We start from the raw sequence: 43,518 nt of genomic DNA, 5'->3' as shown, positions 1-43,518 counted from the left end.
CTACAGACAAGGTCAGGAGCAAATCCTGCCTTCAGGAGCGATCGGCCTCCCCCCAGAAACGCACTTGCTGTTGTATGAGTCCTTGAGCGTAACCTCTCTCTTTGGACTCAGGGTCAACATACAAGGAGCGAGGCTTGTCCGTGAAGGCAGCGCCCGTGATGCCCAAAAAAAAGCCCTGATCGAGAGATCAGGGCTTTTCTTGTCCGGCGTAAACGTTCGTTACAGGCCGTTGGCAGCCTTGAACTCGCGACGACGACGGTGCAGGACCGGCTCGGTGTAGCCGTTCGGCTGCCTGGTGCCTTCGATCACCAACTCGACCGCCGCCTGGAAGGCGATGTTGCTGTCGAAGTCTGGTGCCAATGGACGGTACAGCGCATCACCAGCGTTCTGACGGTCAACCACCGGCGCCATGCGCTTGAGGCTTTCCATCACTTGCTCTTCGGTGACGATGCCGTGACGCAGCCAGTTGGCGATGTGCTGGCTCGAAATACGCAGCGTGGCACGGTCTTCCATCAGGCCGACATCGTTGATGTCCGGCACTTTCGAACAGCCAACGCCCTGGTCGATCCAGCGCACGACGTAACCGAGAATGCCCTGGCTGTTGTTGTCCAGTTCGTTCTTGATTTGCTCGGCGGTCCACTGCGGGTTCACTGCCAGCGGGATGGTCAGAATGTCGTCCACCGACGCGTGAGCACGCTTGGCCAGTTCGGCCTGACGGGCGAACACGTCAACCTTGTGGTAGTGCAGCGCGTGCAGGGCAGCGGCAGTTGGCGACGGGACCCAGGCCGTGTTGGCGCCGGCCAGTGGGTGAGCGATTTTCTGTTCGAGCATCGCTGCCATCAGGTCAGGCATTGCCCACATGCCTTTACCGATCTGTGCGCGACCCTGCAGGCCGGTGCTCAAACCGATATCGACGTTGGAGTTCTCGTAGGCACCGATCCATTTTTCCGCCTTCATGTCGGCCTTGCGCACCATCGGGCCGGCTTCCATGGAGGTGTGGATTTCGTCGCCCGTGCGGTCGAGGAAACCGGTGTTGATGAACACCACGCGCTCGCTGGCAGCCTTGATGCAAGCCTTGAGGTTGACCGTGGTACGGCGTTCCTCGTCCATGATCCCGACCTTGAGGGTATTGCGCGCCAGGCCCAGCACGTCTTCGATGCGGCCGAACAGTTCGTTGGTGAACGCCGCTTCTTCAGGGCCGTGCATCTTCGGCTTCACAATGTAGATGGAGCCGGTGCGGGTGTTCTTGCGCGTGGTGTTGCCGTTCAGGTTGTGCATCGCTGCCAGGCAGGTCACCAGGCCATCGAGAATACCTTCCGGCACTTCATTGCCATCTTTGTCGAGGATCGCATCGATGGTCATCAGGTGACCCACGTTGCGCACGAACAACAACGAGCGACCGTGCAGGTTCACCGCGTTACCGTCGACACCGGTGTAGGTGCGGTCGGGGTTCATGGTGCGGGTAAACGTCTTGCCACCCTTGGCGACTTCTTCCGACAGGTCGCCTTTCATCAAGCCGAGCCAGTTGCGGTAGATCACCACTTTGTCATCGGCATCAACGGCGGCAACCGAGTCTTCGCAGTCCATGATGGTGGTCAGCGCGGCTTCCATCAGGATGTCTTTGACGCCGGCGGCATCGGTCTGGCCAACCGGAGTGCTGGCGTCGACCTGGATTTCGAAATGCAGGCCGTTGTTTTTCAGCAGGATCGCGGTCGGTGCCGAAGCATCGCCCTGGAAACCGATCAGTTGCGCATCGTTGCGCAGGCCGCTGTTGCTGCCGCCCTTGAGCGCGACGACCAGTTTGCCGTCGACGATTTTATAGGCGGTGGAATCGACGTGGGAACCGGCTGCCAGTGGCGCCGCTTCGTCGAGGAAAGCGCGGGCGAAGGCGATGACCTTGTCGCCACGAACCTTGTTGTAGCCTTTGCCTTTTTCCGCACCGTCAGCTTCGCTGATGGCGTCGGTGCCGTAGAGCGCGTCGTACAGCGAACCCCAGCGGGCGTTCGAAGCATTGAGAGCGAAGCGGGCGTTCATCACCGGGACCACGAGTTGTGGACCGGCCATGCGGGCGATTTCTTCATCGACGTTTTGTGTCGTTGCCTGGAAATCGGCCGCTTCTGGCAGCAGATAACCGATGTCTTGCAGGAAGGCTTTGTAGGCCACGGCGTCGTGCGCCTGACCGGCGCGTTCCTGGTGCCAGGCGTCGATACGCGCCTGGAAATCATCGCGTTTGGCGAGTAGGGCTTTGTTCTTCGGTGCCAGGTCATGAATGACCTTGTCTGCACCGGCCCAGAACTTATCGGCGGTGAGGCCGGTACCGGGAATGGCTTCGTTGTTCACGAAGTCGAACAGGACTTTGGCGACCTGCAGGCCACCGACTTGAACGTGTTCAGTCATTGCTTGCCTCACTCTGCTCAGCTATTTCGCTTTTCAGCTCTTCAATTTAACAATGAAGCCTCTGGCCATTTAAACCACAAACCCTGCGACCAGTACATGCCATTTCTGACGGCTGGGTGGTGACCGATCAACGGCTTGAGGGCCTTGCTGACGGGGCTTTCAGGGATGTGGCTGCGGCTGTGGCAGACATCGATCCAACGTTATGTAGTGCGCGCTGCGGCATACTACATGATCAATTGCGCTTGTGAAAATTAGACTAATTACGTCGTTCTGCGACCCCATGACGCATTGCAGTCACGTCGGGGATCGGGATGTTCTCAAAAAACCATGAGATTGTTCCAGTTAAATATAAAAAGTTGTACACATAATCTTTGGTTTGCGGCTATGGAGCTATGTTTCCCGTGGCGAGGGAGCTTGCTCCCGCTGGCTTGCGAAGCAAGCCCAAACGTTTTTACGACTGCTTCGCAGTCGAGCGGGAGCAAGCTCCCTCGCCACAGCCAAGCCGATTCCAGCCCCTTGCCTATACTTGGTTTTCTATAACAAGAGTCATGACCAGAGGGCTGCGCCATGGACCACCTCGTACTCACCGTTTTTGCACCGGACAAGCCAGGGCAGGTCGAGCGCATTGCCCAATGCATTGCCGAGCAGGGCGGCAACTGGCTGGAAAGCCGCATGTCGCGCATGGCCGGGCAATTCGCCGGGATTCTTCGGGTGGGCGTGCCGGCAGAAGCCTACGACGCATTAGTCGATGCCCTACAGGCATTGTCCGCTCAGGGCATTCGCGTGTTGATCGCCGAAAGCGGCATCGAACAGTCCTGCACCTGGAAGCCGATTGCCATGGAATTGGTGGGCAATGATCGCCCCGGTATCGTGCGAGACATCACCCGGTTGTTGAGCGAGCAGGGGGTGAACCTGGAAAGGTTGGTGACGGAAGTGCGTCCAGCGCCGATGAGCAGCGAGCCGTTGTTCCACGCCGAGGCGATTCTGGCGGTGCCATTGACCCTTTCTCTGGACGTGCTGCAATCACGCCTGGAAACCCTGGCGGATGATCTGATGGTGGAACTGGTGCTGCGCAGTGAACCGTGACCCGGTTATCCAAGGTTAACGTGCACCTGCCTGTGGATAACCTGTAGAGACAGCCCGCCAGGCCACGCCGGCCGGGGCTTTTCAGGATCTGATCAAAAAACCAGCAGTTTCAGTGACTTGCGCACAAACGGCGGGGATCACGCTGTGGATAACCTTGGGAAGGAACGATGCAGGCCACGGAATACGTGGCCTGTGGAGGTTTGTACGTTTTTTGATCAGGTGCGGCGACGCAAACTGAGCCACGCATCGACGCTGTAAACGGCCAGGCCTGCCCAAATAAACATGAAGGCCACCAAGGTGCTGGACGACAAGTGTTCGTCGAACAGCAATACCGCCTGCAACAACACCAATGTCGGCGCCAGGTACTGGAGGAAGCCCAGTGTGGTGTAGGGCAAATGCCGCGCGGCGGCGTTGAAACACACCAGCGGTATCAGCGTCACCGGACCTGCCGCCACCAACCACCAAGCCTCGGAGGTCGTCCAGAATTCGGCCTGAGCACTGCTGGCGGTTGGATTGAGCAACAACCAGGCAATGGCGATCGGCACCAGCATCCAGGTTTCCACCACCAGCCCGGGCAGGGCCTTCACGGGTGCCTGCTTGCGAATCAGCCCGTAGAAACCGAAGGTCAATGCCAACACCAGTGACACCCACGGCAGACTGCCGACTTGCCACACCTGCTGCGCCACGCCGACGGCCGCCAGCCCCACCGCAATCCATTGCATGCGACGCAGCCGTTCACCGAGGATCAGCATGCCCAGCAGCACGTTCACCAGCGGATTGATGTAGTAACCAAGACTGGCTTCGAGCATGCGCCCGTTATTCACCGACCAGACATAGGTCAGCCAGTTGGCCGCGATCAATGTGCCGCTCAAGGCGAGGATCGCCAGTCGCTTCGGATTATCACGCAGCTCACGCCACCAGCCCGGGTGCTTCCAGACCATCAGCAGCAAGGCACCAAACAGCGCCGACCAGAGCACGCGGTGGATGATGATCTCCACGGCGGGAACGCTGGCGATGGCTTTGAAGTAGAGCGGGAAAAGTCCCCAAATGATGTAGGCACTCAGGCCCAAAATGTACCCGCGACGCGGGTTGGCGGCTTGCATGCAGAGTCCTTGCTTAGGCAGCTAACAAAGAAGGGATTGTATAGATGTGTAGAGGATTGTGTAGGAGCGAGGCTTGCCCGCGAAGAACGCTAACGTGGTATGCCTGATGTACCGCGTTTTCGTTCTTCGCGGGCAAGCCTCGCTCCTACAGCGGTTAGAACAACTTCAGGGGTTCTTCGTTGAGCGCCGCCAATTGCTCACGCAACGCCAACACCTGATCGCCCCAATAGCGTTCGCTGCCGAACCACGGAAAACTGCGCGGGAAGGCCGGGTCGTCCCAGCGGCGGGCAAGCCAGGCGCTGTAGTGCATCAGGCGCAGGGCACGCAAAGGTTCGATCAGCGCCAGCTCCCGCGGGTCGAAGTCGTGGAACTCGTTGTAGCCGTCCATCAACTCCGACAGCTGCCCCAGGCAATCCTGCCGATCACCCGCCAGCATCATCCAGATGTCCTGTACCGCCGGACCCATGCGACAGTCGTCGAGATCGACGATATGGAACATTTCGTCGCGGCACATCATGTTGCCGGGGTGACAGTCGCCGTGCATGCGGATGTTCTGGTGCGGTGTGTTGCTGTAGGCATCTTCCACACGCTTTAGCAGATCGCGGGCGACGGACTCGTAGGCCGGGAGCAAACTGCGCGGGATGAAATTGCCTTCGAGCAAGGTTGCCAGTGAGTCATGGCCGAAGTTCTTGACTGCCAGGGCTTCGCGATGCTCGAACGGCTTGGTCGAGCCCACTGCATGCAAGCGCCCGAGCAGTTGCCCCAGGCGATACAACTGATCGAGGTTGCCCGGCTCCGGCGCACGACCACCGCGGCGAGGGAACAGGGTGAAGCGAAAGCCTTTGTGTTCGTGCAGCGTTTCACCGTTGTGGATCAGCGGCGCAACCACGGGTACATCAACCCCGGCAAGTTCGAAGGTGAACTGGTGTTCCTCCAGAATCGCTTCGTTGCTCCAGCGCTGCGGACGATAGAACTTGGCGATCAGCGGCTCGCAGTCTTCGATGCCGACTTGATAGACACGATTCTCGTAGCTGTTGAGCGCCAGGATGCGCGCGTCGCTGAGGAAGCCGATACTCTCGACGGCATCGAGCACGAGGTCTGGGGTGAGGGTTTCAAACGGGTGGGCCATGCTGACTCCTGCGCGCAGCAGGCTGCTGCGTCCGGCCAGGCATGGTAGCGCAGACGGGGCTGCTTTAGGGGGATCGTTCCCACGCTCTGCGTGGGAATGCCGCCCGGGACGCCCTGCGTCCCAAAAGCCGAACGCGGAGCGTCCGTTGAGCCATTCCCACGCAGAGTGTAGGAACGATCAGTGGCGGACGATCCAAATCAGGCGCCGACAATCCCGCCATCTTCCCGGCTGATCGCTATCACCGAAGACCGCGGCTTGCCATTGGGCAAATGCTCGGGGAAGGTTGAACCGCCGTTTTCACCCGGATGCTGGATTCCGACAAACAGGGTTTTTTGATCGGGTGAGAAACTGATCCCCGTCACTTCACAGCCAATCGGTCCGACCATGAAACGACGAATTTCCCCGCTCACCGGATCGGCGCAGAGCATCTGGTTGTTGCCCATGCCGGCGAAATCTCCGGCGTTGCTGGCATCGCCATCGGTTTGAATCCACAACCGCCCGGCATCATCGAACGCCAGACCGTCGGGGCTGTTGAACATGTTCTGCTGGGTGATGTTCGACGAGCCACCCTTTGGTGTTCCCGCGTGTACTTGCGGGTTGCCGGCCACCACAAAAAGATCCCAGGCAAAGGTTTTCGAACCGTGATCATCACGATCGGTGCGCCAGCGCAGAATTTGCCCGTAGACGTTTTTCTCCCGCGGGTTTGGTCCGCCCACCGGTTGCCCGTCCTCACCGCGTTTGGCGTTGTTGGTCAGCGTGCAGTAGACCTGGCCATCCTTGGGACTGACCACGATCCATTCCGGGCGGTCCATGCGCGTGGCTTTCACGACGCTTGCCGCCAGACGCACATTGATCAACACCTCGGCTTGATCGGCAAAACCACTGCCGGCATCGATGCCGTTCTTGCCGTGGGTCAACTCGATCCATTCACCCTGGCCTTTGGGATGATCGGCATTGCCGTCACCGGCGTCGAACCGTGCCACGTACAAGGTGCCGTGATCGAGCAGGTCGCGGTTGGCCTTGGGATTCTGGAGGTTGATTTTGTCGCGGCTGACGAATTTGTAGATGAATTCGCCGCGCTCATCGTCGCCCATGTAAACCACGGCATGCCCGTCACGGGTGTGTGTGAGGGCGGCGTTTTCGTGTTTGAAGCGCCCCAGCGCGGTGCGCTTGACCGGGGTCGATTGCGGGTCGAACGGATCAATCTCGACCACCCAGCCATGTCGGTTGAGTTCGTTGGGATTTTTCGCCAGGTCGAAACGCGAATCGTGTTGATGCCAGTTGATCTCTTTGCTGGAGACCACCGCGCCATAGCGTTTCTGCGCGGCGTCGAATTTCTGTTCGGCATTGGTGCTGCCGAAGCAATCGGTGAAGTTCTCTTCGCAGGTCAGGTAAGTGCCCCACGGTGTCTGGCCGTTGGCGCAATTCTGGAACGTTCCGAGGACGGTTTTACCCTGCGGATCGGCACTGGTTTTCAGCAAGTCATGTCCGGCGGCAGGGCCGCTCAGCCTGATCGGTGAATTGCCATGGATGCGTCGGTTGTAACGCGAATCCTGAACGAATTGCCAGTGGCCGTCCTTGCGTTGCACTTCAATCACCGACACGCCTTCGCAAGCCAGGGCTTTGCGCACGTCTTGCGCCGATTGCGGCATGCTGCCCTGGGGGTAAAGGTAGCGATAGTTGGTGTATTCGTTGTTGATCGCCATCAGCGCGCGATGGTCGTCCCCGGGAAAGGCGAACAGGCTCATGCCGTCGTTGTTGTCGCCGAACTGGACTTCCTGCTGCTCGGCGCTGCCATTGCCGCTCGGATCGAATGCCGGACCGTTTTTGTGCAAGGGCTGGCCCCAACTGATCAACACCGAAGATTTGTAGCCTGGCGGCAGGCTGATGCTGTCGGCGGTGGCGGCGGGAATGCTCTCGAACCCCAGCAGCTTGCTGTTGCCGGCGCTGACGCTGGCGGCCAGCACGCTGCGGCTCAACAAGTTACCACCGAGGAACATGGCGGCGCCGCACAAGGCACCCGCGCTGATGAATCCGCGACGGCTGAGGCCGACCATTTGTTCGAGGTCGGTGGGTTGGTTGTCTTCTAATAGGCTCACATCAGGCTCCCTGCGGTTTTTGCAGTCACCTTAGTGATCAGTGATGAAGATTTTGTTGCAGCGCGTTTACAAAGGAGTGCCCAGCAGAACCCGGGACGGCGAAAACTCGACGCGCACGGGCGTGCCGTTGCCAAGTCCCTGGGACTGCAAATGCCCGGGTTCGGCCAAGGCACACAGGGTCAAGCCGTTGGGCAGGGAGATACGTACTTCGCTGGGGCCGTCGTCTGCATCCAGGATCTTGTCGATAATGCCGTTCAAGCAATTGTTGCCTGGCGTTTCGCCAGAGTCGATCGCCATCAGATCAAGCCAACCGGCCTTGATCAACGCGACGACTTCGGTACCGATTTGCAGCTCCAGTCGTTCGGTACTGTCGTGGGTGATTTGTGCTTCGATGACCAGGTGTTCAGCCATTGCCAGGCGAATCAGGTCGTTTCGCCCCTGCGGCTCGATTGCGGCGACCGTACCATGCAGTTGGTTGCGCGCACTGGTGCGCAACATCAGGCGACCGAGCAGGTCCAGGTCGCTGGCGTCTTCAGCGGCTTCCAGCACCTGAGCCTGTAACGCCTGCAATTTCTGATACAGGCGCAATACCCGCTCGCCCTCGCTGGACAGTTTGGCGCCGCCACCGCCCTTGCCACCGACACTGCGCTCCACCAACGGCTTTTGCGCGAGGTTGTTCAGCTCATCGATGGCATCCCAGGCTGCCTTGTAGCTCAGCCCCGCGCTTTTTGCGGCACGGGTGATCGAACCCTGTTCAGCGATGTGTTGCAGCAGGGCGATGCGCTGCGGACGGCGGACAATGTGCTGGGACAACAAACTGGGCAAGGACATGGCAGACGCTTTGGGTTGTGACGATGGAAAGGACGTTGGCTGCTAAGGACGTACGAGTCAAGTCAAGGCGCGTCCCCCGGTTTGGGCGTGCGGGCCAGGCAATAGACATCGACCCGTGCGGCACCGGCGTCCATCAGCAGACGAGCCAATGCTTGCGCAGTGGCGCCGGTTGTCAGCACATCGTCCACCAGCGCCAAGTGACGACCCTTCACCGACCCGCCGGGCGTCAGAACGAAAGCGTGGCGCAAGTTCATCTTGCGCGCCACCGCGTTCAAATTCTGTTGGGCACTGGTGTCTTGAGGCCTCGACAGCAGCCGCTCATCGGAAGGCAAACCGAGGTGAACGCTCAACCAGCGAGCCAGCATTGCCGCCTGATTGAATCCGCGTTGGCGCAAGCGTCTGGGGGCCAGTGGCACAGGCACCAATGCATCGGGAACCGGCAGATCATCGGCGAAACGATGTTGCAGCGCCTGGGTGAGCAGTTCGGCGAGCAAGTGGCCAAACGGCCACTTGGCGCTGTGCTTGAAACGGGTAATCAGGCTGTCTACTGGAAAACTGTAGGTCCATGGCGCAACGACTTTTTCGAAGGCCGGTGGCTGTTTCAGGCATTGGCCGCACGTCAGGCCGGCCGCGGGCAACGGCAGTGCGCAACTCAGGCAGTGATCGCCGAGCCAGGGTAACTCGGTTTCGCAGGCCATGCAGATGGGCGCGGCCCCATCGGCCAATTCATCACACAACAAACAAGATTGTTTGTTTTTTAACCAGATGTAAACCTGTCTTTCGTGTCGTGGTTGACAGCGCATTGCTCTTCCTTAAATATGCCGAACATCCGTGTTGCGCCTGTGGGTATTCCGTCCCCAGTCGCTTGCCCAGCATAAAACAAAGGAAACGCCCATGAGCGCCAGCACCACTGCAACCCTGCGTCATGACTGGACTTTGGCCGAAGTCAAAGCACTCTTCGTTCAACCCTTCAATGACCTGCTGTTCCAGGCGCAGACGGTGCACCGCGCGCATTTCGACGCCAATCGCGTCCAGGTGTCGACCCTGTTGTCGATCAAGACCGGTGCTTGCCCGGAAGATTGCAAATATTGTCCACAGTCCGGTCACTACAACACCGGCCTGGAAAAAGAAAAACTGATGGAAGTGCAGAAGGTCCTCGAAGAGGCCGCTCGCGCCAAAGCCATCGGCTCGACCCGCTTTTGCATGGGCGCCGCGTGGAAACATCCATCGGCCAAAGACATGCCTTACGTATTGAAAATGGTGGAAGGCGTGAAAGCGCTGGGTCTGGAAACCTGCATGACCCTGGGTCGCCTCGATCAGGAGCAGACCGAAGCGCTGGCCAAGGCCGGTCTGGATTACTACAACCACAACCTCGATACATCCCCCGAGTTCTACGGCAGCATCATCACCACCCGCACCTACAGCGAGCGCCTGCAAACCCTGGCCTACGTGCGTGATTCAGGGATGAAGATCTGCTCGGGCGGCATCCTCGGCATGGGCGAGTCCCTCGATGATCGCGCCAACCTGCTGATCCAGTTGGCCAACCTGCCGGAGCATCCGGAATCGGTGCCGATCAACATGCTGGTGAAAGTCGCCGGTACACCACTGGAAAACGCCGAGGACATCGACCCGTTCGACTTCATCCGTATGCTCGCGGTTGCGCGGATCCTGATGCCGCAATCCCACGTGCGCCTGTCCGCCGGCCGCGAAGCGATGAACGAGCAGATGCAGGCCCTGGCGTTCTTCGCCGGCGCCAACTCGATTTTCTACGGTGAAAAACTGCTGACCACCGCCAACCCGCAGGCCGACAAAGACATGCAGCTGTTCTCGCGTCTGGGCATCCTGCCGGAAGCCCGCGAAGAGCACGCTGACGAAGTGCATCAGGCGGCGATCGAACAGGCATTGGTGGAGCAGAAGAGCAGCGAGCAGTTCTATAACGCGGCGGTTTAAGCGCTTCGCAATTTTGATTGGCTGGAACGCTGAACCCTGTGGGAGCGGGCTTGCCCGCGATCGCGCAGTCACATTCAAAAAGGATGTCGACTGGAAGATCGCTATCGCGGGCAAGCCCGCTCCCACAGGGTCTGTGTTCACCCTAATATTGGTGCTTTGATTGCCCGAGGCCTGCATGTCTTTCGATCTCGCCGCACGCCTGGCTGCCCGTCGTGCCGAAAACCTCTATCGCCAGCGTCCGCTGCTCGAAAGCCCGCAAGGCCCGCAAGTGGTGGTCGATGGTCAGCCGCTGCTGGCGTTCTGTAACAACGATTACCTGGGCCTGGCCAATCACCCGCACGTGATCGAAGCCTGGCGCGCCGGCGCCTTGAAATGGGGCGTCGGCGGCGGAGCATCGCACCTGGTCATCGGCCACAGTGGCCCGCATCACGCGCTGGAAGAAGCACTCGCCGATCTGACCGGTCGCCCACGCGCATTGCTGTTCACCACCGGTTACATGGCCAACCTTGGCGCGGTGACCGCGCTGGTGGGGCAGGGGGACACGGTGCTGGAAGACCGACTCAACCATGCTTCATTACTGGACGCGGGACTGTTGTCGGGCGCACGGTTCAGCCGTTATCTGCATAACGATGCCGCGAGCCTGGCTACTCGGCTTGAGAAAGCCAGCGGCAATACCCTGGTGGTCACCGATGGCGTGTTCAGCATGGACGGCGACATCGCCGACCTGCCGGCGCTGGCCCGGCAAGCCAAGGCCAAGGGCGCATGGTTGATGGTCGATGATGCGCATGGTTTCGGTCCGCTAGGCGCCAATGGCGGCGGCGTCGTCGAGCATTTCGGCCTGAGTATGGAAGAAGTGCCGGTACTGGTCGGCACCCTCGGCAAGGCATTCGGCACGGCGGGGGCATTTGTCGCCGGCAGTGAAGAGCTGATCGAAAGCCTGATTCAGTTTGCCCGCCCCTACATTTACACCACCAGCCAGCCGCCCGCACTGGCCTGCGCCACACTCAAAAGTCTTGAACTGTTGCGCAGCGAACATTGGCGCCGTGAGCATCTGCAAGCGCTGATCCGCCAGTTCCGTCAAGGCGCCGAGCAGATTGGCCTGCAGCTGATGGACAGTTTCACACCGATCCAGCCGATCATGATCGGCGACGCCGCCAGGGCGGTGCGTTTGTCGCAGATGTTGCGCGAGCGCGGGCTGATGGTGACCGCCATTCGTCCACCGACCGTGCCCGCCGGCAGCGCCCGTTTGCGTGTGACCCTGAGCGCCGCCCATAGCGAGTCGCAAGTGCAGCTATTGTTAGAAGGACTGGCCGATTGTTTCGAACAACTGGGACCGGAGCCAAGCCATGCGTGATCGACTGATTCTGCTGCCTGGCTGGGGCCTTGGCGTTTCGCCGCTGGAGCCGCTGGCGGCCGCCTTGCAAGGCCTGGATGAACATCTGCGGGTGGAAATCGAGCCACTGCCGGAGCTGGTATCCAGCGACCTTGAAGAATGGCTCGATGAACTCGATTCGATGTTGCCCCAGGATGCCTGGCTTGGCGGCTGGTCCCTGGGAGGCATGCTCGCCTCCGAATTGGCGGCGCGTCGTGGTGATCGTTGTTGTGGTCTGCTGACGCTGGCGAGCAACCCTTGTTTTGTCGCCCATGACCAGTGGCCGAGCGCGATGCCCGGTGAAACCTTCGATGCGTTTCTGGCAGGTTGCAGGGCGGACCCGCGCACGACATTGAAACGCTTTTCGCTGCTTTGCGCCCAAGGTGCCGAAGATCCTCGCGGGTTGTCGCGGCTGCTGCTCGGCGGGGCGCCACATACGACGGCCTCGGTATTGCTGAGCGGTCTGGAAGTGCTCGCGCAGCTCGATACCCGTCACGCCTTGCAGGCCTTTCGCGGCCCGCAGTTGCATTTGTTTGCTGGCCTTGATGGTCTGGTTCCCGCTGAGGCGGCAGGCGAGCTGTTCGCGTTAACCCCGGATGTCGAAATCGGTCTGATTGAACAGGCCGGCCACGCGTTTCTTCTGGAAGACCCCCACGGTGTGGCGGGGGCGATCCAGGCCTTTTTGCATGAGTCCGGCGATGACTGATTTATCCCTTCCCAACCTGCCCGGCGGCTTGCCCGACAAACGCCAGGTTGCGGCTTCTTTTTCCCGCGCCGCAGCGAGCTACGACAGCGTGGCCGAGTTGCAGCGAGATGTCGGCAATCAATTGCTGGGCCGGTTACCGGCGTCGTTCACTGCGCAGCGATGGCTGGACCTTGGCTGTGGCACCGGGCATTTCAGTCGTGCATTGGGCGAACGCTTCCCGCTCGGTCACGGGGTGGCGCTGGACATCGCCGAGGGCATGCTCAATCACGCCCGGCCCTTGGGCGGTGCTGCGCATTTCATCGCGGGCGACGCCGAGCGCCTGCCATTGCGCGATGCCACTTGCGATCTGATCTTTTCCAGCCTGGCCGTGCAGTGGTGTGCGGACTTCACCTCGGTACTCAGCGAGGCTTACCGCGTACTGAAGCCGGGCGGTGTTTTCGCATTTGCTAGTCTGTGCGTGGGTACGTTGTACGAGTTACGCGATAGCTGGCGTCAGGTCGATGGCATGGTGCATGTCAACCGCTTCCGCGAATTCGCTGTTTATCAACAGCTGTGTGCGGCCAGCGGCTTGCAGCCGCTCACGCTGGAAACCCGAGCGCATGTATTGCATTACTCGGACGTGCGCAGCCTGACCCATGAACTCAAGGCCCTGGGCGCGCACAACCTCAATCCCGGGCGCCCTGGAGGTTTGACGGGACGGGCGCGGATACTGGGGCTGGTCGAGGCTTATGAGCAGTTTCGTCAGGCCGAGGGCCTGCCGGCGACTTATCAAGTGGTGTACGCCGTTTTGGAGAAACCCTTATGAGCGCAGCCTATTTCATCACCGGTACCGACACCGATGTCGGCAAAACCACGGTGGCCGCAGGTCTGTTGCATGCCGCTCGAACTGCCGGCCTGAGCACCGCAGCCGGTAAACCGGTGGCCTCCGGTTGCACCGTGACACCCAAGGGGCTGCGTAACGCCGATGCGCTGGCATTGTTGGCGGAATGTTCGCTGCCGTTGACTTATCCCCAGGTCAATCCGGTGGCGCTGGAACCGGCCATTGCCCCGCACCTGGCCGCCCGCGAGGCGGGCATCGCGCTGACTGTGCAATCTCTGGCGGTGCCGATGCGGCAGATTCTCGATATGCAGGCCGATTTCACCTTGATCGAAGGCGCTGGCGGCTGGCGCGTGCCATTGGCGGATCAGGACAACCTGTCGGATCTGGCGATGGCATTGGGTCTGCCCGTGATCCTGGTGGTCGGCGTGCGCCTGGGCTGCATCAACCATGCGCTGCTCACGGCCGAAGCGATTGCCCGGGACGGTTTGCAACTGGCGGGCTGGGTGGCCAACATCATCGACCCGAAGACTTCGCGCCTGGAGGAAAACCTCGCGACCCTGGCCGAGCGCATACCGGCGCCTTGCCTGGGACGGGTGCCCAAGCTCAAGCTGGTGACGGCCGAAGCCGTGGCGGAACATCTCCAACTGGACCTGCTGGACTAGAATTTGCCTATGACAAGGCACAGTGCCATTAGGGTTTTTGTCGGGCGTTTTCTGCGCAGGTCTGCTTCAATGTGTGTTGGTAATCCTTTGCAAGGACGAGTTCTCCCATGGAAATCTCAGGTAACAGCGCTTTTTATGCCGGTCTGAGCACTATTCAGACAGGGCAGAACCGTGTCGATCAAGCCGCGGGCCAGATCGCCAACAACACCATCGAACGTGCGGTCACCAGCCAGTCCTCGGATGCCCAGGTCGATCGCCTGCGTTCTGTCGACCGCAGTCAGCAATCGGACCTGGCCAGCAACATGGTCGAGATGTCTCAGGGCAAATTTCAGGTTGAACTGGGCGCCAAGGTCGCCAAGGCATCCGATGAAGTGCTTGGAACGTTGATCGATACGTTCGCCTGATCTCCTGCTGAATCAGCACTGCCAACGCCGCGATATTTCGCGGCGTTTTTCTGCGTAAGTCCTTCTCCCTAAACTAATCTTTCCTTCACTGCGTGCTGCTGTAGCGGCGGCGCTGCGCAGCCTGTATGCCGGCTATTTCCTTAACGGATGACGAACGGCAAAAGATCGACGCTTGACAAGATTTAGGCGTAAACGTATGTTTCAAACAACTGTTTGACCGTCACAACAAATCAACACGGTCGTTCATTCCCGGTTACATCAGCAGAGGTTTATCGCTATGCCTGACTACAAGGCCCCCTTGCGTGATATTCGCTTCGTACGTGACGAACTGCTCGGCTACGAAGCGCACTATCAGAGCCTTCCGGCTTGCGCGGACGCAACTCCGGACATGGTTGACGCCATTCTCGAAGAAGGCGCCAAGTTTTGTGAGCAGGTACTGGCTCCGCTGAACCGTGTGGGTGATACCGAAGGCTGCACCTGGAGCGAGTCCGGCGTTAAGACCCCGACTGGCTTCAAAGAGGCCTACAAGCAATTTGTCGAAGGCGGCTGGCCAAGCCTGGCCCATGACGTAGAACACGGCGGCCAGGGCCTGCCGGAATCTCTGGGTCTGGCTGTCAGCGAAATGGTTGGCGAGGCCAACTGGTCGTGGGGCATGTACCCGGGCCTGTCGCACGGTGCGATGAACACCATCTCCGAGCACGGCACCCCAGAGCAGCAAGAGGCCTACCTGACCAAACTGGTTTCCGGCGAGTGGACCGGCACCATGTGCCTGACCGAGCCGCACTGTGGCACCGACCTGGGCATGCTGCGCACCAAGGCCGAACCTCAGGCCGACGGTTCCTACAAAGTCTCCGGCACCAAGATCTTCATCTCGGCCGGTGAACACGACATGGCCGACAACATCGTCCACATCGTGCTGGCCCGCCTGCCGGATGCTCCGGCTGGCACCAAAGGCATCTCGCTGTTCATCGTGCCGAAATTCCTGCCGAACGCAGACGGTTCGATCGGTGCGCGTAACGCCGTGTCCTGTGGTTCCCTGGAACACAAGATGGGCATCCATGGCAACGCCACTTGCGTGATGAACTTCGACGCGGCCACCGGTTACCTGATCGGCCCGGCGAACAAAGGCCTGAACTGCATGTTCACCTTCATGAACACCGCACGCCTGGGCACTGCGCTGCAAGGTCTGGCACACGCCGAGATCGGCTTCCAGGGCGGTCTGAAATACGCTCGCGACCGTCTGCAAATGCGCTCGCTGACTGGCCCGAAAGCGCCGGACAAAGCCGCTGACCCGATCATCGTCCACCCAGACGTACGCCGCATGCTGTTGACCATGAAGGCGTTCGCCGAAGGCAACCGTGCGATGGTTTACTTCACGGCCAAACAGGTCGACATCGTCAAGTATGGCGTGGACGAAGAAGAGAAGAAGAAAGCCGACGCACTGCTGGCCTTCATGACTCCAATCGCCAAGGCCTTCATGACCGAAGTCGGTTTCGAGTCGGCCAACCACGGCGTGCAGATCTACGGCGGCCACGGTTTCATCGCTGAGTGGGGCATGGAGCAGAACGTTCGCGACAGCCGCATTTCGATGCTGTACGAAGGCACCACCGGTATCCAGGCCCTCGACCTGCTGGGTCGTAAAGTGCTGATGACCCAAGGCGAAGCCCTGAAAGGCTTCACCAAGATCGTCCACAAGTTCTGCCAGACCAACGAAGGCAACGAAGCGGTTCAAGAGTTCGTCGCTCCGCTGGCTGCACTGAACAAGGAATGGGGCGAGCTGACCATGAAGGTCGGTATGGCTGCCATGAAAGATCGCGAAGAAGTCGGCGCGGCCTCCGTGGACTACCTGATGTACTCCGGTTACGCCTGCCTGGCTTACTTCTGGGCCGACATGGCGCGCCTGGCTGCGGAAAAACTGGCTGCCGGCACTTCCGAAGAGGCGTTCTACACCGCCAAGCTGCAGACCGCGCGTTTCTACTTCCAGCGCATCCTGCCGCGTACCCGCACTCACGTTGCAACCATGCTCTCGGGTGCCAACAACCTGATGGACATGAAAGAAGAGAACTTCGACCTGGGCTACTAAGGCTTAAGGCAGTTCTGCAAAAACCGCTGTTCCTTCGGGATCAGCGGTTTTTTTTGCATTGGCGTGCGCCCACGAGACTTCTCCTTGCATCACTGGTGATTGCGATGCCGCCAGCTCCATTGAAAATACCTCAGTAAAACGCTCAGCAAATCGGGGTTTCTGCCGTTACAGTAGTGGGCACAATGCCATCTATTGATATGACGGGTCGGAGCTTTACCCTTGCCGCGTTCTTCCGCTGTACGTTTCAGTCATTTCCTACCGTCATTGCTGCTTTTGCTGGCGGGCCTTGCGGCTGCGTACGTCAAGGACCTGAACGTTTTCTTCACCTCACTGTTCAACGTACTGCCAACCCTGGTTCTGCTGCTGGGCGGTGCATATTGCGCGGTCTACCGACGCCAGCGTGAACTGTTTCTGATGGTCACGGTGTACATCGCCTATTTCCTGCTCGACACCCAGACTGATTACTACCGCGACAACGGCAAGGTGCGTGAAGACGCAGCCGTGGTTTTTCATCTGTGTTGTTTGTTGTTGCCGTTGCTGTTCGGCGTGTTTGCGGCGTGGCAAGAACGAACACATTTGTTTCAGGACATGGTCGCGCGTTTTGCCGTGTTGCTGGCGGTCGGCAGCGTGGCATTGGGGCTCGAGCAGAGTTACCCGCAGGCGCTGCTGATCTGGTTGTCGGAGATTCGCTGGCCGGCCTTGCACGGTGCGTGGATGAGCCTGATCCAGCTGTCCTATCCAGTGTTCATCGCATCGTTTGTGCTGCTGGCATACCAATACTGGCGCAACCCGAGGCCGCTTCACGCCGCACAGCTTGTGGGTTTGCTCGGATTATTCTGGATGTTGCCGAAAACCTTCATTCTGCCGTTTACCCTCAACATCATGTGCAGCCAGGTGATGCTGATGATCGCCGCTGCCGTTGCGCACGAAGCCTATCAAATGGCATTCCGCGATGAGCTGACCGGGTTGCCGGGGCGTCGTGCGTTGAATGAACGCATGCAGCGGTTGGGGCGCAACTATGTGTTGGCCATGAGCGACGTCGACCATTTCAAGAAATTCAACGATACCCACGGCCATGATGTCGGCGATCAGGTGCTGCGATTGGTCGCCAGCAAGCTGTCGAAAATCGGTGGCGGCGGTAAGGCGTATCGCTACGGTGGCGAGGAATTCGCCCTGGTGTTTGCAGGCAAAACCCTCGAAGAATGCATGCCGCACCTGGAAGTCATCCGCGAATCCATCGCCACCTACAACATTCACCTGCGCAATCAGGACAGCCGCCCGCAAGATGACAACCAGGGGCGCCAACGCCGTGCAGGATCCGGTGCGTCGAGCGTGTCGGTGACCGTCAGTATCGGAGTCGCCGAGCGGATCGACCAGCGCACCCCGGAAGAGGTGCTCAAATCAGCCGACCAGGCGCTGTACAGCGCCAAGGGCGCGGGGCGCAACTGCGTGATGGCGTTCGGGCAGAACCGTCGTGGCGCCGTGCGCATGGACGCCGCTACGGTTGAGTGATGATGGCGCATTCAGCGTCTGCACTGTGATTGTGGGGCGTGGTCGACGGCAGTAGGTTGGAGAAATCTGCTGACGGAGAAATGACCATGCCTGAGTACAAAGCTCCCCTGCGCGACATGCGCTTTTTGATCGACCATGTCTTCGATTTTCACGGCAGCTACGCCGCATTGGGGGCTACCGATGCCAGCCCGGACATGGTGAGTGCGATCCTGGAAGAGGGCGCGAAGTTTTGTGAAAACGTGCTCTCCCCGCTCAACCGTAGCGGCGACGAAGAAGGCTGCCATTTCGACAATGGCAAGGTCACCACGCCTGCGGGGTTCAAGCAGGCTTTCGCTCAATATGTCGAGGGTGGCTGGCATGGTCTGGCGGCGGATCCGGCTTACGGCGGCCAGGGTTTGCCCAGCTCTCTGGGGCTGGTCATCAGTGAAATGGTCGGTTCGAGCAACACCTCATGGGGCATGTACCCGGGCCTGACCCACGGCGCCATGTCGGCAATCCATGCTCACGGCACTGAAGAACAGAAACAGACTTACTTGAGCAAACTTACCGCCGGCCAATGGACCGGCACCATGTGCCTGACCGAAGCTCATTGCGGCACCGATCTGGGCATCATCAAGACACGCGCCGTACCTCAGGCCGACGGCAGCTACGCAATCTCCGGCAGCAAGATTTTCATCTCCGCCGGCGAGCACGACATGAGCGACAACATCATTCACCTAGTGCTGGCGAAACTGCCGGATGCACCGGCCGGGACCAAAGGCATTTCGCTGTTTATCGTGCCCAAGTTTTTGCCCGATGCAGCGGGTGAAGCGGGCCAGCGCAACGGCGTCTCCTGTGGCTCGATCGAACACAAAATGGGCATCAAGGCCTCGGCCACCTGCGTGTTGAATTTCGATGGCGCCCAGGGTTTTTTGATCGGCGAACCGAACAAGGGCCTGAACTGCATGTTCACCATGATGAACCATGCGCGGCTGGGTACCGGCATGCAAGGCTTGTGTCTGGGCGAGGCAAGTTTCCAGGGCGCGATCAGGTACGCCAACGACCGTTTGCAGATGCGCTCGCTGACGGGACCCAAAGCGCCGGAGAAAGCCGCCGACCCAATTATCGTGCACCCCGATGTACGGCGGATGTTGCTGACCATGAAGGCTTTCAACGAAGGCAACCGCGCGCTGACCTACTTCACCGCACAATTGCTGGATGTCGCGCACCTGAGCGCGGATGAAACAGCGCGCCAGGACGCCGAAGACCTGTTGGCGTTCCTGACGCCTATCTGCAAGGCCTTCATGACCGACACCGGCCTGGAGGTGACCAATCACGGCATGCAGGTATTTGGCGGGCACGGTTTCATCCGTGAGTGGGGTATGGAACAACTGGTGCGTGATTGCCGCATCGCACCGATCTATGAAGGCACTAACGGTATTCAGGCGCTGGACCTGCTCGGGCGTAAGGTCCTCGGCAGCCAGGGCAAGCTACTGCGCGGCTTCACCAAAATCGTCCACAAATTCTGTGCGGCGAATGCCGCGCACCCGCAGTTGGCGGTTTATGTGGCCCAACTCAACGAACTGAACCGGCAGTGGGGCGAATTGACCACTCAGGTCGGCATGGCTGCGATGAAAAATCCGGACGAAGTCGGCGCGGCATCAGTGGATTATCTGATGTACAGCGGTTACATCATCCTCGGATACTTGTGGTTGCGGATGGCGTTGGTGGCGCAGGCACAATTGGAATCGGGCAGTGGCGATGCCGATTTCTGCCGGGGCAAACTGGCGACCAACGAGTTTTACTTCAAGCGACTGTTGCCACGCACTGCCGCGCACCGGGCAGCGATCGAGGCGGGCAGCGATTGCCTGATGAAGCTGCCGGCGGAGTTGTTTGCGCTCTGACGATCAGGCTTGAAAAGCTTCGCGGGCAAGCCTCGCTCCTACGGTTCTATGTCGTTCACGTGAATGCGTGCGACACGGCCTGTAGGAGCGAGGCTTGCCCGCGAATGCGTTCTGGCAGGCGAGAACTGTCTCAGCTGAAATGCTGGTGACCAAAAATAACAAAACAGTCACTGGCTGACCCTATGTGTCGCAAAAGTTGTTGGGTTACACTCGGACCCAACGAAAACACCACACCTACGAATTACCTGTTTAGATCTTGCGAGGTTTGCCATGGCTGACTACAAAGCGCCCCTGCGCGATATGCGCTTCGTCCTCAATGAAGTTTTCGAGGTCGCCAAACTCTGGGCCGAGCTGCCGGCACTGGCGGATTCCGTCGATGCTGAGACCGTCGAAGCCATTCTCGAAGAAGCCGGCAAGGTCACCAGCAAAAGCATCGCGCCCCTGAGCCGTGCGGCCGACGAAGAAGGTTGCCATTGGGCAGACGGTGCTGTCACCACGCCGGCCGGTTTCCCACAGGCTTATCAGACTTATGCTGAAGGCGGTTGGGTCGGGGTCGGTGGCGATCCTGCCTACGGCGGCATGGGCATGCCCAAAGCCGTGTCGGCCCAGGTCGAAGAGATGGTCAACTCCGCCAGCCTGTCGTTCGGTTTGTACCCGATGCTGACCGCCGGTGCTTGCCTGTCGATCAACGCCCACGCCAGCGAAGAACTGAAAGCCGCGTACCTGCCAAACATGTACGCCGGTGTCTGGGCCGGTTCCATGTGCCTGACCGAGCCGCATGCCGGTACGGACCTGGGCATCATTCGCACCAAGGCCGAGCCACAGGCTGACGGTTCCTACAAAGTCAGCGGCACCAAGATCTTCATCACCGGTGGTGAGCACGATCTCACCGAAAACATCATCCACCTGGTACTCGCCAAGCTGCCGGATGCTCCGGCCGGTCCGAAAGGTATCTCGCTGTTCCTGGTGCCGAAGTTCATGGTCAATGCCGATGGCAGCCTGGGCGCGCGCAACCCGGCCAATTGCGGCTCGATCGAGCACAAGATGGGCATCCAGGCGTCGGCGACCTGCGTGATGAACTTCGATGAGGCTGTGGGTTATCTGGTCGGCGAGCCGAACAAAGGCCTGGCGGCGATGTTCACCATGATGAACTACGAGCGTCTGGGGGTTGGCATCCAGGGCCTGGCTTCTGGCGAGCGCTCCTATCAGAACGCAGTGGAGTACGCCCGCGACCGACTGCAAAGCCGTTCGCCGACCGGCGCGCAGAACAAGGACAAAGTGGCCGATCCGATCATCGTCCACCCGGATGTACGTCGCATGCTGTTGACCATGAAAGCTTCGAACGAAGGCGGTCGTGCGTTCTCGACTTACGTGGCCATGCAACTGGACACCGCCAAGTTCAGCGAAGACGCCGCGACCCGCAAGCGTGCGGAGGATCTGGTGGCGTTGTTGACTCCCGTGGCCAAGGCGTTCCTGACTGATCTCGGCCTGGAAACCACAGTGCACGGCCAGCAGGTTTTCGGAGGTCACGGCTACATCCGCGAGTGGGGTCAGGAACAATTGGTTCGCGATGTTCGCATCACTCAGATCTACGAAGGCACCAACGGCATCCAGGCCCTGGACCTGGTCGGGCGCAAGATCGTTGGCAGCGGCGGGGCGTTCTACAACCTGTTCGCTGACGAGATTCGTCACTTCACGGCCACTGCCAGCGCCGATCTTGCCGAGTTCACCAAACTGTTGAACGACGCTGTGACCACGCTCGACGAACTGACCGCGTGGTTGCTTGACCGGGCAAAATCCAACCCGAATGAAATCGGCGCGGCATCGGTCGAGTATCTGCAAGCGTTCGGTTATGTCGCTTACGCCTACATGTGGGCACTGATGGCCAAGGCCGCTCTCGGCAAAGAAGCGCAGGACGATTTCTACGCCAGCAAACTCGGCACGGCGCGGTTCTATTTCGCACGCCTGCTGCCGCGTATCCACTCGTTGAGCGCGTCGGTGAAGGCCGGGAGTGAGTCGCTTTTCCTGCTGGATGCCGCACAGTTCTGACAATGTAACGTCATGTAAGCTTTCTCTTACATGACGTGCTGCCTATCTCCCATAGATGCAGATTGGATCCACGGCTAATCTACTTCACATGGACGTAGCGCAGGAAGCGCAAAGCAACAACACGGACACGTAGGATTCTGCCAGGACGGCGGAGTGAAATGGATGTCAGGGAAACAGTCTGCAAAGCCCCGCTTCGGCGGGGTTTTCTTATGCCTGCGAAAAAGTACTCAGCCAAGCCCGTCCAGTGCTGGCGAGTTATTCAAGCGATCTTCTGGTCGATTTATCACCTCTTCGAGCAGCGTACGTAACAACGCCAGCGAGGCTTGTTGCCGTTGCACATCGCGACACACCAACCCCACTTTCAACGGTATCCGCGGCTCACTGAGCGGTTTCCACAGCAGGTCGTTGTTGCCATGGGTTTTTTGCGAGCGTCCGGGCAATACCGTTGCCAATTGTGTGTGCGGCAGGCTGTCGAGAATCCCCGCCATGTTGTTCAATTCAGCCTGCACCTGCGGACGTCGTCCCAGATTGGCCAATTGCGCCTGCCAAATCTGGCGTATCTGAAACTCCTCACCCAATAGCAACATCGGCAATTGCGCAGCCTGACTCATCGAGACTTTCTTGAATTCCCGCAAGGGGTGCTCCGCGGGGATGACAAGCGTCAGTTCATCCTCATACAGCATCACTCCATGTAGCCCAGGTTGCCGGGGGGGCAGATAGCTGATGCCGATATCCAGCGAGCCATTGAGCAACCGACGTTCGATTTCCAGTCCTGTCAGTTCATAGATCTGCACCACCAGATGCGGCTGGGCTTTGCGCACGCGTTCGAGCATCTGCGGCACAAGGCTGGTGTGCACCGTTTGCAAAACGCCAATGGCCAGCGTACGCAGCGCCTGCCCCTTGAAATTGCCCAATGCTTCGCGCGCCCGCTGCAGACCATCGAGCAAGGGCAGGGCGTGGTTGTACAGCGTATGGGCCGCCAGGGTCGGCAACAGGCGTTTGCTGCTGCGTTCGAACAGGCTCACATCGAGGGTCTGTTCGAGATGGCGGATCTGTTGTGAAAGCGCCGGTTGAGAGATTGAAAGCCGTTCGGCGGCACGCCCGACGTGGCCCTCTTCATACACCGCGACGAAATAACGCAGTTGCTTAAAATCCATAAGTAATTCTTATTGAAAATGCTGGTAAATCGAAATGGTTCAACACTGGGACTGAGCCTAGTCTAACTGCATTCATAAGGCTTGCAGGGCCAGAAAAGGCGATGAAGAGCATTGGCTTCGCTGTTGTTTGCATAGGTAACGCAAAACACCTGAAACGTAGGTTGAACCCATGAATCTGTTCAGCCTGCGGCGCGCTTCGCCATCGATTGATGATCTGGTAGCGGGTGCTTCCTTCGCCTCCAGTTACGAAAACCTCTCCAGTGAGTGCCTGATGCCCAGTGTCGAGCGGCCCCATCAGATTTTTGTCCGCGGCCAAGGTTCGTGGTTGTGGGACAGCGATGATCGCGCGTATCTGGATTTTTCCCAGGGCGGCGGGGCCAACAGCCTGGGCCACAGTCCCAAAGCACTGGTCAATGCCATCACGACGCAGGCGCAGGCGCTGATCAATCCCGGTTTCAGCCTGCATAACCGCGGCATGCTCAACCTCGCCGAGCGTTTGTGCCTGAGTACCGGCAGCGATCAGGCTTACATGCTCAACACGGGCAGCGAAGCCTGTGAGGCCGCGATCAAATTGGCGCGCAAATGGGGCCAACAGCATCGCGGCGGCGCTTCGCGGATCATCGTCGCCAATAACGGCTGCCATGGTCGTAGCCTGGCGACGATCTCGGCGTCGGACAGTTCGACTTTGGCCAACCGATTTGAACCGCAGCTGCCAGGCTTCAGCCATGTTCCCTACAACGATCTTCCGGCGCTGCACGCGGCTGTTGACGAGCGAACCGTGGCGATCATGCTCGAACCGATTCAGAGCGAAGCCGGAGTGATTGCGGCCACGGCGCATTATCTCAAAGGCGTCGAACGTCTGTGTCGGGAGCTGGGGATCCTGTTGATTTTCGACGAAGTGCAAACCGGATTGGGTCGCTGCGGCACCTTGCTCGCCGAACAGTCCTACGGTGTGCGCGCCGATATCGTCGTCCTCGGCAAAGGGCTGGGCGGTGGGGTGCCCTTGGCCGCATTGCTGGCGCGGGGCAAGGCTTGCTGTTTCGACACTGGCGAACTGGGCGGCACCCATCACGGCAATGCACTGATGACCGCGGCGGGTCTGGCGGTGCTCGACAGTGTGCAGGACAAAGGATTTCTCGAACATGTCGGGGAATCCGCCCTGCACCTGCGCGAAGGTTTGCAGCGCTTGTCCCATCGTTACGGTCACGGCGAACTGCGCGGCCAGGGGCTGCTCTGGGGGCTGACTCTATCCGACGATTCTGCTGATGCCGTCGTCAACGCAGCCTTGTTTGAAGGCTTGCTGCTCAACGCTCCGCAACCGGACTGCCTGCGCTTCACCCCGGCGCTGACCGTCAGCATGGCCAATATCGATGAAATGCTCCTGCGCCTGGCCCGCGCTTTCTCCCGTGTGCGCACCGCGCAATTGCAATGCCGTAAAGGGATTGCCGTCTGATCAGACGCGTCCTGCACACATTCCAGAACCGTCTCGCGGTAATACGCACGCCCTGCGCCTGATTTTTTTTGGCGTGGGGCGTTTTTTTGTGGCGGGGTTTTGCCATGGGGCAAATTCGGCTTGAGACTTGATCGTATAAATGGCTTTTTAAAGGTGCCGACAGGGAATGTCGATACCCGCTCAACCATCACGGTTGGCTTTGAGCTCTATACCACACAGTGGTATGTTTTTGGGGAAGGGATGCCAATGTCACAAAGGCTTTTCAAGACGAAACGCTTTGCAATGGTCGCCGGAAAGGCATGGATTGGAGATGATGAGCTTCGAGAGGCCTTCCTCGAAATGCTCAAAGGGCAGGCGGATAATCTCGGCGGCGGGGTCTGGAAGAAACGCTTGAACTCCAATCGCCATCGCTCGATTGTTTTGGCGAGGGGTGGTGAATACTGGGTTTACCAGTTCATGTATGCCAAAAAGAATCAGAGCAATATCAGTCATACCGAGCTGATCGCGTTTCGGAAAATGGCCAAGACCTACGAGGGACTGACAGAGTTGCAAATCCAGTATTTACTGGATACGAGGGAGTTTACGGAGATTTTTTATGAGTAAGAAATTCAAGAGCGAGGCGTTTGAATCAATCCACGAATCTGCCAGTGCCTTGTATGCCATCGGCGCAATCAGCAAGGCGACCATGCGCGAATTCGATGCGTCGTGCCTGGCGAACGTACCGGACGCGATACCGGCCGAACAGATCAAGGCGCTACGTGAACGCAACAATGTCAGCCAACCGGTGTTCGCGCGTTACCTGAACACCAGCGCTTCTACGGTCAAACAGTGGGAATCAGGGGATAAACATCCCAGCGGCATGGCGCTGAAGCTGCTGAGCATCGTTCAGAAACATGGCCTGGAGATACTGGCCTGAGGAATCCGGCTGAACCCTGACCAACGGCAAGGGTCGATTAGCTGTAGGGCTTGCATGAGCCCCATTCAATCAGGAGCTGCCCATGGACTTCATTCGCATCATCATCGCTATCTTGTTGCCGCCACTGGGCGTGTTTCTGCAAGTAGGATTCGGCGGGGCGTTCTGGCTGAATATTTTGCTGACGCTGTGCGGCTACATTCCGGGGATCGTGCACGCGGTGTACATCATCGCCAAGCGTTGATTTACAGCGGCAGATTCATCACTCGCCGATAAAACGACCACTCCTGCTCCAGCGCATGGGCCTGGTTACCGGCCTTGCGGAAACCGTGACGTTCATCCGCGTAGTAATGCGCTTCGACCAGGAGGCCGTTGTTCTGCAAGGCTTCGACCATATCGCGGGTCTGCTGAGGCACGACCACGGCGTCCAGTTCCCCTTGGAAAAAGATCACCGGCACGCGAATGTTGTCGGCGTGCAATAACGGTGTGCGCGCGGCATAGCGCTGGGCGTCCTGCACTGGATCGCCGATCAGCCAATCGAGGTAGTCGCCTTCGAACTTGTGGGTAGCCCGGCCCAATGCCACCGGATCGCTGACCCCGTAAAGGCTGGCGCCGGCGCGGAACACGTTGTGAAAGGCCAGTGCGCACAGCGTGGTGTAGCCACCTGCGCTGCCGCCGCGGATGAACGCTTTGTCGCCATTGATCAAGCCACGATCGGCGAGATGGCTGACCACCGCGCACGCATCTTCGACATCCACCTCACCCCAACTCAAATGCAAAGCCTGGCGGTAGGCTCGGCCATAGCCACTGCTGCCGCGGTAGTTGAGATCTGCCACGGCGAAACCGCGTTGTGTCCAGTACTGAATTCGCGGGTCGAGCATCGGATAGCACGCCGAAGTCGGGCCACCATGGATGAACACCACCAACGGTGGTTTCGCTTCCCCGGTCATTGCCGGATAGAAGAAACCGTGAGCCTCGCCCGAACCGCTTGGGTAACGCAGGGTCTGCGGGCGACTGATTCTTTCAGCAGGCAGCGGAGTGACACCTCCGGCCAGCACGTTTACCTTTTGCGACTGGCGATCGATCGCGATTACCGCAGCCGAACTGACCGGTGAGGCGGCGATGCAGTAAATGAACTGCGCATCGATGGCGAGGTGGCGGAAGCGGCTGTAATCGCTGGAATAGTCTTGCGTGGAATGACCACACAGGCCCAATCGACCGAAACCGTCTTCTGTCCAGCTCGCCAGATAGTCGCCATCATTCAGGGGTAACCAGGTGCAGCCACCGAGTTGCCAGGGTGCCGGACCATAATCGGCGGCAGCGCTTGGCAGTGGGGTCAGAGCGTTTTCCGCTTCCATCCACGGTTGCCAGTACCCGCCCCGATCCGTCAGGCAAAACAACCGACTGGCGTTATCGAATCTCGGTTGTTGCAGGGATTCTTCAGCATTGTCTCCGGCCACGCAGCGGGCCGGGCCGAAGGTGTTATCGGTCAGGCGCTCGGCAACCATCAAGCGGGTTGCGGTCCACGGCTGATGTGGGCGGCTCCACTCGATCCAGGCCAGTCGATGAGCGTCAGGACTGAGGGTCGGGGCCGCGTAGAAGTCGGCGCCTTCGGCCAGCAGGTGTCGCGTGCCGTCCGCCAGATCGATCGCGACCAAACGGTGCTGGTTGCCGTTTTCCTCAACCGTCAGCACCTGACCATTGGCGAACTGCAAATCACCGTAACGGCAGGTACCGCAGGTCAGCCTTTCTGGCGTCTCGCCCTGGAGCGATTGACGATACAGTTGCTGGTCAGCCTCATTGACGAAGACGATGCCGTCGGCAGTCAGACAAACCGCTCCACCGCCATATTCGTACACCCGACTGCGCACGCTGAACCCGGGCGGTGTCAGACACGTCGCTGTGCCAGCTTGCCAGTGCCAGACTCGGCACGCGGCGTCCTCCGGACGATATTCATTCCAGAACAAGCCGTGTGGGCCAACCTGTAACTCGGCAAAGTCGATACCGGCCGCTACTGCTTTGGCGGCGCTCAGAGGTTCAGCTTTTGGCGATGAGGCGTGAGTTTCGTTCATTGCGAAAGGCCAGTTGTTCGATGGTCTGGGTGGCGTGCTCGGCTTCTTCGCGGGCCTTGAGGATTACGCCGTGATGGGCGGATTTGCTGCATACCGGATCGGCGTTGCTCGCGTCACCGGTGAGCATGAATGCCTGACAGCGACAGCCGCCGAAGTCTTTTTCTTTCTCGTCGCAGGAACGGCACGGCTCGGGCATCCAGTCATAGCCGCGAAAACGGTTGAAACCGAACGAGTCATACCAGATGTGTTGCATGCTGTGGTCGCGCACATTGGGAAACTGCACCGGCATCTGCCGGGCACCGTGACACGGCAAGGCGGTTCCGTCCGGCGTTACTGTCAGAAAAATACTGCCCCAGCCATTCATACAGGCTTTCGGGCGTTCTTCGTAATAGTCCGGCGTGACGAAAATCAATTTGCACGGATGCTCTTCGGCTTCCAGTTTGGCCCGGTATTCATTGGTGATGCGTTCGGCGCGCAGCAGTTGCTCTTTGGTCGGTAAAAGTCCGACACGATTGAGCTGCGCCCAACCATAGAACTGGCACGTGGCGAGTTCGACGAAGTCCGCTTCAAGGGCGATGCACAGCTCGATGATGCGGTCGATTTTGTCGATGTTGTGCCGATGGGTGACGAAGTTCAGCACCATCGGATAGCCGTGGGCTTTCACCGCGCGGGCCATTTCCAGTTTCTGCGCGAAAGCCTTTTTCGAGCCGGCCAGCAAGTTGTTCACCTGCTCGTCGCTGGCCTGGAAACTGATCTGGATGTGATCGAGGCCGGCCTTCTTGAAGTCACTGATTTTCTGTTCGGTGAGGCCGATGCCGGAGGTGATCAGATTGGTGTAGAAACCCAATTTGCGTGCTTCGCCGATCAGCTCGGCGAGGTCCTGACGCACCAGCGGTTCGCCACCGGAAAAACCCAGCTGCGCCGCGCCCATTTCCCGCGCTTCACGAAACACCTTGATCCACTGTTCGGTGCTCAGCTCCTTGCCCTGTTCAGCAAAGTCCAACGGGTTGGAGCAGTACGGGCATTGCAGCGGGCAGCGGTACGTCAGCTCAGCCAACAGCCACAGCGGCAGGCCGATCTCAGGTTTGGGCGGTACTTGCACCGATGACTCAGGCAAGTTCGATCCAGTGCTGCGCACGGGCAACCTCCATGAATTGCTCGATGTCGTCACCGAGCTCGGGCACGCCGGGGAACTGCTGGTCAAGCGCCTCGATGATCGCCGCGACATCCCGCTCGCCATCAATCAAGCCACCGATCAACGCGGCGCTTTCATTGAGTTTAATCATGCCTTCCGGATACAGCAGCACGTGGCCTTTCTGCGCCGGTTCGTACTGGAAACGGTAGCCGGGACGCCAGCTCGGCGTCTTGCTGCGATCAAAGCTCATAAAGTGATTCCTTTGTGCCAGACCCGCTCACGGGTCACGCTGTGATATGGCGGGCGTTGCAGTTCGTAGGCCATGCTCATGGCATCGAGCATGCTCCAAAGAATGTCCAGTTTGAACTGGAGAATTTCCAGCATGCGCTCCTGGCCTTCACGGGTCTTGTAGTGCTCAAGGGTGATCGCCAGACCGTGCTCGACATCACGCCGCGCTTGACCCAGGCGGGTGCGGAAATACTCGTAGCCGGCCGGGTCGATCCATGGGTAATGCTGGGGCCAACTGTCCAGGCGCGACTGGTGGATTTGTGGTGCGAACAGTTCGGTCAGCGAGCTGCTGGCGGCTTCCTGCCAGCTGGCGCGACGGGCGAAGTTGACGTAGGCATCCACCGCGAAACGCACGCCGGGGAGCACCAGCTCTTGCGAACGCAGTTGATCCGGGTCCAGGCCGACGGCTTGACCCAAACGCAGCCAGGCTTCAATGCCGCCGTCTTCCCCCGGTGCGCCATCATGGTCGAGCAGGCGCTGAATCCACTCGCGACGGATCTCGCGGTCCGGGCAGTTGGCCAGAATGGCAGCATCCTTGAGCGGGATGTTCACTTGATAGTAAAAGCGGTTGGCGACCCAACCCTGGATCTGCTCACGGCTAGCGCGACCTTCATACATCGCCACGTGGTAGGGGTGGTGGATGTGGTAGAAGGCGCCTTTGGCGCGCAGGGCGGCTTCGAATTCGGTGGGGGACATCGGGACGTCGGTCATTGCGGTTCTCCGGAATACAACCGGTGGGTTCTATGGTGTCTGGTCTGGCGCCATCGCTGGCTAGCCAGCTCCCACAGGTTTTGTGTTGCGCCACAGATTTCGCGTGCACGATCAATCCCAGTGGGAGCTGGCTTGCCAGCGATGGGGCCATCAGCTACAGCACAATACTCATGCCGTCATACGCCACTTCAACCTGGCGCCGATCCAGCTCTGCACGCTGCGGCGAATCCTCATCAAGAATCGGATTGGTATTATTGATGTGGATAAGCACCTTGCGCTGTTTGGGCAGTTGCTCAAGCACTTCGAGCATGCCACCAGGGCCGTTTTGCGCCAGGTGCCCCATCTCGCGACCGGTACGGGTGCCGACGCCCCGGCGCTGCATTTCGTCATCGTCCCACAAGGTGCCGTCCACCAGCAGGCAATCACTGCCGGCCATGATCTCCAGCAATGACGCATCAACCTTGCCCAGGCCCGGTGCATAGAACAATTTGCCACCGGTGTTGAGGTCCTCGACGATCAGGCCAATGTTGTCGCCCGGATGCGGATCGAAACGATGCGGGGAGTAGGGCGGCGCGGCGCTACGCAGGGGCAGTGGGGTGAAACGCAGGTTCGGGCAGGCTGGCACGCTGAAACTCTGGTCGAGCTCGATGCGGTTCCAGGTCAGCCCGCCATTCCAGTGGTTGAGCATGTTGAACAGCGGAAAGCCGCTGCTCAGGTCTTCATGGACCATGTCCGTACACCAGACCTGATGCGGGCAACCTTCACGCAGCATGAGCAGGCCGGTGGTGTGGTCGATCTGGCTGTCCATGAGGATGATGGCGCTGATCCCGGTATCGCGCAGGGCACGGCCCGGTTGCATCGGAGCGAAGCTCTGGAGCTGGGCGCGAATGTCCGGGGAGGTGTTGCACAGCACCCAGTTCACGCCGTCATCGGAGATCGCGATGGACGATTGCGTCCGCGCCTTGGCCCGCAGGCTGCCGTCGCGAAAACCTGCGCAGTTCACGCAGTTACAGTTCCACTGGGGGAAACCGCCGCCGGCAGCGGAACCTAGAATCTGGACAAACATGGGCGCTCCATCATTTCAACGCTGAAAATAAAACGCCTCGGATATCCGAGGCGTTGTGCTGCTCAACTGCCAAGGCAGCGATTAGCGGCTTGCGAAGTACATGGTGACTTCAAAGCCGATACGCAGGTCGGTGTAAGCCGGTTTGGTCCAGGCCATAAATTGAACTCCTTCAGGTAGGGTAAGGACAGCGCTATCTATAGGTATAGTCCACCTCAAGTCAGAGATGTTCCAAATAGTTAGGCTGCTATGTTACTCAAAATTTCAGAGGGATTGCCCGTGAAACTTTGAGAAAGCTCGTTGCAGCCCCGGTAATGATCATTTTGTCGCTTGCCAAGGTGCGCCCGGTGCAATGCCGTTGGCCAGGCAGTGCCAGCCGCCCTCGGCTTGATTCAATCGCTGTGCGGCAGCCAGCAAAAGGGGGCGGTCGATCAGCAAAATTGCTTCGGGCAACTGTGTCAGATAATCCGACGAGCGGCCCGCCAGCTTGGCTTGCCACAACAACTCGGCTGCCTCGACGACGGGCAATGCGGTGCTTGAAAACTGGCCAGCCAGAATCTGACGCTGGGCGATGAAAGCGCTGTCGCCAATGGCATTGATCAGCTGCGGCAAACTCTCGAGGAACTGCTCGATGTGCTGCAACAGGTCCACTGGCGCCACGGTCGGTGATTGCACACCGAATAGCAGCCCGGTTTGCCCATGAATCTGCCGCAGCGCGCTGAACACGGCATAACCTAGCTGCAACTCCACTCGCAGACGCTGGTAGAACGACGTCTGGCAGATATGTGCCAGCAAACGCCACGCGGCTTCGTCGGCCAGTTCAGTGGTTGAAGTCGGACAGTACATTAGGATCGCATGCTCGCTCGAATCGGTATCGACAATGCTCCATAGGCGTTGTGATGGGATCGAAAGCGGCGGGGTCTGCTGATTGTCCGGCGTTCCGGGAATGCGGCTCAAAGCGAGGCCCATGGCCGCTTGAGTCTGGGCGGACAGGCCAATCGCCAGACCGTCCCAGCGTGCACTCGTCCAGAGTTGCTGCATGTCGTCCGAGTTAGCGGTGTGGCCAAGACAGAGGTCAGGCAATGCCTTGAGCAATTGTCGAATCGGAATCAGCGCAACGCTTGCAGGTTCTGGCTGTACGACCACGGCATCAGGCGTTGTCAGCGCTTTCAGCGCGTGCTCCAGGATGATGGGCATCGGCTCCTGCAAGCCGGTCATCTTCAGAAGCCACTCATTTCCCGAAACGTTGAAGGAAAAGTCCACTCCCGCCTGACGTGCATCTTCGCGTAGCGGACGCAGCGCGCTGTCGAGCCGCGATTGAAGATGGCTGTCGGGCGTCGAGAGCAGACGCCAGCGTAGATAAATCGCACCTTCAATGCTGTTGTCCGGCAACGCCTGGCTGAATTGCATTGGCGAACGTTCGCGACGACTGCGCGAGCGGTCTTGGGCAAAAGTGCGCAGACCACGGTGGGCGCTGGTCTGGCCGCGAATCAGTCCGGCGTTGGTGGCTGGCGGCTCGGTGTTCAGGAATGGATTGGGTGCGGGCAGTTGCCATGAACCGCTGAAGTTATCCACCGCGCCAATCTGTTTGAGGATTTGCTTCAGGGCTTTAACACCGTGCCCGGATAACCCGGCTTCGCGCTGCTCGCTGTCCCGTCGGGCCAGTTGCAACGCACTGCTGACTGGTTGCTGGCGCTGGAGCAGGGCTGCGTACTCTTCACGCAACCGGCTCCAGTCTTGCTGGGCGAAGAAGCTCAGCCAATCCATGAGACGCCTTGGTATGTCGCTCGCCGATACTTCGAAGGGCAATGTGAATTCGATGTGCAGCAAGGCTTGCCCGGCGAATTGATACAGCGGTTCTGCCTTGAGCTTTTCGGCCACGCCTTTCTCGCGTAAATCCGCGAGCAAGCCCCCCGGTTTCTCGGCATTGAGCCAATGGCACAGGAATTCCAGTGCTTCGGTGCAAGAGTCGGGCAGCGATTCAAGGGCAAACAGTAAATCGAGCCGACGTTCGTCAGCCTGTTGATAGCTTCTGTCTGACGTCGTCAGCAGCGGCGTGGGAAGGGGTTGCGGGACTTTTTCACCTTGGGCAACAACCGCGCCAAAGGCTTCGGCCATCACCCGCAATTCATCGAGACTCTGCGGGCCGGCAAGGCTCAAAGTCATCTGTCCGGTCTGGTAGAAGCGCTGATGAAAATGTTGCAAAGCGTGCTGAAACTCGGGTTGCCCAAGGGGCAGGCTGTCGCGATTGCCAGCGTGGAAACCCCGCAGCGGATGAGTCTCGGAGAGCCCCTCGAACAAAGCCAGTCGCTGTTGCGCCACTGGATCCTGCGACCACGCGACAAACTCCGCATGCAGCACTTCTCGTTCCCGCTGCTGATCGTCCGGATTCATACGCGGATGCGCGAGCATATCTGACAAACGTTCCAGACCACCGGCAAACGCCTGGGGCGACAATTCGAAAAAGTAATCCGTGTTGCGTTCGCTGGTCCGCGCATTCACTTGGCCGCCATGGCTCTGAACGTACGCCATCAACCCTTGGCCCGCAGGAAAACGCTCGGTACCGAGAAACAGCAAGTGCTCAAGAAAATGCGCCAGGCCAGGCCATGCCAGCGGCACATCGTGGCTCCCCGCAGCAACCCGCAATGCCGCCGCGCAGCGCTTCAAGTTCGGGGCATGACGCAGCGTCACCCGCAAGCCGTTGGCCAGGGTTTCAGTATGGGGGCGAGGGTGATTCAACGCGGGCATGGGCACTTCCAGAACAGAGAAGCGCTCATGCTAGCGGATTCGTCAGCGCTTGTTCAGATCGCCGTAAAGCTCGGGGCGACGGTCGAGCAAATAGCGGTTGGCGGAACGCGAGTCGATCATCAGCTGACGATCCAGTTCACCAACGATCAACGCTTCATCAAGACCCGCTTGGGCGATACGGCTGCCATCAGGCGCGGCAATGCTGCTCTGGCCGCAGTAATGGATATCGCCTTCGTGCCCGCAGTAATTGGCGTAGGCCACATAGCACTGGTTTTCGAAAGCGCGGGAACGGACCGTGACATCGGCGACGAAATCAAAGGGAATCATATTCGCCGTCGGCACCAGAATCAGCTCGGCACCCTGGAGCGCCAGGCGCCGTGCGTTTTCCGGGAACTCCAGGTCGTAGCAGATCAGCAAACCAAGTTTCCAGCCGTTGAGTTCAACCACAGGGAAATCGTTGGCTCCGGCGCTGAACATCGAATGGTCGAGATCGCCGAACAGATGCGTTTTGCGGTAATTGCAGACACGCTCGCCGCTGGCGTCGATCAGTTGCACGGCATTGTAGATCTGCCCGTCCTCGGAGCGTTCGGGATAGCCATACAAAATGGCAATCCCTGCCGTTCGGGCAATGCGCGCGACCTGTTGCGCCGACTCACCGTTGTGCACTTCCGCCAGCACGCTGACGGCATCGATGCCGATGTTGTAGCCGGTCAGGAACATCTCCGGCAGCACCAGCAAATCGGCGCCTTTCGCCTCCAGCGCCAGTTGATGCAGGCGTTGCAGGTTGCCGGCGACATCCAGCGGCAACGGTGGACATTGGTAAAGGGCTACGCGCATTTCGGATTCCTCTTACTCGGGCAGGGCGATCGGTCCGATCTCGTTGAACACATCTCCTGGACCCGGATTCTCGGCGTGAGTTGCACCGCCGAAGTGTTTCATGATGCCCCACACTGCGTTGAGCGAGGTCTGCACCGCGCCTTCGACCCAGGCCGGCGTCCACGAAACGTCGTCACCGGCGATGAAAATCCCGCGCTGCTCGGCCGGCATGTCGTGCTGCATGAAGTGCGCGTACATGCGCTGGTTGTAGCGGTAGTGGCCGGGCAGTGCGCCTTTGAAGGCACCGAGGAAGTGCGGGTCGGCTTCCCACGACACGGTGATCGGGTCGCCGATGATGCGCGCAGCGATGTCGACTTTCGGGTAGATCTTCTTCAGCGCATCCAGCGCCAGCTTCACGCGTTTTTCCACAGGATGCGGCAGCATTTTCAGCGCGTCGCTCATCCACGAGTACGACAGGCAAATCACCCCTGGCTTGTCGTCGCCGTTATCGAACAGGTAAGTGCCGCGGGTCAGGCGATCGGTGAGGGTCATGCTCATCAGGTCGCGGCCGGTCTCCGGATCCTTGTCCTTCCAGAAGGGGCGGTCGACCATCACGAAGGTCTTCGACGATTGCATGTAGCGGGTGCGGTCCAGGGCCATCCACATCTTTTGCGAGAACAGGGTTTCGTCGCATTCGATCTGGGTGGTCAGCAGCCAGCTCTGGCACGTGGTCAGCACCGCGGCGTATTCGCGGGTGTCGCCATTGTTGTCGGTGACCGCAAATCTGCCCCCCGGCGCGTGGGCGATTTTCTTCACCCCGGAACGTGGTGCACCGCTGTGCAATGACTTGAGGCTGGTGCCTTGCGGCCAGTGCACGCAGCGCTCAGGGACGTGGCGCCAGATGCCCTGCGGTACTTGTTCTACGCCACCGACCACCAGGTGTTGGTGATCGTCGCAGTTGGTCATCACCACGCGGAAGATTTCCAACATCGAGTTCGGGAAGTCCGAGTCCCAGCCACCGGTACCGAAGCCGACCTGGCCAAACACTTCACGGTGATGGAATGACAGCTTGGCGAACGCCTTGGAGGTGGCAACGAAATCGTAGAAGGTGCGGTCGTCCCACAGCGGTACGAGGGTGTTCCACAGCTCTTTGAGGCGCGGCACATCGCGGTCGCGGATGGCTTGCTGGATATCAGAGAACTGCGAGCCCGCTTCCAGGGCATCGGCCCAGGCGTCGGCGACTTCCTGGAACAGTGCAGGAAGATCCGCCAATTTTTGTGCGTAATGGGTCTTGCCTTCCAGATCGATGACAGTGCTGCCTGAGGCCGGTGTCAGTGGGTTGGGGAAGGGCTTGGTTTCGAGATTCAGCTTGTCGACATAGTGATAGAACGCGGTGGACGACACCGGAAAGCGCATGCCGCCCAACTCGGCGACGATGCCGTCAGTGCCATTGAACGCCTGGGAGCGCAGGCGCCCGCCCAGCTTCGAGGCCTCATAGACCACGGGCTTGAGGCCCAGCTTCATCAATTCGTACGCTGCCACCAGCCCTGCGATCCCGGCGCCGACGATCGCCACTTCGGCACCGTGATTGTGCTCGGGAATGCTGCCAAGACCCGCCGGATGTTCGATCCAGTCGTCGAAAGCGAAAGGAAAGTCCGGGCCGAAAATAGTGACTGGTTTTTTACCGTCTGCAGGATGGCGATTGTTCTTGTTCATGGCTGACCTTGCTGGCGACCCGACGCGGGATGCGCATCTGAGTATAGGAAAAGATGCCAGCCATTCTAGAGAGCACAGAACACGTTAATAAGACGCAAAGTGTCGTCATTTTGCTATCGGTTTGATCAATATGACGAACTATCAATACACACTGACTACTGTGGGAGCGGGCTTGCCCGCGAAGAGGCCAGTTCTGGCACCAAAAATTATCGGCAAAAACTAAACCGGCTGCCCCCGATCGATCTTGCTACTCAAGATGATCGACGTCGTGGTTTTCTCCACACCATCCACACTGCCAATCTGGTCCAGCAACTGATCCAGCTGTTCCGGCGAATCGGTGCGCAACCACGCCACATAATCAAATTCGCCACTTACCGCACACAACTGCTGCACCTGAGCCATCGCGCTCAGACGCCGCAACACTTCCTTGCCGGAGCGTGGCTGTACGGTAATCCCGACATACGCCTGCAACCCGCCATCCACTACCCGTTGCCCGAGACGTACGCCATAACCGGTGATGACTTTGGCCTTTTCCAATCGTGCCAGGCGTGATGTGACCGTGGTGCGGGCGATGCCCAGTTGCCGGGCCAGCATGGCGACGCTCTCACGGGCGTTGATCTGCAGGGCCGCGATCAACTGACGGTCGATTTCATCGAGAACGGGTGGGCGAGTGTCAGGCAAAGGGAGTCTCCAGGGCGTCGATCAATGCGCAAGCATGTTACAGGCAGTTTCTGCACGACGCTCGCGACGGTTCCTTGGGCTAGCCTTAGTACCGTTCAGGACATTTCTGCCTGCGACAAATTGCCATAAGTAACCAGGTAGTACATTATTCCGCCCCTTGTCACAAATGGGGAAAAATCTCGACATGAAAAATTCTGGGGTTGCCGCTGGCAGCAAGTGGTTGCTGGCGGGGTTGGGTGTGTTGATTGCACTGATCGGGCTTGGCCTGATCGGTGGTGGCGGGTACCTGATCGCGCTTGGGGGTAGCTGGTATTTCCTGCTGATGGGCCTGGCGATGCTGGTGTCCGGGCTGATGATTGCCCGTCGCAAGTCGCTGGGTGCGTGGTTGTATGGCGTGGCGCTGATCCTCACCGCGATCTGGGCCGTCTGGGATGCTGGCCTTGAATACTGGCCGCTGGTCTCACGCGTGCTGACGTTTGCCGTCATCGGCCTGGTCGTGGCGTTGATCTATCCAACCCTGGTCCGCGCTTCGGGCGCGAACGGCGGGCGTGGCGCCTACGGGTTGGCCGGTATTCTGGGCATTGGCGTCGTTGCGACGATGGCCTACATGTTCGTCCCGACCCACGTGGTGAAGAACGACACCGTCCCTCCGGTAACGCCGGTCACCCCGGGCACCGAGCAGAAAGACTGGGCGCATTGGGGCAACACCACCGCCGGCAATCGCTTTGCCGCGCTGGACCAGATCAACAAAGGCAATATCGACAAGTTGCAGGTCGCCTGGACCTTCCGTACCGGCGACATTCCGCAAAGCACCGGTGCTGGCGCTGAAGACCAGAACACCCCGCTGCAGATCGGTGACACGGTCTACACCTGCACCGCCTACGGCAAGGTCTTTGCCCTGGATGCCGACACCGGCGCCCAGCGCTGGAAGTTCGACCCACAAGGCACCGCGCCCAACTGGCAACGCTGCCGTGGCCTGGGTTATTCCGAAACCCCGGTGTCATCGGACAGTCAGCCGGCCGCCTGTACGAAACGCCTGTTTCTGCCGACCGGAGATGCACGTCTGATCGCAATCAATGCTGAAACCGGCAAGCCTTGCGAAGAATTCGGTAACAAGGGCACCGTCGACCTGACCACCGACATGGGTGAGGTGAAGCCCGGTTACTACCAGCAGACCTCTACTCCATTGGTCGCCGGAGACGTGGTGATCGTCGGTGGCCGCGTGGCTGACAACTACTCCACCGGCGAGCCGCCGGGCGTGGTGCGTGCCTACGACGTGCGCAGCGGTGAACTGGTCTGGGCCTGGGATCCGGGCAACCCGAACACCACCAAACGTCCACCTGCCGGCGAGACCTACACCCGCGGTACGCCGAACGTTTGGTCGGCGATGTCCTACGATGCCAAGCTCGGTCTGGTGTACCTGCCAACCGGCAACGCCACCCCGGACTTCTTCGGCGGTCAACGCACCGAGATGGACAACAAGTGGAACTCGTCTGTCGTCGCCATCGATGTGAAAACCGGTCAGGTGCGCTGGCACTTCCAGACCACCCACAACGATCTCTGGGACTTCGACTTGCCGGCGCAACCGCTGCTGTACGACGTGCCGGACGACAAGGGCGGCACTCAGCCAGCCCTGGCGCAAGTCACCAAACAGGGTGAGATCTTCCTGCTCAACCGTGAAACCGGCGTACCGATTGCCCGCGTTGAAGAGCGCCCGGTGCCGCAGGGCCATGTGCCCGGCGAACGCTACTCGCCGACGCAGCCGTTCTCCGTCGACATGCCGTCAATCGGCAACAAGACCCTGACCGAGTCAGACATGTGGGGTGCCACACCGTTTGACCAGTTGATGTGCCGCATCCAGTTCAAGGGCATGCGCCACGAAGGCGTCTACACCCCGCCAGGCATGGATCGCGCGCTGCAATTCCCGGGCTCGCTGGGCGGCATGAACTGGGGCAGCGTCTCGGTTGATCCGAACACGAACTACATGTTCGTCAACGACATGCGCCTGGGCCTGGCCAACTACATGATTCCGCGTGACAAGATCGGCGCTGGAGCCAGCGGCATTGAAATGGGCGTTGTCCCTCAGGAAGGCACACCGTTCGGCGCGATGCGCGAGCGCTTCCTCTCCGCGGTCGGCATTCCGTGCCAGAAACCACCGTTCGGCACCATGTCGGCCATCGACCTCAAGACCCACAAGTTGATGTGGCAAGTCCCGGTCGGCACCGTGCAGGACACCGGCCCGCTGGGCATCCGTATGCACCTGCCGATCCCGATCGGCATGCCCACCCTCGGCGCGTCACTCGCTACCCAATCCGGTCTGCTGTTCTTCGCCGGTACCCAGGACTTCTACCTGCGCGCCTTCGACACCGGCAACGGCAACGAAATCTGGAAGTCGCGCTTGCCGGTAGGCAGCCAGTCCGGGCCGATGACTTACGTTTCACCGAAGACGGGCAAGCAGTACATCCTGCTGACCGTGGGCGGTGCGCGTCAGTCGCCGGATCGTGGGGATTATGTGATTGCCTATGCTTTGCCTAAATAAGGGCTGAAGCTTGGGTCAAAAAGCCGCGCCATTGCGCGGCTTTTTGTTGGGCGAAAGAGAGGGTGTGGAAATCGGCTAGGATTGAGGCAGTCAAGGGTGCGAGGTGAAGGGCATGACAACAAAGTTACCTACCGCCGTGCGCGACCGTGCATTGCAGATCGCCCACCACGAAATGGGCCACTACGTCGTGGCCCGCGCCTTGGGCTTTGCCACGGGCGGCGTGACCTTGACGGTGACCAAGGATCTGCGGCACCACGGAGGGGCGTCCATTACCCTGGTGCGCCCCATTTCGTCGATGGAAGCCATGAAGGCGTATCTGGAAGCCCGGATGATGGTGCTCCTGGCTGGCGCCATGGCGCAGACACTCCCTTCAAAACCTTCAGCCGCAAAACACGTTGATAAGCCCAAAGCCACCGCGATCCTCAAAGGCGAGCAGGGGGCAGAACAGGATTACGCAAAAATCAGGGAGCTGCAGCACCTGCTTCGCAACATCACCTGCCAGGATAGCAATCCAGCGTCGAGCGAGCGCATAACGGCGCAGCTTAAAGCGATGACTGATCGGCTGTGGGGCCGGACTCAAGCAATCATCGAAGATCAGGCCGGGACGATTTCTGAATTGGCAGTGGCACTGGTGGACGGCATGGCGCTTGTGGAGCAATGGGGGCGGGCTGCGGACACGTATGAGGTTGTATGGACGGGGCAGATGCTGGAACGGTTGCGAGCCGTGCAGGCCATCCCTTCGTGATGTGTTTGGACTGAAAAACCTGGCTCTTTCAGTCCCAAAAAGGGAACGATCGGTCCCTTTTTGGGAGCTTTCAACTCTGCCGTGATTATTTTTTTTTCGAGGGGGCTGCTTCCTTTCTGGTTTGAGCAGGCCGCCGCGTTAGCACCTTCACCACATCATCAATCACCGCTTTGCTCATCGTCGTCAGGTAATGCGCAGCCCAGGCGTGGCGGTCGGAGTCTTGGGCGTAGGCGGCGTCGACGGTCAGGGATTTGGCGAGGAACAGCAGGTCGGAGGCTTGGGCCAGGGCGTCGGCGATGGGGACGTCGCGGCAGACGTGGAACAGGGGTTGATCCGAGAGATACATGAAGGGGGTGAAGCCGACGGTTTTTAGTTCTGAAATCGCAGATGTATTTGTTTTAGTCATGGTGAAGCTCCTAATTTGAAGGGCTGCCGCATTCGTTTCCAAGCGAATGGGTGGCAGCTGTGCGCAGGTTGGAAAACCGGGAAATTAGGAAACCGGCACGCCCGAAGACGTCCCGCGCACAGCTGCCATAACTCGTGGTTGAGATAGGCAAACTGCTGCTTTCAATTTCGACGGGTTTCCAAGCCCGATCGCTGAATGCTCAGCGACACCGGAGACTATCCCGTCAAACAAAAGCGCAACAAGGCGGCAAAGTGCCCAACAGCAAGATTCGGAGTTTGCCTACAAGGTCCTAAGGCGTCATCCGATATTTCGACAGCTTAAGTAAACGCAATTAAACATCAGTCTTCGGTGAAGTAATCCGAATCGATGTGTTTGATCTCGTAGAGCGCTTCACGCTGCAGCCCAAATTGTTCTCGGCCATCAAGCGCGCCAGTTCCATGCCATCGATCAGCATCGACGACGCTTTTGCGCCAGACACGAAAAAGCCGCGCACTGCGCGGCTTTCTTGTTTGGTGGGCCCACACGGACTTGAACCGTGGACCAAAGGATTATGAGTCCTCTGCTCTAACCAACTGAGCTATAGGCCCTCAGTAGGTCGCGGATTATAGCGACGGTTTCGCGGCTGTGCTATCCGAAAAATCCAATACGGTTGTACGAAGAAACGTCGCGGCGAATTCGTCGGGGGGTAGGGGCAGGCTGACGATGTAGCCCTGGATTTGTTCGCAGCCTTCGGCGGCGAGGAATTGTTGTTGCGATTGGGTCTCGACACCTTCGGCAATCACGGTGAATTGCATGCTGCGTCCGAGTGCGATGATGGCGCGAACGATCGCCGCATCGTGGGGGTCGTCCGGCAGGCCGCGGACGAATGATTGATCGATCTTGAGGATGTCCAGTGGCAGGCGTTTGAGGTAGCTCAGTGACGAATAGCCAGTGCCGAAGTCGTCGATCGCCAGTTGCACACCCAAGTGCTTGAGTTGATGCAGCACCGCCAGCGCTTCTTCCGCCTGGCTCATGATGAAGTTTTCGGTGATCTCCAATTGCAGCAGATCAGGTTTTAGGCGGTAGTCCTTGAGCAGTTGTTCGATACGCCCCAGCAGGTTCGGTTGGCGCAGTTGCGCGCCGGCGAGGTTGACCGACAGCGGGCCAAGGCCTTCGTAGGATTTATTCCATTCATGCATTTGGCGGCAGGCGGTTTCCAGCACCCAATCGCCGATCTGCAGGATCATGCCGTTTTCTTCTGCCAGAGCGATGAAGTGCTCTGGCGGCACGTCGCCAAAAGTTGGATGGTGCCAGCGGATCAATGCTTCGGCGCCTACCAGGCGATAGTCGTCGAGGCTGATTTTCGGCTGGTAATACAGGTGCAGTTCGTTGCGTTCGATGGCGCGGCGCAGTTCATGTTCGAGGGCGACGCGCTCGCTGGCCTGGGCGGTGAGGTCGCGGGTATAGCTTTCGACCCGGTTACGCCCCTTGGCCTTGGAGCGGTACATCGCCGCGTCGGCGTTCTTGATGAGCGTGGCCACGTCGCAGCCGTCCTGTGGATAAAGGCTGGTGCCGATGCTGGAGCTGATGAAGAACTCATGCTCGCCCGCCTGGAATGGCGCGGTAAAGCAATTGAGCAGCTTGGTGGCTATGTTGTCGGCATCGCTGGGTTGCTGCAGCCCGGGCAGGAGGATGATGAACTCGTCGCCGCCCAGGCGTGCCACGGTGTCGATATCCCGTAACTGCTCCTTGAGGCGAACCGCAATGCCCTTGAGCAGCAGGTCGCCGACCGGGTGGCCAAGGCTGTCGTTGATGTGTTTGAAGCGGTCGAGGTCGAGAAACAGCACTGCGCCCTGGCCACCGTTTTCCTTCTGGGTGTTGAGGGCGGTCAGCAAGCGGCTTTCGAACAACGTCCGGTTGGGCAGGCCGGTCAAAGGGTCGTGGTGGGCCTGGTAGTCAAGCTTGGCCTGGGCGTGTTTCAGGCTGGAGATGTCGGCGAACACCGCCACAAAGTGGGTGATGAATTTGTCGCGGTTGCGCACGGCGCTGATGGTCAGCCAGCTCGGGTAGAGCTCGCCATTTTTGCGCCGATTGGAAATCTCCCCTTGCCAGTGCCCCTCGGCCGTCAATTGGTGCCACATCGCGGCGTAGAACGCACTGTCATGCAAGCCTGAGGCAAGCAAGCGCGGGGTATGGCCCAGCGCTTCGCTTTCACTGTAGCCGGTGATCTCGGTAAATGCCCGGTTGACCGCGCTGATGTGCTGTTGGGTGTCAGTGATCAACACGCCCTCGGCGGTGCTCTCGAATACGGTCGCGGCCTGTTGCAGTTTTTCCTGCATCAAGTGGCGTTCGGTGATGTCGCGGGCGATGGTCAGCATGCAGTCTTCGTCACCGATTGGCAGCGGACGGCTGGAGACTTCACAAAGGCGAATCTGCCCGTCGCTGCGGCGGATATGGCAACTGAAGTCGCGGACGAAACCGTCGCGGTGCAGCAAGTCGAGCATCTGTTTGCGTTCGTTGAGGTTGACCCAGATCCCCAGGTCCAGCGCCGAACGATCCACAGACATCGCGCTGTTGAACCCGGTAATTCTGCTGAACCCTTCATTGACCTCAAGCAGCAGACCGTCGCTCTGACGGGACAACAACAGGCCGTCCGGAGAGGCGTGGAAAGCCTTGGCGAATTTTTCTTCCGAGGTTTGCAGTTGCTGTTGGGTTTCTTTGAGTTGGGTGATGTCGCGCACGACCACCACCAGCGCCGGGGTTGTATCGAGGTCGAACGGTTCGGCGGAGATCAGGCCGGTAAACACCTGGCCATTGCTGCGGCGAAAGGGCATTTCCAGGTTGCGGATGCTGCCAGCCTGCAAGCGCTGCAGCAAACCCGGACCCACGCCGGGAATGCCCCAGATGTTGAGATTGGTGGCGGTCTGGCCGATGACGTCTTCGGCACGCAAGCCGATCTGCTCTTCGAAGGCTTCGTTGACCTCCAGCAGGCAGCCATCGGACAGCCGCG

The 43,518-nt window shown here is 59.4% G+C and carries 37 protein-coding genes and 1 tRNA gene (1 of these 38 only partly in view); 17 read left to right on the top strand and 21 right to left on the bottom strand.

Annotated features, from left to right (window positions below; all coding sequences use genetic code 11):
- Positions 1-219: 219 nt before the first annotated feature.
- Complete coding sequence (locus tag ASD60_RS08485) at positions 220-2,397, bottom strand: malate synthase G (RefSeq protein ID WP_056853581.1); 2,178 nt, start codon at positions 2,395-2,397, stop codon at positions 220-222.
- A 567-nt stretch (positions 2,398-2,964) separates the two neighbouring features.
- Between ASD60_RS08485 and ASD60_RS08480 the strand changes: the two genes are divergently transcribed.
- Positions 2,965-3,483 carry a glycine cleavage system protein R gene (locus tag ASD60_RS08480; RefSeq protein ID WP_056853580.1) on the top strand — a complete coding sequence of 173 codons (519 nt, stop codon included), beginning with the start codon at positions 2,965-2,967 and terminating at the stop codon, positions 3,481-3,483.
- A gap of 215 nt (positions 3,484-3,698) precedes the next feature.
- Here ASD60_RS08480 and rarD read toward each other — a convergent pair whose 3' ends face one another.
- The 5 genes from rarD to ASD60_RS08455 all read right to left on the bottom strand — a co-directional run bounded on the left by rarD (position 3,699) and on the right by ASD60_RS08455 (position 9,448).
- A complete protein-coding gene (rarD, locus tag ASD60_RS08475) occupies positions 3,699-4,586 on the bottom strand; it encodes an EamA family transporter RarD (RefSeq protein ID WP_056853579.1) in 888 nt (295 codons plus the stop codon).
- Positions 4,587-4,740: 154 nt separating this feature from the next.
- The gene (locus ASD60_RS08470; RefSeq protein ID WP_056853578.1) at positions 4,741-5,715 is read right to left on the bottom strand and encodes a serine/threonine protein kinase; all 975 of its coding nucleotides are present in this window, start codon (positions 5,713-5,715) and stop codon (positions 4,741-4,743) included.
- 197 nt (positions 5,716-5,912) lie between these two features.
- A complete protein-coding gene (locus tag ASD60_RS08465) occupies positions 5,913-7,814 on the bottom strand; it encodes a PhoX family protein (protein WP_056853577.1) in 1,902 nt (633 codons plus the stop codon).
- Positions 7,815-7,880: 66 nt separating this feature from the next.
- Positions 7,881-8,645, bottom strand: a complete 765-nt coding sequence (locus tag ASD60_RS08460) for a TOBE domain-containing protein (RefSeq protein ID WP_056853576.1) — start codon at positions 8,643-8,645, stop codon at positions 7,881-7,883.
- 62 nt (positions 8,646-8,707) lie between these two features.
- A complete protein-coding gene (locus ASD60_RS08455) occupies positions 8,708-9,448 on the bottom strand; it encodes a ComF family protein (RefSeq protein ID WP_056853575.1) in 741 nt (246 codons plus the stop codon).
- A 91-nt stretch (positions 9,449-9,539) separates the two neighbouring features.
- Between ASD60_RS08455 and bioB the strand changes: the two genes are divergently transcribed.
- From bioB to ASD60_RS08405, 10 genes are all read left to right on the top strand, one after another.
- Positions 9,540-10,595: a biotin synthase BioB gene (gene bioB, locus ASD60_RS08450; RefSeq protein ID WP_056853574.1), complete on the top strand. Its 1,056-nt coding sequence runs from the start codon at positions 9,540-9,542 to the stop codon at positions 10,593-10,595.
- Between the two features lie 175 nt (positions 10,596-10,770).
- On the top strand, positions 10,771-11,949 hold the full coding sequence (gene bioF / locus ASD60_RS08445; protein ID WP_056853573.1) for an 8-amino-7-oxononanoate synthase: 1,179 nt from the start codon (positions 10,771-10,773) through the stop codon (positions 11,947-11,949).
- Positions 11,942-12,673, top strand: coding sequence for an alpha/beta fold hydrolase (locus ASD60_RS08440; RefSeq protein WP_056853572.1), 732 nt, complete (start codon positions 11,942-11,944; stop codon positions 12,671-12,673). Before bioF ends, ASD60_RS08440 begins: the two co-directional genes overlap by 8 nt.
- Positions 12,666-13,478, top strand: a complete 813-nt coding sequence (gene bioC / locus ASD60_RS08435; protein WP_056853571.1) for a malonyl-ACP O-methyltransferase BioC — start codon at positions 12,666-12,668, stop codon at positions 13,476-13,478. The genes ASD60_RS08440 and bioC overlap by 8 nt, the downstream gene beginning before the upstream one ends.
- A complete protein-coding gene (gene bioD / locus ASD60_RS08430; RefSeq protein WP_056853570.1) occupies positions 13,475-14,155 on the top strand; it encodes a dethiobiotin synthase in 681 nt (226 codons plus the stop codon). The genes bioC and bioD overlap by 4 nt, the downstream gene beginning before the upstream one ends.
- Before the next feature lie 107 nt (positions 14,156-14,262).
- On the top strand, positions 14,263-14,559 hold the full coding sequence (locus ASD60_RS08425) for a hypothetical protein (protein WP_056853569.1): 297 nt from the start codon (positions 14,263-14,265) through the stop codon (positions 14,557-14,559).
- A 277-nt stretch (positions 14,560-14,836) separates the two neighbouring features.
- Positions 14,837-16,642, top strand: a complete 1,806-nt coding sequence (locus ASD60_RS08420; protein ID WP_056853568.1) for a phenylacyl-CoA dehydrogenase — start codon at positions 14,837-14,839, stop codon at positions 16,640-16,642.
- 219 nt (positions 16,643-16,861) lie between these two features.
- Positions 16,862-18,154: a GGDEF domain-containing protein gene (locus ASD60_RS08415; RefSeq protein WP_056853567.1), complete on the top strand. Its 1,293-nt coding sequence runs from the start codon at positions 16,862-16,864 to the stop codon at positions 18,152-18,154.
- A gap of 86 nt (positions 18,155-18,240) precedes the next feature.
- Positions 18,241-20,037, top strand: a complete 1,797-nt coding sequence (locus ASD60_RS08410) for an acyl-CoA dehydrogenase C-terminal domain-containing protein (protein WP_056853566.1) — start codon at positions 18,241-18,243, stop codon at positions 20,035-20,037.
- A gap of 270 nt (positions 20,038-20,307) precedes the next feature.
- Entirely contained in the window at positions 20,308-22,086 is a 1,779-nt protein-coding gene (locus tag ASD60_RS08405; RefSeq protein ID WP_056853565.1) for an acyl-CoA dehydrogenase C-terminal domain-containing protein, read from the top strand.
- Between the two features lie 227 nt (positions 22,087-22,313).
- Here the strand turns inward: ASD60_RS08405 and ASD60_RS08400 are convergent, their stop codons facing one another.
- The gene (locus ASD60_RS08400) at positions 22,314-23,243 is read right to left on the bottom strand and encodes a LysR family transcriptional regulator (RefSeq protein WP_056853564.1); all 930 of its coding nucleotides are present in this window, start codon (positions 23,241-23,243) and stop codon (positions 22,314-22,316) included.
- A 169-nt stretch (positions 23,244-23,412) separates the two neighbouring features.
- Between ASD60_RS08400 and ASD60_RS08395 the strand changes: the two genes are divergently transcribed.
- From ASD60_RS08395 to ASD60_RS28100, 4 genes are all read left to right on the top strand, one after another.
- Positions 23,413-24,696, top strand: coding sequence for an aspartate aminotransferase family protein (locus ASD60_RS08395; protein ID WP_056853563.1), 1,284 nt, complete (start codon positions 23,413-23,415; stop codon positions 24,694-24,696).
- 246 nt (positions 24,697-24,942) lie between these two features.
- Positions 24,943-25,299, top strand: a complete 357-nt coding sequence (locus tag ASD60_RS08390) for a type II toxin-antitoxin system RelE/ParE family toxin (RefSeq protein ID WP_056853584.1) — start codon at positions 24,943-24,945, stop codon at positions 25,297-25,299.
- Positions 25,292-25,612: a helix-turn-helix domain-containing protein gene (locus tag ASD60_RS08385; protein WP_056853562.1), complete on the top strand. Its 321-nt coding sequence runs from the start codon at positions 25,292-25,294 to the stop codon at positions 25,610-25,612. Before ASD60_RS08390 ends, ASD60_RS08385 begins: the two co-directional genes overlap by 8 nt.
- An 82-nt stretch (positions 25,613-25,694) precedes the next feature.
- Positions 25,695-25,853 carry a YqaE/Pmp3 family membrane protein gene (locus tag ASD60_RS28100; protein ID WP_003228885.1) on the top strand — a complete coding sequence of 53 codons (159 nt, stop codon included), beginning with the start codon at positions 25,695-25,697 and terminating at the stop codon, positions 25,851-25,853.
- A gap of 1 nt (position 25,854) precedes the next feature.
- Here ASD60_RS28100 and ASD60_RS08380 read toward each other — a convergent pair whose 3' ends face one another.
- The 10 genes from ASD60_RS08380 to ASD60_RS08340 form a co-directional block, all read right to left on the bottom strand.
- Entirely contained in the window at positions 25,855-27,681 is a 1,827-nt protein-coding gene (locus tag ASD60_RS08380; RefSeq protein WP_056853561.1) for a S9 family peptidase, read from the bottom strand.
- The gene (gene pqqE, locus ASD60_RS08375; RefSeq protein WP_442965990.1) at positions 27,647-28,783 is read right to left on the bottom strand and encodes a pyrroloquinoline quinone biosynthesis protein PqqE; all 1,137 of its coding nucleotides are present in this window, start codon (positions 28,781-28,783) and stop codon (positions 27,647-27,649) included. Before pqqE ends, ASD60_RS08380 begins: the two co-directional genes overlap by 35 nt.
- 7 nt (positions 28,784-28,790) lie before the next feature.
- Positions 28,791-29,066 (bottom strand): pyrroloquinoline quinone biosynthesis peptide chaperone PqqD, encoded by a 276-nt coding sequence (gene pqqD, locus ASD60_RS08370; protein WP_056853559.1) that lies wholly within the window; start codon positions 29,064-29,066, stop codon positions 28,791-28,793.
- Positions 29,063-29,815, bottom strand: a complete 753-nt coding sequence (pqqC, locus tag ASD60_RS08365) for a pyrroloquinoline-quinone synthase PqqC (RefSeq protein ID WP_056853558.1) — start codon at positions 29,813-29,815, stop codon at positions 29,063-29,065. The genes pqqD and pqqC overlap by 4 nt, the downstream gene beginning before the upstream one ends.
- Positions 29,816-29,969: 154 nt before the next feature.
- On the bottom strand, positions 29,970-30,881 hold the full coding sequence (pqqB, locus tag ASD60_RS08360; protein WP_056853557.1) for a pyrroloquinoline quinone biosynthesis protein PqqB: 912 nt from the start codon (positions 30,879-30,881) through the stop codon (positions 29,970-29,972).
- Positions 30,882-30,962: 81 nt separating this feature from the next.
- The gene (gene pqqA, locus ASD60_RS28095) at positions 30,963-31,037 is read right to left on the bottom strand and encodes a pyrroloquinoline quinone precursor peptide PqqA (protein WP_003444522.1); all 75 of its coding nucleotides are present in this window, start codon (positions 31,035-31,037) and stop codon (positions 30,963-30,965) included.
- Between the two features lie 159 nt (positions 31,038-31,196).
- Positions 31,197-33,626: a pyrroloquinoline quinone biosynthesis protein PqqF gene (gene pqqF / locus ASD60_RS08355; RefSeq protein WP_056853556.1), complete on the bottom strand. Its 2,430-nt coding sequence runs from the start codon at positions 33,624-33,626 to the stop codon at positions 31,197-31,199.
- 42 nt (positions 33,627-33,668) lie between these two features.
- Complete coding sequence (locus ASD60_RS08350) at positions 33,669-34,463, bottom strand: carbon-nitrogen hydrolase family protein (protein ID WP_056853555.1); 795 nt, start codon at positions 34,461-34,463, stop codon at positions 33,669-33,671.
- Between the two features lie 12 nt (positions 34,464-34,475).
- Complete coding sequence (locus ASD60_RS08345) at positions 34,476-36,158, bottom strand: flavin monoamine oxidase family protein (RefSeq protein ID WP_056853554.1); 1,683 nt, start codon at positions 36,156-36,158, stop codon at positions 34,476-34,478.
- Positions 36,159-36,377: 219 nt separating this feature from the next.
- Positions 36,378-36,839: an Lrp/AsnC family transcriptional regulator gene (locus ASD60_RS08340; protein WP_007980298.1), complete on the bottom strand. Its 462-nt coding sequence runs from the start codon at positions 36,837-36,839 to the stop codon at positions 36,378-36,380.
- 184 nt (positions 36,840-37,023) lie between these two features.
- Between ASD60_RS08340 and ASD60_RS08335 the strand changes: the two genes are divergently transcribed.
- Positions 37,024-39,378 carry a glucose/quinate/shikimate family membrane-bound PQQ-dependent dehydrogenase gene (locus ASD60_RS08335; protein ID WP_056853553.1) on the top strand — a complete coding sequence of 785 codons (2,355 nt, stop codon included), beginning with the start codon at positions 37,024-37,026 and terminating at the stop codon, positions 39,376-39,378.
- Between the two features lie 112 nt (positions 39,379-39,490).
- Complete coding sequence (locus tag ASD60_RS08330; RefSeq protein ID WP_056853552.1) at positions 39,491-40,123, top strand: hypothetical protein; 633 nt, start codon at positions 39,491-39,493, stop codon at positions 40,121-40,123.
- Between the two features lie 85 nt (positions 40,124-40,208).
- Here ASD60_RS08330 and ASD60_RS08325 read toward each other — a convergent pair whose 3' ends face one another.
- From ASD60_RS08325 to ASD60_RS08315, 4 genes are all read right to left on the bottom strand, one after another.
- Positions 40,209-40,529 (bottom strand): DUF3077 domain-containing protein, encoded by a 321-nt coding sequence (locus ASD60_RS08325; protein WP_056853551.1) that lies wholly within the window; start codon positions 40,527-40,529, stop codon positions 40,209-40,211.
- 338 nt (positions 40,530-40,867) lie between these two features.
- Positions 40,868-41,053, bottom strand: coding sequence for a hypothetical protein (locus ASD60_RS28785; protein WP_130905970.1), 186 nt, complete (start codon positions 41,051-41,053; stop codon positions 40,868-40,870).
- A tRNA-Ile gene (locus ASD60_RS08320) sits at positions 41,040-41,116 on the bottom strand. Before ASD60_RS08320 ends, ASD60_RS28785 begins: the two co-directional genes overlap by 14 nt.
- 15 nt (positions 41,117-41,131) lie before the next feature.
- Positions 41,132-43,518: the 3' portion of a bifunctional diguanylate cyclase/phosphodiesterase gene (locus ASD60_RS08315; RefSeq protein WP_056853550.1), read on the bottom strand. 1,360 nt of this gene lie beyond the right edge of the window; the window shows 2,387 of its 3,747 coding nt (coding positions 1,361-3,747); the start codon falls outside the window, past its right edge; the stop codon is at positions 41,132-41,134.

The organism is Pseudomonas sp. Root562 (genome assembly GCF_001427125.1).
GTDB lineage: Bacteria > Pseudomonadota > Gammaproteobacteria > Pseudomonadales > Pseudomonadaceae > Aquipseudomonas.
Note: the sequence above shows the minus strand (reverse complement) of the source record. Positions and strands in the feature narration are given on the sequence as shown.

What these genes read in the sequence shown, in the direction of transcription:
- pqqB (WP_056853557.1), bottom strand. Translation starts at nt 30,881, where the DNA reads ATGTTTGTCCAGATTCTAGGTTCCGCTGCCGGCGGCGGTTTCCCCCAG.
- ASD60_RS08440 (WP_056853572.1), top strand. Translation starts at nt 11,942, where the DNA reads ATGCGTGATCGACTGATTCTGCTGCCTGGCTGGGGCCTTGGCGTTTCG.
- pqqF (WP_056853556.1), bottom strand. Translation starts at nt 33,626, where the DNA reads ATGCCCGCGTTGAATCACCCTCGCCCCCATACTGAAACCCTGGCCAAC.
- ASD60_RS08425 (WP_056853569.1), top strand. Translation starts at nt 14,263, where the DNA reads ATGGAAATCTCAGGTAACAGCGCTTTTTATGCCGGTCTGAGCACTATT.
- ASD60_RS08460 (WP_056853576.1), bottom strand. Translation starts at nt 8,645, where the DNA reads ATGTCCTTGCCCAGTTTGTTGTCCCAGCACATTGTCCGCCGTCCGCAG.
- ASD60_RS08410 (WP_056853566.1), top strand. Translation starts at nt 18,241, where the DNA reads ATGCCTGAGTACAAAGCTCCCCTGCGCGACATGCGCTTTTTGATCGAC.
- ASD60_RS08390 (WP_056853584.1), top strand. Translation starts at nt 24,943, where the DNA reads ATGTCACAAAGGCTTTTCAAGACGAAACGCTTTGCAATGGTCGCCGGA.
- ASD60_RS28100 (WP_003228885.1), top strand. Translation starts at nt 25,695, where the DNA reads ATGGACTTCATTCGCATCATCATCGCTATCTTGTTGCCGCCACTGGGC.
- ASD60_RS08350 (WP_056853555.1), bottom strand. Translation starts at nt 34,463, where the DNA reads ATGCGCGTAGCCCTTTACCAATGTCCACCGTTGCCGCTGGATGTCGCC.
- bioD (WP_056853570.1), top strand. Translation starts at nt 13,475, where the DNA reads ATGAGCGCAGCCTATTTCATCACCGGTACCGACACCGATGTCGGCAAA.
- ASD60_RS08380 (WP_056853561.1), bottom strand. Translation starts at nt 27,681, where the DNA reads ATGAACGAAACTCACGCCTCATCGCCAAAAGCTGAACCTCTGAGCGCC.
- ASD60_RS08405 (WP_056853565.1), top strand. Translation starts at nt 20,308, where the DNA reads ATGGCTGACTACAAAGCGCCCCTGCGCGATATGCGCTTCGTCCTCAAT.
- ASD60_RS08400 (WP_056853564.1), bottom strand. Translation starts at nt 23,243, where the DNA reads ATGGATTTTAAGCAACTGCGTTATTTCGTCGCGGTGTATGAAGAGGGC.
- bioC (WP_056853571.1), top strand. Translation starts at nt 12,666, where the DNA reads ATGACTGATTTATCCCTTCCCAACCTGCCCGGCGGCTTGCCCGACAAA.
- bioB (WP_056853574.1), top strand. Translation starts at nt 9,540, where the DNA reads ATGAGCGCCAGCACCACTGCAACCCTGCGTCATGACTGGACTTTGGCC.
- pqqD (WP_056853559.1), bottom strand. Translation starts at nt 29,066, where the DNA reads ATGAGCTTTGATCGCAGCAAGACGCCGAGCTGGCGTCCCGGCTACCGT.
- ASD60_RS08485 (WP_056853581.1), bottom strand. Translation starts at nt 2,397, where the DNA reads ATGACTGAACACGTTCAAGTCGGTGGCCTGCAGGTCGCCAAAGTCCTG.
- ASD60_RS08420 (WP_056853568.1), top strand. Translation starts at nt 14,837, where the DNA reads ATGCCTGACTACAAGGCCCCCTTGCGTGATATTCGCTTCGTACGTGAC.
- ASD60_RS08455 (WP_056853575.1), bottom strand. Translation starts at nt 9,448, where the DNA reads ATGCGCTGTCAACCACGACACGAAAGACAGGTTTACATCTGGTTAAAA.
- ASD60_RS08335 (WP_056853553.1), top strand. Translation starts at nt 37,024, where the DNA reads ATGAAAAATTCTGGGGTTGCCGCTGGCAGCAAGTGGTTGCTGGCGGGG.
- pqqC (WP_056853558.1), bottom strand. Translation starts at nt 29,815, where the DNA reads ATGACCGACGTCCCGATGTCCCCCACCGAATTCGAAGCCGCCCTGCGC.
- ASD60_RS08345 (WP_056853554.1), bottom strand. Translation starts at nt 36,158, where the DNA reads ATGAACAAGAACAATCGCCATCCTGCAGACGGTAAAAAACCAGTCACT.
- rarD (WP_056853579.1), bottom strand. Translation starts at nt 4,586, where the DNA reads ATGCAAGCCGCCAACCCGCGTCGCGGGTACATTTTGGGCCTGAGTGCC.
- ASD60_RS08330 (WP_056853552.1), top strand. Translation starts at nt 39,491, where the DNA reads ATGACAACAAAGTTACCTACCGCCGTGCGCGACCGTGCATTGCAGATC.
- ASD60_RS08470 (WP_056853578.1), bottom strand. Translation starts at nt 5,715, where the DNA reads ATGGCCCACCCGTTTGAAACCCTCACCCCAGACCTCGTGCTCGATGCC.
- bioF (WP_056853573.1), top strand. Translation starts at nt 10,771, where the DNA reads ATGTCTTTCGATCTCGCCGCACGCCTGGCTGCCCGTCGTGCCGAAAAC.
- ASD60_RS08395 (WP_056853563.1), top strand. Translation starts at nt 23,413, where the DNA reads ATGAATCTGTTCAGCCTGCGGCGCGCTTCGCCATCGATTGATGATCTG.
- ASD60_RS08325 (WP_056853551.1), bottom strand. Translation starts at nt 40,529, where the DNA reads ATGACTAAAACAAATACATCTGCGATTTCAGAACTAAAAACCGTCGGC.
- ASD60_RS08480 (WP_056853580.1), top strand. Translation starts at nt 2,965, where the DNA reads ATGGACCACCTCGTACTCACCGTTTTTGCACCGGACAAGCCAGGGCAG.
- ASD60_RS08385 (WP_056853562.1), top strand. Translation starts at nt 25,292, where the DNA reads ATGAGTAAGAAATTCAAGAGCGAGGCGTTTGAATCAATCCACGAATCT.